The following is a 56,895-nucleotide window of genomic DNA, read 5'->3' on the forward strand; positions in this document are numbered from 1 at the left end:
CGCTGCAAAAAAACGTGAAACAGATGCAGCCGCCAGCAAGGCTGTTGCCAAGGCCAAGGATGCCGAACAGGCAGCCACCGAAGCGCTTAACGCCGCCCTCGCCGATGCCGATACCCCGGCATTGAAATCCCCCGAGGCCGCCAGTGAGGCACAGCAGGCGAGTAAGGCAGTCGCCGACGCACGCAAGGCCGTCGAAGCGGCCAAAACCGCGCGAGTAAACGCCGAAACAGCGGGCTCCGCTGGCCAGATAAATGAGGCCAACAGTGAGGCAGACAAAGCCAAACAGGCCGCAGCAAAGGCCAGCAAAGCTGCCAAGGTCGTCGCCGATGCCCGCAAGGTGGCCGAGGACGCTGCAAAAAAACGTGAAACAGATGCAGCCGCCAGCAAGGCTGTTGCCAAGGCCAAGGATGCCGAACAGGCAGCCAAGGCTTCACGAGACGCCGCGCAAAACGATGCAAACGCCGAGGCACTCAAAGCTATTGATGCAGGTGAAGAACTGAGGACGGCTAATGCAGCCGCTGCTCAAGCCCGTATCGCGGCTGAAGAAGCCAGTACCGCCCGGAAAAATGCCGAGGCGGCCGCTCTGAAGGGTGACGTGGCAACGACTGTCGAAGAAGCGGCTAAAGCCACTCAAGCTGCCAAAAAGGCCAGCGAAGCAGCTGAAAAAGCTGCCACAGCACGCAAAACTGTCGAGGAGCGCAAGGCTAGTGAACTAAAGGAGGCAGCTATTATAGCGACGGCAAAACAATACATGGCGTCTGACACTAACCGCGCCAGAGTTTATTACGGTCAAAGTTGGGTGACTGGCCGAATTACTGCGGTTGACGAAACCCACGTAACGGTTAATTACTACATGACCGGTAAAGGCCAGACCGACCTCGTGATCCCCCTCCCCCAAATTACTAAAATCGTAGACGCCTGAGGCGCTGAGCGAGTGCGAAACAGGCAAACAGTAACCTTGGTCAATTTTCAAATACAACCTTATAACAATCAACATCAGCGCTTAATAACTAAACGTGTCAAACGCTTCAGACCTACTTAACCCAAAGCGAGGAAACTGCAATGTCTAAGAAAGATGAACTCATCGACCTGTTTAACGAAAAATATGGGGTCGACAAATCAGAGATATCCGGCGAGACCCAGCTTAGCGATATCATTGGCTCTGACACTAAATTTTCAAGTTATCTGGAAGAAAGATTCGATGATCAACCTTCTTCTAGTGAAGAGCTAAATTTCTTAACCGTCGACGATGTGGTTGCCTGGCTGGAGCGCTGAACGGCTTACGCTGGCATGCTTAGGATCGGCACCGGTTCCAGCGCAACGCTGGTGACTTGAGCAGGGTGCCGTCACGGTGGGCTGCTTAGGCTCTGTATGAAAAGTTTTGAGACAACGGTCAGGCTAGGCGAAAACAGCCGAGGAAGCGCAGTTTACAGGTTGTAAATGAGCTCTCCGAGGCTGCTTTCAACGCAGCCTCACCGAGGATCAAGGCTTTTTTCGTACAGAGCCTGGCAGCCCTGTGCCGCTCGCCCCCTGGCCGTTGAATGCGGTCGCGCCTGATCCCTTTAGGTTCATAAAAGCAACTGGACAATCTTCATTTTGCGGTTTACGTTAACGTAAAGGTGAAAGAAAAACCGCTGAGCCGCTGTTGCGCCCTTCCAACAGGATGGCGCAAAGGACAGGGGCTAGGCTCAGCATGAAAAGTTTTGAGACGAAGGTCAGGCAAGGCGAAAACAGCCGAGGAAGCGCAGTTTACGGGTTGTAAATGAGCGTTCCGAGGCTGTTTTCAACGCAGCATCACCGAGTACCAAGGCTTTTCGTACAGAGCCTAAGGTGTAATCCAATTTCAAGAACAACAAGGTGCCCTCCATGCATTACCCATCCCTGAACTTCGCCCTGGGCGAAACCATCGACATGCTTCGCGACCAGGTACAGTCCTTCGTTGCTGCCGAGCTGGCACCTCGCGCCGCCCAGATTGACCAGGACAACCTGTTCCCCGCCGATATGTGGCGCAAGTTCGGCGACATGGGTTTGCTGGGCATCACCGTCAGTGAAGAGTACGGCGGTGCCGGCCTGGGTTATCTCGCCCACGTGGTTGCCATGGAAGAAATCAGTCGCGGTTCGGCCTCGGTCGCCCTCTCCTACGGCGCCCACTCCAACCTGTGCGTCAACCAGATCAACCGCAACGGCACTGCCGCGCAAAAAGCCAAATATCTGCCCAAGCTGATCAGCGGCGAGCACATCGGCGCCCTGGCCATGAGCGAACCCAACGCCGGCTCCGATGTGGTCTCGATGAAGCTGCGCGCCGAACAGCGCGGTGACCACTATGTCCTCAACGGCAGCAAGACCTGGATCACCAACGGACCTGACGCCAACACTTATGTGATCTACGCCAAGACCGATCTGGACAAAGGCCCCCACGGCATTACCGCGTTTATCGTTGAACGTGACTGGAAAGGCTTCAGCCGCAGCAACAAGTTCGACAAGCTGGGTATGCGCGGTTCGAACACCTGCGAGCTGTTTTTCGATAACGTCGAAGTACCCGCCGAAAACATCCTCGGCGCGCTCAATGGCGGTGTGAAGGTGCTGATGAGCGGCCTGGATTATGAGCGCGTGGTTCTTTCCGGCGGCCCCACCGGGATCATGCAGGCGTGCATGGACCTAGTGGTTCCGTATATCCACGACCGCAAGCAGTTTGGCCAGAGCATCGGTGAGTTCCAACTGATCCAGGGCAAGATGGCCGACATGTACACCCAGCTCAATGCCAGCCGTGCCTACCTGTACGCCGTGGCCCAGGCCTGCGACCGCGCCGAGACCACCCGCAAGGATGCTGCCGGCGTAATCCTCTACACCGCCGAGCGGGCGACACAGATGGCCCTGGAAGCGATCCAGATTCTCGGTGGCAATGGCTACATCAACGAGTTCCCGGCCGGACGTCTGCTGCGCGATGCCAAGTTGTATGAGATCGGTGCCGGCACCAGTGAAATCCGTCGGATGCTGATCGGGCGCGAACTGTTCAACGAAACCCGCTGAGCATAAGGATAACGTCCATGGCTACCCTCCATACCCAGATCAATCCGCGCTCGGCGGAGTTCGCCGACAACAGCACGGCCATGCTCGAGCAGGTCAATGCGCTACGGAGCTTGCTGGCGCAAGTTCAGCAAGGCGGCGGCCTCAAGGCCCAGGAGCGCCACACCTCGCGGGGCAAACTGCTGCCACGCGAACGCATCGACCGCCTGCTTGACGCCGGCTCGCCGTTCCTGGAAATCGGCCAACTGGCGGCCCACGAAGTGTATGGCGAAGACGTTCCGGCGGCAGGTGTCATTGCCGGTATCGGTCGGGTCGAAGGTGTCGAGTGCATGATTGTGGCCAACGACGCCACGGTCAAAGGCGGCTCGTACTACCCGCTGACAGTCAAGAAACACCTGCGCGCGCAGGCCATCGCCCTGCAGAACCGCTTGCCCTGCCTGTACCTGGTGGACTCCGGCGGCGCCAACCTGCCCCGCCAGGACGAAGTGTTTCCCGACCGTGAACACTTCGGGCGAATCTTCTTCAACCAAGCCAACATGAGCGCCTTGGGTATTCCTCAGATCGCCGTGGTCATGGGCTCCTGTACAGCGGGTGGCGCCTATGTACCGGCCATGGCTGACGAAGCGATCATGGTTCGCCAGCAAGCGACCATTTTCCTTGCCGGTCCACCGCTGGTCAAAGCCGCCACTGGCGAAGTGGTCAGCGCCGAAGACCTCGGTGGCGCCGATGTGCACTGCAAGACCAGTGGCGTCGCCGACCACTATGCCGACAATGATGACCATGCCCTGGCCATCGCCCGGCGCTGCATCGCCAACCTCAACTGGCACAAGCTCGGCAACCTTGCGCAACAGACGCCGATTGCACCCCTGTATGACGCGCAGGAGCTGTACGGCGTCGTTCCAGCCGACGCCAAGCAACCGTTCGATGTGCGTGAAGTGATCGCCCGCCTGGTGGATGGCTCGGTGTTCGACGAGTTCAAGGCACTGTTCGGCACGACCCTGGTGTGTGGCTTCGCCCACCTGCACGGCTACCCGATTGCGATCCTGGCCAACAACGGCATCCTGTTCGCAGAAGCGGCGCAAAAAGGCGCGCACTTTATCGAGCTTGCTTGCCAACGGGGAATCCCGCTGCTGTTCCTGCAGAACATTACCGGCTTCATGGTCGGGCAGAAGTACGAGGCCGGTGGTATCGCCAAGCACGGCGCCAAGCTGGTGACAGCAGTGGCCTGCGCGCAAGTACCGAAGTTCACCGTAATCATCGGTGGCAGTTTCGGAGCGGGCAACTACGGCATGTGTGGCCGCGCCTACGACCCGCGTTTTCTATGGATGTGGCCCAATGCACGCATCGGCGTGATGGGTGCCGAGCAGGCTGCTGGCGTGCTGGCTCAGGTCAAGCGTGAGCAGAGCGAGCGCAGTGGGCATCCGTTCAGTGCCGAGGACGAAGCGCGCCTCAAGCAACCGATCCTCGACCAATACGAACATCAGGGTCACCCGTACTACTCCAGCGCCCGCTTGTGGGATGACGGCGTCATTGACCCGGCGCAAACCCGCGACATCCTTGGCCTGGCGCTGTCCGCAGCACTGAACGCCCCGATCGAGCAAAGCCGTTTCGGCATTTTCCGGATGTGACCATGAGCGACTTCACTACCCTTGAATTGATCAAGGACCCCCGTGGTTTCGCCACCTTGTGGCTGAGCCGGGAAGACAAGAACAATGCGTTCAATGCGCAGATGATCCGCGAGCTGATCCTGGCCATTGACGACATCGCCGGCGATGCCGAGTTGCGCTTTGTACTGTTGCGCGGTCGTGGTCGACACTTCAGCGCCGGTGCCGACCTGGCCTGGATGCAGCAGTCGGCAGCGCTGGACTACAACACCAATCTTGATGATGCCCGCGAGCTGGCAGAGTTGATGTACAACCTGGCCAAGCTCAAGGTTCCGACCCTGGCGGTGGTGCAGGGCGCAGCCTTTGGTGGCGCCCTGGGCCTGATCAGTTGCTGCGACATGGCCATCGGCGCTAGCGATGCACAGCTGTGCCTGTCTGAAGTGCGCATCGGCCTGGCGCCTGCTGTGATCAGCCCGTTCGTGGTTCAGGCCATGGGCGAGCGTGCTGCGCGGCGCTATGCGCTGACCGCCGAACGCTTCAGTGGTGAGCGTGCGCGCGAACTGGGCCTGCTCGCCGAGGCCTACCCTGCCGCTGAACTGGAACAGGCCGTTGCCCAGTGGATCGACAATCTGTTGCTCAATAGCCCGCAAGCCATGCGCGCCAGCAAAGAACTGCTGCGCGAAGTCGGTCACGGCGAGCTGACCCCGGCACTGCGCCGCTATTGCGAGAATGCCATCGCCCGCATCCGCGTCAGCCCCGAGGGCCAGGAAGGTTTGCGCGCCTTTCTGGAAAAACGCAGCCCGGCCTGGCAGGCCGAATCGTCGAACAAGGAGCCGCGCCCATGACCCGCACAGCCTTGACCACATTGTTGGTCGCCAATCGCGGCGAAATCGCCTGCCGCGTCATGCGCACTGCCAAGGCGCTGGGCCTGACCACCGTCGCGGTCCACAGTGCCATCGACCGTGATGCCCGCCACAGTCGCGAAGCCGATATTCGCGTCGACCTGGGGGGAGCCAAAGCCGCCGACAGTTACCTGGACATCGACAAACTGCTGGCAGCGGCAAAAGCCAGCGGTGCCCAGGCGATTCACCCAGGCTACGGTTTTCTTTCGGAAAACGCAGGTTTTGCCCGCGCCATCGAACAGGCCGGGCTGATCTTCCTCGGCCCACCGGCCAGTGCCATCGACGCCATGGGTAGCAAATCGGCAGCCAAGGCTCTGATGGAGAAAGCCGGCGTGCCACTGGTGCCTGGCTACCACGGCGAAGCCCAGGACCTGGAAACCTTCCGCGCCGCGGCTGAAAAGATCGGTTACCCGGTTCTGCTCAAGGCAACCGCTGGCGGCGGCGGCAAGGGCATGAAAGTCGTCGAGAGCGAAAGCCAATTAGCCGAGGCCCTGGCGTCGGCCCAGCGCGAGGCGCAGTCCTCGTTCGGCGATGCGCGCATGCTGGTGGAAAAATATGTACTCAAGCCGCGCCACGTGGAAATACAGGTGTTTGCCGACCAGCACGGCAATTGCCTGTATCTCAACGAGCGCGACTGCTCGATCCAGCGCCGCCACCAGAAAGTTGTCGAGGAAGCCCCGGCCCCTGGCTTGAGCAGCGCCCAGCGCCAGGCCATGGGCGAGGCTGCGGTCAAGGCCGCACAAGCCATCGGCTATGTCGGGGCAGGCACCGTGGAGTTTCTCCTCGACGCACGCGGCGAGTTCTTTTTCATGGAGATGAACACGCGCCTGCAAGTAGAACACCCGGTCACCGAGGCCATTACCGGCCTTGATCTGGTGGCCTGGCAGATCCATGTCGCTTGCGGCGAAGCGTTGCCGATCACGCAGGAGCAAGTTCCGCTCAACGGCCACGCCATTGAAGTACGGCTATACGCCGAAGACCCGGCCAATGACTTTTTGCCGGCCACGGGCAACCTTGTGCTGTATCGCGAATCCGTACCGGGAGAAGGCCGTCGGGTCGACAGTGGGGTCAGCGAAGGCGACAGCGTCTCGCCGTTCTATGATCCGATGCTGGGCAAGCTGATCGCCTGGGGGCAGACCCGCGAACAGGCGCGCCTGCGCTTGCTGGCTATGCTCGACGAATTTGCCATTGGCGGTTTGAAAACCAACATTGCCTTTTTGCGGCGCATTCTCGCTCACCCTGCGTTTGCCGATGCCGAACTCGATACCGGGTTCATCCCCCGCTATCAGGAGCAACTGCTCCCGGCGCCACAACCTCTACCTGCCCAGTTCTGGCAAGCGGCGGCTGAAGCGTATATCCAGAGTCAGCCTGTCGCGCCGCGCCTGGACGACCGTTTTTCACCGTGGGCTGCCAATAGCGGTTTTCGTGCCGGCATGCCCGCACAAATCAACCTGCACCTGAACTGCAACGGTCAGACCGAGGCACTGAGCCTGTCCCACGCGGCCCCGTCAACCCTCAAGCTTGCAGGCGAGTACTTGCAGGTAGAAGATAACGGCCTGCGCCTGCGGCACCTGGCGGTGCGTCGTGATGACACGCTGTACCTGCAATGGGATGGCGAGCTGCACGCCGTTACCCGCTACGACCCGATTGCCGAAGCCGACGCCAGTCACAGCCATCAAGGAGGCCTGAGTGCGCCCATGAATGGCAGCATCGTACGGGTCTTGGTCGAAGTCGGTCAGGTAGTCGAAGCGGGTGCTCAACTGGTGGTACTTGAAGCGATGAAAATGGAGCACAGCATTCGAGCGTCCCAGGCCGGGATCGTCAAAGCGCTGTTTTGCCAGGAAGGCGATATGGTCAGTGAGGGAGCGGTATTGGTGGAGTTGGAAGAAGGCTGACAGCCTGCGACTTAATCGCCAGACAAGCCCGCTCCTAGCAACTTGCAGGAGCGGGCCCGCCCGGCGATAAAGCCAAGCCCATCAAAATTTTGCCAACGCCTGCACCACAACGCCAAGCACCTGTGTCTGCTCGGTGAACAAGGCCTTTGGATAGGTCGGGTTGAGTGGCTTCAGGTAGCGCTGGCCACCCTCCTCGATCAACTGACGAAATACCGCGACGGGGCTGTCGGGCGAACGCGCGATCAGCAATTTGCCGGTGTCGGCCGCCACATCGGTATCCACCAGAATCAACATGCCTTGCGGTACGCTCAGGCCCACCGGCGCAGTCATGGCGTCGCTTTCGACTTTCAGCCAGTACCCTCGGCCCTGCGCCGCATAATCACTCGCCTGAAGCTCGCAGCCCGGCGCACTCTCAACCTCGTCCAGGCTGTTCCAGTTCAAGATCGGATAACGAAAATAAAATTCGTGGCGCTTACCGTCAGCACCGGTTATCGCCGCGGGAAATGCTGATGCGCCATAGGTACCGTTGATTTCGCGCAACTCATGGGCATCCACAATCCGCAGCGGCGCAAAACCGACCTCGACCAGAATCTGGTTCAACACCCTGAGTTTGGGGTGGCGCTCACTGCGCAACCAGTGACCCACAGCCCCTTGCGTGACGCCGATGCGCTCAGCGAGTTTTTCCTGCGTGAGCTTTATCTCACGCATTCTGGCCTTGACCAGATCAGTCCAATTATCCATCGCTGGCACGATACGGACTGCCCCTCAGCTCTCAATACACAAATTGTAGTATTTAAAGATTAGAAGCAAATACAAATCGTATTATTATCAAGTGCGACGTTAATTAGCTCACTCACAAGGTAGCCAGCCGAATGAAACAGATTGCTTCTGACAAGGATATCGTTCTGGATAACGAATCGTTGAGTAACAGTGACGCTGCACGGCGCGCCTTGGATTTCTACCTGAACCCAACCCCGCCCGCCCATTCAGCACATACATCCTGGCTGGTGCCGCGCGAGGGCATGAACGAAACCCAGGCAAACGAACATGTCGCGCAATTGCTACGCTGGGCAGCCGCCACTGCGAACGAGTCGGCAAATGGCTTGCAGGGCACACAACGGGATATGACGCTGGCGGTGGTGCACATGATCAACACAGCCAGGACCGTGCTTGAGCACCTGAGAAATGCATCTCAACATTGTTGATCGAACGAGGAAACAACGTGGAGAGTCGCTTCAATGACGATGCTGGCGTCGTTCATTGAATGAGGGAGCAGGTTCGGTAAATTTTTTTTACCGGATTACAGAAAATTCATTTGACTTGCAAATGATAACGATTATTATTGCTCACAACTGGTCGCGAGACTGGTTGGATAAACTGAAAGCCCTTAGGTCGGACTCTCAGATTATCTCCTCATCAGGCTAATCACGGTTTTTGACCCGGCTTTTTGCCGGGTCTTTTTTTTTGGCTCTTCAGGCTAATGAAGGCGGGTGTCGCTTGAATGGCCGCGATGATAGCAAATGAATGTCGCAGGGTGAAGCGTGTAACAGCGCTTTGCAGAATTAGCACTTGAGAATCAATCTCGTTAAGATTAAGCTGTTGTCGCGTCAAGGAGGACGCCCCCTCCCCCTCTCGCAAGGAGCTTATACATGACCCGTCTGCTGCTGCCCCTTGAGCATCATCCGCAGGCCCAGAATATCGCTGACAGTTCGGTGCTGGAGCAATTGAAAAGGCTGCCACGCCGCGTCCAGCAGGTCTTGCTCCTCAGTCGCCTCGATCAGTTGAGTTTTGCCGCCATCGCCGAGCGCCTGGAACTGCCTGCGCTTACCGTGGAGCGCCACATGAACCAGGCCCTGCAGAGCGTTCGCCACGAGCATGACGCCGTCGCGAGCACCGCTGGCCAATGGTACGTACGCCTGCAGAGCCCACAAGTGACCGCCAGTGAACGCATCGACTTTCGCCGCTGGCTCGACTCTGACGCCGCACACCGTGAAGCGTTCCACGCCACTGAACTGCGTTGGCGATCACTGCTGGCCCCAGCCAGGCAACTGGGCCACGACGGCTGGTATCGCCAGCCTCGGGCGGCGTTAACGGTAGGTGGCTGCTCGGTCGCCATCGGCCTGGCCCTGGCAGCCATGGCAGCGATTGGTTTCTGGTCGTGAGCCAGGCGTGTAGAGTTAGGCTCACAACAACTCTACAGGAGCCTGGTGATGACCGTGACGCTGTCTACCCTGCACATCGATTGCGACTTCGATTCCGGTAACATTCTCATCAACGATGCCAGTGACCCGCGACGCACGCGCCTGGCGATTCGCCCTGACACCTGCAGCGAACATTTCCAGTGGTTCCACTTCAAGGTCAGCGGCCTGACTCCAGGCCAGCAACATACGTTCATCCTGGAGAACGCTGGCCAGTCCTCCTACAAGAATGCCTGGGCGGGCTATCAGGCCGTTGCCTCCTATGATCAACAACACTGGTTTCGCGTCCCAACCCAGTTCGACGGCAAGGCACTGAGCTTTGATCTGCAGGCCGAACAGCCCCAGGCCTGGTTCGCCTATTTCGAACCCTACACCCGCGCCCGTCACAACAAACTGATCGAACGCGCAATCAGTCTGCCTGGCGTGGAGCTGCTGGCCACCGGTCGCAGCCTCGATGGCCGCGACATTCCCCTGCTGCGTGCCGGCGACGGGGCCGCGGGCAAACGCAAGATCTGGATCATCGCCCAGCAACATCCGGGCGAGCATATGGCGCAATGGTTCGTGGAAGGCGTAATCGACCGGCTGCAGCATAACGATCCAACCGTGCAAGCCCTGCTCGAACACGCCGACGTATACCTGATTCCCAATATGAACCCGGACGGCGCCTTCCGCGGCCACTTGCGCACCAATGCCGCAGGCCAGGACCTCAACCGCGCCTGGCAATCCGCCAACACCGACAGGAGCCCCGAGGTACTTTTCGCCCAGATGCAGATGAAACAACAAGGCGTCGATATGTTCCTCGATGTGCACGGCGACGAGGAAATCCCCCATGTATTCACCGCAGGCTGCGAAGGCAACCCAGGTTTCACCCCGCGCCTTGCCGAACTGGAAAAAACCTTCCGCGACAACTTGTGCAAACGCACCGTCGACTTCCAACAGGTACAAGGGTATCCGCGCTCTGCGCCAGGCCAGGCTAATCTGACCCTGGGCGCCAACAGTGTCGGCCAGAGCTTTGATTGCCTGTCGCTGACCCTGGAGATGCCATTCAAGGATCACGACGACGCCCCCAACCCGGAAACCGGCTGGAACGGCCTGCGTTCGCGAGAACTGGCCAGCGCTGTGCTGGATGTGCTTGGGCAAATGGTCGAACGCCTGCGTTAAGGCGCGGCAACCACTGCTTCAGACGTTACCGTGGGCCTTGTGCTTAAGCCTCTCGGTGTCGACTCGCACGAACACCGAGTCGGCACTCACGGTCAGCACATCATCGGCCCAGACCTCGCACACTACCCGACTCTTGCGCCCGACCTCGCCTTCGACCCTGGCCTTGAGCAACAGCTCGACGCCCATGGGCGTGGGCTTGAGGTAAGTCAGGCTCAATTGCCCAGTCACACAGTCGATACGTGGCAGGCTCCCCGGCTCGCGCCCCTCGGCGCGGTAGTGATAGGCCATGGCAGTCCAGTTGGAATGGCAATCGACCAGCATGGCCAGCAGTCCACCATAGACCAGCCCCGGCCAGCCGAGAAAGGTGCTGTCGGGCGAATGCCGGCAGATCAGATGAATATCGTCCTCATGCCAATGGCTTTGCAGGTGCAGGCCACTGGGATGGGAGCAGCCGCAGCCATAGCAGACGCCCTCGGGGGCGGCCAGTTCCTGAACGGATAGCAGAGCGTTGTTCATAAGCTTCCTGGTTGTCTGTATTGGAGGGAAAGCCAGGCTGATAGTACCGCTGTGCAACGCAAAAGCCCATGAACAGGTCATGGGCTTTTGCACACTGCACAGGTGCGCACTAGACGCTGCCGCCTGGTGTCAGTGACCGATCTGAAAGGTCATTGGCAACGGCTTTGCGACGGCTCAGGGAAATCAACAAGATCGCCAGGGTCACACCCGCGGTCATCAAGGTTTCGTAGCGGTAGGCTGGGCTGATCAACATGTAGCCCAGCACGGTCACGATCAAGCCGATCACCAGCCAGGTCAACCATGGGAACAGCCACATCTTGAACGCAAGCTCGGTGCCTTGACGATCAGTGATGGCGCGCATGCGCAGTTGCGATACGGCGATAACCAGGTACACCAGCAGCGCAATGGCGCCTGTGGTCGAGAGCAAGAAACCGAAGACTTTGCCGGGGAACACATAGTTGACCAGGCAACCGGCAAACCCGGCAAAGGTCGAGAGTATTACTGCTACGGTGGGCACGCCATTACCAGAAATGCGCTTGGTCATGGGCAGTGCTTCACCCCGAGCGCCAAGCGAGTAAAGCATCCGCGAAGCAGTGTAGAGGCCCGAGTTCATGCAACTGGTCACGGCGACCAGCACCACCAGGTCGACCAACATTTTGGCCCCCGGCACGTTGAGCACCTCTAGTACACGCTGGAAGGAACCCACGGCCTTGAGCTGCGGATCGTTCCAGGCCACCAGCGAGACGATGAAGAAGATCGAGACGATATAGAAGATGGCGATGCGGTAGACCACCAGGTTTGTAGCCTTGCGGATTTTCTCCTTGGGGTTCTCGGTTTCGTCCGCGGCAATAGTGACGATTTCAGCGCCGAAGAACGAGAAAATAGTGATCAACACCCCTCCCAGCACGGCACCGAAACCATTGGGCATGAAACCGCCGTTGGCCCAAAGCTGGCCGACACCGGAGGTGTTTTGCGCCATCGGCCAGACACCGAACACGGCCAGGGTGCAGACAACAATGAATGCCAGGATGGCTATCACTTTGATCAGCGCGAACCAGTATTCGAACTCACCAAAGTTCTTCACGCTGATCAGGTTGGTGCATGACAGCACGATCATGATCAGGAAGGCGAACAACCAGGAAGGCACGCCGGGAAAATAAGCATGCAGGATGTCGGCGCCAGCAATCGCTTCCACCGGGATGATCAGCACCCAGAACCACCAGTACAGCCAGCCAATGGTAAAGCCCGCCCAAGGACCGATGGCCTGGCTTGCGTAAGTGGAGAAGGAGCCACTGTTCGGGTTGGCAATGGCCATTTCACCGAGCATGCGCATGACCAGCAACACCAGCACGCCGGTCATGGCGTAGGAAATGAGAATGGCGGGGCCCGCCGTTGCGATGGCGGTGGAGGAACCAATGAACAACCCGGCACCGATAATGCCGGCGATGGAAATCATCGACACCTGACGGGATGTCAATCCGTGCTGCAGCGAACGCTGTTTCTTTTGTTGTAGCGATGCCATGTTCAACCCTCAACTGGGTATGTCGCTGCCTAGCAGGAGCAGTCGACAGGGTTAGAGCAGAAATTATTATTTTAAAGGTGGCGATTTTAGTTATCGAAGGCTCGTCCCACGCCGTAGAAAGTTTAAAAACCGCAAGAATTCATTCAGTTAAACATTAACTTTCAAGCACACAAACGCGACCCGTTAGTTGCCGTGGCTAGACTGTTTCGCTTACTGTCAATTTCAGTTGAAATCCTTGACGCCGATCAGTATTAATCTATACGACCGACACTCACAAACGACCTTTTAGAAAAACATAATTCCTCGAAGGAATGACCTCACGCTTTTTTCGCCGGATCACTTGACCATATCCAAACGCCTGATGCCCTCGACCACCGCCCTGCAGTGCTTTGAAGCTGCCGCCCGGCACCTGAGCTTCACACGGGCAGCGCAAGAGTTGCACCTGACCCAGAGCGCAGTGAGCAAACAAGTTGCGCAACTGGAGGAGATGCTCAGCCACCCATTGTTCCAACGCATTCGCCGGCGCCTACACCTGACACCGGCCGGCGCCCTGTACCTGGCGCAGGTGAACAAAATTCTCGTCCAACTGGATATCTCCAGCCGCTACATCCTCAGCTACGGCGGCGAGACCGAAGTGCTGCGCATCGCAACCCAACCGACCTTTGGCGAACGCTGGTTGGTTCCCAATCTCAAAGGTTTCGGCGAGCGCCACCCGCGAATTCATCTGGATGTTCGCAATGCGCTGGAACCCTTTGACCTGGTCCAGGCCAAGGCTGACATCGCCTTTTTCTTCGGTCAGGGCACCTGGCCAGGGGCGACCTGCATTGAGTTGTTCAACGAGAACGTGGTGCCCGTATGCTCACCACAACTGCTCACGCTGCATGCTTTTGAAAGTGCCAGCACGCTCACCGCGCAGCGTCTGCTGCAATGCACCTCGCGGCCGGAAGCCTGGCACGAATGGTTCGACGACCAGGGTCTGCACAGCGAAAACAGCTACCATGGCCCGCGCTTCGACACTTTTTCCATGTGTATACGTGCCGCCCAGGCAGGCTGCGGCATTGCTCTGATTCCGCATTATCTGGTGGCCGAGGAACTGACCGAAGGCAAATTGGTACTCGCCTGGCAACACGCCAAGCCTAGCGAGGGATCCCACTTTCTCGCGCACGCCGAACACGCTGCCGAAGTCCCCAAGGTGCGAGCGTTTGTGCAGTGGATCCGCGAGCGTGTAAGGCAACAAGCAATACTTCCAGAATTTCAGGAATAACCGCAATCGTTTAATTCGTTTGCGCTCCGTTCTGCGGTGTCGCTTATATATCAACTTAACTTGCCGGAGCCCGCGCGCATATGAGTCACGAATATATCAGCCAGTCCATTTCCGTAGTTCACCCGATCACCGTGTCGCACGGCAAAAATGCGGAAGTGTGGGACAGCAACGGCAAACGCTATATTGATTTTGTCGCAGGTATAGGCGTGTTGAACCTGGGCCATTGCAACCCAAGCATTGTCGCAGCCATCCAGGATCAAGCTACGCGACTCACTCACTATGCGTTCAATGCTGCCGGGCACCAGCCGTACATCGACTTGATGGCGCGCCTATCGGACTTCGTACCGGTCTCCTACCCCGTAAGCGGGATGCTCACCAACAGTGGTGCAGAAGCGGCGGAGAACGCCCTGAAAATCGCCCGTGGAGCCACCGGCAAAACAGCGATCATCGCCTTCGATGGCGGCTTTCATGGGCGCACCCTGGCCACCTTGAACCTCAACGGCAAGGTCGCCCCTTACAAGCAACGGGTTGGCGTGCTGCCAGGACCGGTCTATCACCTGCCCTTCCCCAGCGTCGATACGGGTGTCAGCAGCGATCAGGCTCTGCAAGCACTGGAACGTCTGTTCAGTGTCGAAATCGATGTCAATGAAGTGGCGGCAGTGATTTTCGAACCGGTCCAGGGCGAAGCTGGCTTCCTGGCCATGGAACCCGCATTTGCCCAGGCTTTGCGCGCTTATTGCGATGCCCACGGGATCTTGATCATCATTGACGAGATCCAGTCAGGCTTTGGTCGAACCGGCCAGCGCTTCGCCTTCTCACGCCTGGGCATCGAGCCCGACCTGCTTCTGTTGGCCAAGAGTATCGCTGGCGGCATGCCGCTGGGCGCCGTGGTCGGGCGCAAGGACCTGCTAGACTGCCTGGCCAAAGGTGGCCTGGGAGGAACCTATTCAGGCAACCCGATGGCGTGCGCCGCGGCCCTGGCAACCCTGGATGCGATGACCGACAGCAACCTTGCCGACTGGGGCGAGCTGCAGGAAACCACCATTGAGAGTCGCTATCAACGCTGGAAAGCCCAGCAGCTTTCGCCCTATTTGGGCCGCCTGACCGGTACCGGTGCGATGCGCGGGATCGAACTGATCGACGCCAAGGGCGCGCCGGGCTCGGCGCAACTCAACCAATTGCTTGCCACTGCGCGGGATGCTGGGTTGCTGCTGATGCCGAGCGGCAAGGCGCGGCACATCATTCGCCTGCTGGCGCCACTGACCATTGAACCTGAGGTACTGAACGAAGGCCTGGATATTCTCGAACGCTGCCTGGCGAATCTTGACTGATTCAGTCTGAAGGATGCCACCAGCGCTTGATCCGTGACCATACGCCTAGGCGAGATAACTGAACAAGTGCCGGTTCTGCCGGCACCAGTAAGCGCTGCTCCCAGGAATCGATCGCCGCCTGCAACTCGGCATCATGACTCAGATGGTGTTCAACCTCGGGGCGCGGACCTGCCCCCAGCGAGCCAAGTTCGTACTCCAAAGCCAGCATATCGAATTCATCCTGGGAGTCGTTTTCAGGGTGGCCGTTCATTTCATGCACTCCCCGCAGAGCAACCGGACTTTGCCTGCAACCTACAGGATACCCCCCGCAACAATTGCCGTTCAGCGAGGGGATGAAGGGCGATCCGCCGCCCATTGATACTTACAGGCCCAACTCTTCCGGGGTGAGCATGTCGCATTCAAAAGCGATCCAGCCGAACTCCAGCTCCGCATGGCCATTGACGATTGGGCCATAGTAAGTGAGGCCGTTGTCCAGGGTTACACAGATGTGCGTCGGGTTGTCGGGGGCTGCCAGGGCGCCGGTGAAGTGGACCTTCTTCAGGGACTCGGTGACGGCTTCCAGGCCGATCTTGATCCCCGGGTTCTCGACCGCCTCGACATCATCGCGCTGCTCGGCGCTAACGGTCACGGTGGCTGTGTGTTTGTACATGCTTGAACTCCAACGGCGGATAGATCGGCGTCTGCTGACGCTCGCGGGCGCCTAGGGTAATGGACTCTCATAGAAAAATCCCCTTCGCTTCGACATCCGGCACGGCCAAAGACTGGTATTGTGCGCCCCCGCCAAGACTAATCAGGGAAAACACATTGACTGCTGAACAACACCTGACCTCGGATCTTTTCGAAGTCGACAAGCGCCTGAGCCTCAAGCCCGTCGTGGACTTCAACACCTACCTGCAAAAAGCCTTCGGCGACGGCCCATGCCGCTGCAGCCGCTGCCAGGCTAGCGCTGGCGACGAAGCCGGGTACGAACACGCCCACACCTTCGAGCTGGCCGGGCAAACGCTGCATCGACGTTTCGCCACCACCTCGGGCAGTGATGTGCTGATGGTGCTCAAAAAAGCCTGGCTGTCGTACACCAAAGCCGACCTGGTAGTGCCGGGCGAGCTCGACCTGCAGACATTACGCGCCTTGGTCGAAGCGCAATTGCACAAGCGCCTGCTGCCACTGCTGCTGGCCAGCGGCCTGATTCGGGACATCGATGGAAAGCTGATGCTGCAGGTTCAGACCGGCGACTGAGGGGACAACCCCGTACCTAGCGGTTGTAGTTGAGGGTGCTCAATCCTCAAGTGGCTTGGGCGGCGGCAAGGGTTTGGCCGGTTTGCCTGGCTTGGCGGGCTTGCCGTCCTTGTTCGTTGCAGAAGCGGCCTGTTTCTGCTCCGCCACTGTCGGGGCAACGATGGCTTTTTCTTCGGCAGGCAAGGCATCGACTGCATCAAAGATTGTCTTTGGCTCTACGGTGCCGGTGTGCTCGATTCGATGCTTTTCGCCATCCTTGCCGACCAGCACCACCTGGGTAATCACCGTGTCGGCAGCGCTGAACTTGAACTCACGTATCAGCGCCATGGTTGCCTGCTGATCGAGGTACTTGTCTTCGCGCTTACCGATCATGCCGGCAATGCTGTACAGCACCAGGTTGCGCTCCTGGAACGCCGCCTTGGTGGCTGGGTCATTCAGGGCCTCGTTCAGCCCGCGAAGGGTCGGATCTGCGGTACTGGGTGCAATGACTATCAGTGGACGGGCCTTGTTCAGATCCTGTTCCAACGGGCTGGGATCACTGTTGGCGGCGAAGACCGGGCCAGCAATGGCCATCAAAGTGGCGAGGGTCAGTGACCGTACGAGCATGCGCATCTCCTTCAAGTTCCATGCATCAAAGACTACAGATCGCGACGAAAGATCTGAGGTGCGAGCCTAAACTACAGGACGAAATCCGTGGACAGCTCAAAGGTAACTTGCGGTTTCCATGTAAATCCTTGGGCATGTCCAGAACAGGCTGACATCTGAGTCTGAGGATAGCTGATGGCTGTCAGCCACGCTTGCCCCTGCCACTGCCGAAGGACTGGACCATGAGCGTTATCGAGACCTTGCTGTTGTTGCTGATCCTTGCCACCGCCCTCGGCTGTGGCCTGATGGGTGGGCTGTTCTTCGCCTTTTCCAACTTTGTCATGAAAGCACTGGAGCGCATCCCCGAGCAGAGCGCGGTGGCGGCGATGCAGTCGATCAACCAGGTGGTGATCAACCGACTGTTCCTGGCCTTGTTCTTCGGCACCGCGCTAACCAGCATCGCGCTACTGGTCTGGGCCTATCAGCGTTGGCCTTTACCAGGCAGCCTGTGTATGGCCATTGGCAGCGCGCTGTATCTGGCAGGCAATGTGCTGGTGACCCTGCTGTTCAACGTGCCGAAAAACCAGACCCTCGCCCGCCTCGACCCCGCCAGCAGCGAAGCCGCAGCAGCATGGCATCGCTATGTGCCGAGCTGGAATCGCTGGAACCACGTTCGCACGGCAACTGCCCTGGCAGCGGCAGCCTGGCTGATGCTGGCGCTGGGGCTGATTCGGGGTGAGTAACGACTGCGCTAGAACAAGCCCATCTGCCGATCGATCAGAGCGGTGAAGTCGTCCTGCACAAATGGCAGGATGGCATCCGCCACCGGTTGCAGTTGCCGAGTCAGGTAGTGGTCGTAATCGATGGCGCTGTTCCGGGTTTCCAGGGGTTCGGGCCCAGCTACCGTCATCACATAGCTGATCCAGCCGCCGTTCTGGTACTGCCGAGGTCGACCCTGACGCTGGTTGAATTCATCGGCCATGCGCGCCGCCCGCACATGAGGCGGTACATTGCGCTGGTAATCCTCCAGCGGCCGACGCAGGCGCTTGCGATAGATCAGCAACGGGTCCAGTTCACCTGCGAGGGTTTGGCGCACGTACTCGCGTATATAGTCCTGGTAAGGCTGGCGACGGAAAATACGTTCGTAGAGCGCCTGCTGAAACTGGCGAGCCAGTGGCGACCAGTCGGTACGCACGCTTTCCAGCCCCTTGAAAACAATATCTTCCAGGCCGTCCCCACGCTGGACCAACCCTGCATAGCGCTTTTTACTGCCCTCTTCAGTGCCGCGGATGGTCGGCATCAAAAAGCGCTTGTAGTGCGTCTCATATTGCAGTTCCAAGGCGCTGTCGAGCTGATAGGTCTCGCGCAAGTGCTCGCGCCACCACTGATTTACCTGCGCCACCAGGCGACGGCCGATGACATCGGCCTCGGCCTCGTTGTGCGCACCTTTGAGCCAGACGAAGGTAGAGTCGGTATCGCCATAGATCACCGTGTAGCCCTGAGCCTCGATCAACTCGCGAGTGCGACGCATGATTTCGTGACCGCGCAGGGTGATCGACGAAGCCAGGCGCGGATCGAAGAAGCGGCAGCCACTGGAACCGAGTACACCGTAGAACGCGTTCATGATGATCTTCAAGGCCTGGGACAGCGGCGCGTTGTGCTCGCGCTTGGCGCTCTCGCGGCCCTGCCAGACCCGCTCGACAATAGCCGGCAAACAATGGCGCGTTCGAGAAAACCGCGCCCCGCGAAAGCCTGGCACCGAGCTGTCATCACCCGGCTCGCGCAGACCCTCGACCAAACCCAGTGGATCGATTAGAAACGTGCGGATGATCGAGGGATACAGGCTTTTGTAATCGAGCACCAGCACCGACTCGTACAGACCGGGCCGGGAGTCCATGACAAAGCCGCCGGGACTGGCTTCGTCCGGGCGCTCGCCCTGGTTCGGCGCGACAAAGCCTTGGCGGTGCATCAAGGGAATGTAGAGATGACAGAACGCCGCCACCGAGCCGCCACTGCGATCGACCGGTAAACCGGTTACCGTGGCCCGCTCAAGCAGGAAGGTCAGGAGCTCGGTCTTGGCGAAAATTCGCGTGACCAACTCGCAATCCTTGAGGTTGTAGCGTGCAAGCGCTGGCTTGTCCTCGGCGAACATGCGGTTGATTTCATCCATGCGCTGGTACGGCGTATCGATCGCCTTGCCCTCACCGAGCAGAGTTTGCGCCACATTCTCCAGACTGAACGAGGGGAAGCTCCAGGTCGCCGAGCGCAGCGCTTCGATACCATCGATGATCAACCGCCCATTGGCGCCGGCAAAAAAGTGCGAACGGCTGCCATGTGCACGCCATTCCATTGCCTCGCCGCCCCGCCCAAGGCTCAGGGGAACCTTGAGCTGTTCAGCGTGGGCCTGCAGTACGCGCAAGTCGAATTGCACCAGGTTCCAGCCAATGATCGCATCGGGATCGTGCACCGCCATCCAGCGATTCAAACGTTCAAGCAATTGCGCGCGACTGGCGCAATACTCAAGGTCGAAATCAATGCCTTGGGCGTCACCATTCTCAGGACCGAGCATATACACCTGGCGCTGGCCGCAGCCTTCCAGGGCGATGGAATAAAGCTCGCCACGCTCGGTGGTTTCGATGTCCAGCGACACCAGTTTTAGCGCCGGTCGATAGTCGGGGGCCGGTTTTAGATGCGCATCCTGCAACACTCCCCGCTCGTCCGGGATGCCGCTGAAGCTGACCCCAGCGGTAATGAAACGCTCCATCAGATAGCGTTCAGGCGGCTTGATATCGGCCTCGTAGATCTGCACCCCGACCGCACGCAAGCGCTTTTCCAATTGCATCAATTGGCGATGCTGGCGGCAGTACAAACCAAGCACCGGCCGTTGTTCAAAGTCCCGCAGCGCCAGTGGCCGTAACTCGACGCCACGCTCACCACGCACTAATGCCTGGACCTGTTGGCGATGTACCTCGGGAATAAAGGCGACAGAGGTCTGCAACGGTATGCTCAAGCGTCGCGGACCTTGATCGGTGGCCAACCAGAATTCGACGCAGGTGCCTGCCGGGGTATCACGCCAATGCCGGGTCAGGACAAAGCCCTGCTGTAACTCCACCGCTGCAACCTCTGAACAACTGTCTGTAGGACGATTCTACCCTAGCCGACGGCTCACGCGCCCGGTGCAAAGCCGTGGCGATGAGCGCCCCCGGCAATCAACAAGGCCTGACCGATCAACACCAGCACACCGGTCATAAAGCGCGCAATGCCGTCACGCTTGCGCGTGTTCATCGACTTCATGGCTGAGCGGGTATTTGCCGAACATCGGCACGACGTCGAACACAACCATTAGTCATACAAATAATCGACACCGTGGAGCGGTAGTTGCGGCACCAGCGCCAGCAAAAATTCGCCCAACGCTCGTACGTCCCGCGCCTGCGGACTCGTTCGCGGCCAGGTCAGATAATAGCTCTCGGCAGTGGCCACGGCCTGGGGAAATGGCATGACCAGCCGGCCGCTGTCGAGCTCGCCCTGAGCCAGCAGCAAATCGACCACGGCAACGCCGGCGCCTTGCTGCGCGGCGCTAATACCTTGATCGAGGGTATCGAACAATTGGCCACGGTCGATTGTCACCTGCGCAGCCCCCATTCTGGTCAGCCAGCGGCGCCAATCGCGGCGATCTGCCGAAGGGTGCAAAAGTTCGATGAAATTCAATGCATCCAGGTGCTCAGCCGCCTTCACCGGGTGGTCAGGGCTGCATACCGGCACCAACCATTCGTCAAACAGCTTGAGACTGTCGACATCGGCGCTAAAGCGCCCGTCAGCCAGGAGGATGGCGGCCTCGAAAGGCTCGCTGTAGAAGTCGACGTTATCAACATCCATCCACACACTCGAGAGCTGCACACGGCTGTGGTGCTCCTGCTGGCGATATTGTTCCAGCGCCTTGAGCAACCACCGCACGGTCAGGGTGGAAGGCGCTTTCAAACGAATGCCGTTACGGTCTTGCTTGAGCAGGCCGCAGGCATTTTCGATGATTTTGAAGCCGACTTTAAGCTCTTGAGCCAGCAGGCGGCCGGGCTCGGTCAGCGACAGTTTCGGGCCGCGGCGTTCGAACAACGCGCAGTCGAACAAGCTTTCCAGGGTCTTGATGTGATGGCTGATCGCCCCCTGGGTCAACGCCAGTTCATGAGCTGCCCGCGTAAAGGAGCCATGTCGCGCCGCCACCTCGAAAGCCCGCAGCGCCTGCAAGGCTGGAATTCGTTCGGACACGGCCGACCTCAAGCATTAGTAAGACTAATACAAAGCCACAATAACATGCGTTTTTCAAGATGCTCGTCGCTGTCGAGAATAGCCAACACGATTCCAGCTACCGAGCACAACGATGAACACCGCACTACTGCTGACCTATGCACTGACTGTACTTCTACTGATCGCCACGCCTGGCCCGGTGGTGGCGCTTGTCGTCGACACTGCCGCCAATGCTGGCCGCCGCCAGGCGTTGATGACGGCCTTGGGGACCAATGGCGCCTCATTGGTACTGATCGCCCTGGCGGCCTGCCTGATTCTTACCAGCGCCACCATCGCCCCTCCTTTGCTCACGGCCTTGAGCCTGGCAGGCTGCCTGTTTATTGGCTACCTGGCCATTTCCAGCCTGCGCCAGACACTCGGGCAATCGGCCGGCGATGCACCTGCGCCGCCCTCCGCCCAAGGCGGCCTGTGGCGTGGATTCGCCACCGGCCTGTCGAATCCGAAGGACATTCTTTTTTTCGTGGCCCTGTTTCCGCAGTTCATCCATATCACTCACCACACCGGTAACAGCCTGTTACTACTTTCACTGGTTTGGGTAGTGCTGGATATGGCCATATTGGGGGCGTACATCCTGGTGACCCGGACGCTGGCAACCCCGCGGCATCAGCGCCTGATCAGTCTGACCAGCGGTGGCATGCTCCTAGTGATCGCCGTGACAGGGCTGTTTTACAATCTGAGCTCGCTTTGGCACTAATATTCTGCTGCTTTGGACAAGGGTCCTGAAATGGTTAAAATGTTCACCTTTGCCCCAGGCCCCTTCGAGCCCCACTACGGACAGTTGGATTGAACCCTGTAGATCACCGCGTTTCTCGTTCGTTGATGCACAGCCGTCAGACACCGCCTTGCAAGCGCTTTGCCCTGCCGGGCGCCTCGCTATTAGCCGCCGTGCTGGTCGTGCTGGCACCCGTCTGCGTTCAGGCAGAGGGCCTGCAGATCGATCCGCACGCCGATCTGTTGTATCGCCAAGCCCTGACCTTGCTGGAGCAGGCCGAGAGCCAGAACACCAGCTTCAGCCTGAAAACCAGCACCACCAACCAGGATTTGGCGCAACAGGGCCAGAACATGGGCCGCACCTTGGCCCCTGCGGTAGGCCTGTTGAAGAAAGCCGTGGAGCTCGACCACCCGGTAGCCCGCTACCGTCTGGCGTTGTACTACATGACCTACCTGCCCGCCGACCAGATTCCCGACGCCGCCTGCCCGCTGCTTGAAGCCAGTGTTGCCCAAGGATTTGCACCAGCAGCGCTGGGCATTGAGTCCTGGTGCCCGAACTACAACCAAAGCGCAGCGTTTGACCGCGACCTGGAAAACGTCAGCGCTGTCGCCAACCGCTACGCTTCTTACTATCCGCAACCGGCAGAACGCTTGCTGTGCAACCGCACCCAGCCCCAAGGGCTGGCCATGCAGTGGGGTCGCCAACGCGACTACCAGGCTGAAATCTACCGCTTGCAAGGCAATGGCAATCCTGCCCAACGGCAGTTTTACTGGCGCAAGGCGGTAGACCTGAACGGTTGTTTTGCGGTGCAGCAACGATTGCTCAGCAGCAAACATTGAGGCTTGCTTTCACGCCCCGACCTGCGCCATAGCAAGATCGTACAAGTCACCCGCGCGCGGCTCTGGCATGCTGTGCAACCTTGTTCAGTTGTCGCAGACGCCCATGCCCAATCCACCTTTCGCCCGCCAAGCCTTTATCCAGGGCGCCATTGCCATTGTGCCGTTGTCCCTGGCCGTTGCCCCTTGGGGCCTGCTGGCTGGATCAATGGCAATCGAAGCCGACCTCACGCCGTGGGAAGGCCAGGGGCTTTCGGCTATCGTGTTTGCCGGCGCCGCGCAGTTGGTGGCGATCGGCATGATCAAAGGTGGCGCCAACCTGTTCTCAATCCTGCTGACTACTCTGTTGCTGACCTCTCAGCACTTGCTGTATGGCCTGTCGATGCGCCCGGTGCTGTCAGGGCTGCCGACACGCTGGCGGTTGGGCCTGGGCTTTTTGCTCACCGATGAGTTCTTCGCCCTGACCAGCCAGTACGACCAGCAGCAGTTCAATCGCTGGTATGCCCTGGGTGTGGGCCTAACGTTCTACATTGCCTGGAACCTGTTCACACTGGTCGGCATCATTCTCGGGCAGAACATTCCGCACCTGGATCAGTTGGGCCTGGACTTCTCTATCGTCGCGACGTTTGTCGCCCTGATCGCGCCATTGGTACGCAACCTGGCAACCGTGGTCTGCGTCGCCGTGTCCTTGTTCAGTTCGGTACTGTTCAGCTTTTGGCACTGGGAAACCGGCCTGGTGGCGGCCGGTCTGCTGGGCATGAGCGCGGGTTTCATCTGCCAGAAATTCAGTGGAGCACGCTCATGATCTTTGCATTGATTATCGGCATGGGCCTGCTGGTGTTTCTCAATCGCTATGCCTTTCTCGAACCGCGCTTGCCCCTGCGCCTGAGTTCCAACGCACGGCAATTTCTAGGATTTGCCGTACCGGGCATGCTGACTGCGATTTGTGGTCCGATCATTTTCTTGCCAGGCCATGAACTGGACCTGAGCCTGAGCAACCCCTACCTGCTTGGCTCGGTGGTCGCGGTGGTGCTGGTGCTGTTGACCCGCAGCACCTTGATCAGCATGCTGGTGAGCATGGCCTTTTTCTTCGTCATTCGCTGGTGGTTGAACGGCAGCCCATGAACCTTGCGCCGCAGGAACAGACCCGCTTCTGGCAAGCCCCCGCACTTGGCGATATCGAGCTGCTGCACGCTCGATATTTCCAGCAGCGCTTTGCTCCGCATGTGCATGAAGGCTATGTGATCACCATCATCGAGTCGGGCGCCCAACGGTTCTGGCACCGTGGCAGCGAACACCTGGCGCCGGTGGGCAGCATGGTGCTGATCAATCCCGATGAGCTGCATACAGGAGCGAAGGCCCACGAACAGGGCTGGCGCTACCGGGGTTTTTATCCGGAAAGTGAGCGCATCACCGGCGTGCTGGACGAACTGGAACTCAAGCGCGATGGCTTGCCCAGCTTCGAAGCCAGCGTGCTGCATGACCGGCAACTGGCCAAGGCTTTCAGCTGGCTGCACCGCTCGGCGGAACAGGGGGCCAGTGCCCTGGAACAACAGACCGCCTGGCGCGAGGCCGTATTGTTGCTGGTGCAACGCCATGCCCGAGTGGGCAGTGTCCGCCAGCCAGGTAACGAGCCCTGCGCCGTGGCCCGGGCCAAGGAGTTGATGGACAGTCGCCTGGCCTACCCGCCTTCACTGCAAGAGCTGGCTCAGTCAGTGAACCTTTCGCCCTTCCATTTCGCCCGCGTTTTCCGTCAGGCCACCGGTCTGCCGCCGCATGCCTGGCTCAAGCAGCGGCGCCTGAGCCGGGCGCGAGAATTGCTGAAAAACGACTGTCTGCCGTTCAATGTCGCGTTTGCCTTGGGGTTTTCCGATCAGAGCCACTTGAACCGACAGTTCAAGCAAGCCTATGGGGTGACGCCTGGTGAATACCGGCGTGCGTGTGTGGGCGAGCGTCTGGCTTGAACAATAAGTAAGTCGCCGGGCAAGCCTGCGTCTACCGGTTTCAGGTAGGCACACGCTTGCCCGGCACGCTGTCCATCAGGCCGGCGCAGACGTCCGGATCAAGTGATCAAAAGCCGCCAGCGACGCCTTGGCCCCCTCACCCACGGCAATCACGATCTGCTTGTACGGCACAGTGGTCACATCGCCCGCCGCAAATACACCCGGCAGGTTGGTCTGGCCACGGGCATCGACGATGATCTCGCCTCGCGGCGTCAACTCGACAGTGCCTTTGAGCCAATCAGTGTTGGGCAACAGGCCGATCTGAACAAAGATCCCTTCCAGTGCAATGTCATGCTGCTCGTCGCTGTTACGGTCTTTGTAGCGCAGGCCATTGACCTTCTCGCCATCACCCAGCACTTCGGTAGTGAGCGCACTGGTAATGACCTTCACGTTCGGCAAACTGTGCAACTTGCGTTGCAGGACAGCATCGGCACGCAACTGGCTGTCGAACTCGATCAGGGTGACATGGGCAACGATGCCGGCCAGGTCGATAGCTGCCTCGACACCCGAGTTGCCGCCACCGATCACCGCCACGCGCTTGCCTTTGAACAGCGGGCCATCGCAGTGCGGACAGTAGGCCACGCCACGGCTGCGGTACTCTTTCTCGCCCGGCACGTTCATTTCACGCCAGCGCGCACCGGTAGCCAGAATCACGGTCTTGGCCTTGAGCGAGGCGCCACTGGCCAGGCGCACTTCGTGCAGGCCGCCGTCGGTGGCTGGAATCAGCGCTTCGCCACGCTGTAGGTTCATGATATCCACGTCGTACTGTTTGACGTGTTCTTCCAGGGCCATGGCCAGTTTCGGGCCTTCAGTTTCCTGAACCGAAATGAAATTTTCGATCGCCATGGTGTCGAGCACCTGACCACCGAAACGCTCAGCGGCAACACCGGTACGGATGCCTTTACGCGCAGCGTAGATGGCCGCCGCAGCACCGGCTGGACCACCGCCCACTACCAGCACATCAAAAGCGTCCTTGGCGTTGATTTTCTCAGCCTGGCGCTCACCCGTACTGGTGTCCAGCTTGGCGACGATCTCTTCCAGCCCCATGCGCCCCTGGCCAAATACTTCACCATTGAGGTACACACTTGGTACAGCCATGACTTTGCGCGATTCGACTTCTTCCTGGAACAACGCACCGTCAATAGCGACGTGACGCACATTGGGATTGAGCACCGCCATCAGGTTCAGCGCCTGGACAACGTCCGGGCAGTTCTGGCACGACAACGAAAAGTAGGTTTCGAAGTTGAACTCACCTTCAAGGCTGCTGATCTGTTCGATCAATTCGGCGCTGGCCTTGGACGGGTGACCGCCAACCTGCAACAGCGCCAGCACCAGCGAGGTGAATTCGTGCCCCATGGGAATGCCGGCAAAGCGCAGACTGATGTCTTTTGCAGCCCCTGGGCGATTGAGCGAGAACGATGGGCGGCGGGCGTCGCTGCCGTCCTCACGCAAGGTAATCAGAGTGGACAGGCTGGCAATTTCAACCAGCAAGTCGCGCATTTCGCGGGACTTCGCGCCGTCATCGAGGGAGGCAACGATCTCGATCGGCTGAGTGACCCGCTCCAGGTAGGTTTTCAACTGAGTTTTAAGCGTGGCGTCCAACATACGGGCGATTCCTTTTTCAAACGGTAGAAATAAAAACGCCCGAGCGAAAGCGCCCGGGCGTTTTGCGGGGCGGTGACAACGTCAGGTGCGGTGGCTCACCGCCCTCGGCTGGCTCACGGTCTTAGATCTTGCCGACCAGGTCCAGCGATGGCGCCAGGGTAGCTTCGCCTTCTTTCCACTTGGCCGGGCAGACTTCGCCTGGGTGGGCAGCGACGTACTGGGCAGCCTTGATCTTGCGCAGCAGTTCGCTGGCGTCACGGCCTACACCGCCATCGTTCAGCTCAACGATTTTGATCTGACCTTCCGGGTTGATCACGAAGGTGCCACGGTCAGCGATACCGGCTTCTTCGATCAGCACGTCAAAGTTGCGCGAGATGACGTGGGTAGGGTCACCGATCAGCGGGTACTGGATCTTGCCAATGGTTTCCGAGGTGTCGTGCCAGGCTTTGTGGGTGAAGTGGGTGTCGGTGGACACACCGTAGATTTCCACGCCCAGGTCTTTGAATTCGGCGTAGTTATCGGCCAGGTCGCCCAGCTCGGTAGGGCAGACGAAAGTGAAGTCAGCCGGGTAGAAGAACACCACGGACCATTTGCCCTTGAGGTCGGCTTCAGACACTTCGACGAACTTGCCCTGGTGGTAAGCAGTGGCTTTGAACGGTTTTACCTGGCTATTGATAATAGGCATAAGTGACTCTCCTTCAGGGGGTTGAAAAAACTGATGGAAGAATCGTAGCCAATACACTCACTCAATGCTCATTGGTAAACCTCATGTTGGTGATTGGTTTTGGCTATAAGCGTGCGTCCCTATAGGTGAAAGGCGTCTTACCACACTAGAGTAAGACACGATCGTCAGGAACACACCTGGCGGTCAAAACTGAGGGACCATGGATCTTGGTTTGAGACTCAGGCAACTGGTAATTCACCGAACAGCGTTGCTGATTACCCCGCCCCCAACGCACTTGCAGGCTGCCCTGCGTCTCGATACCGCGTACATGCAAGCGGCTGCCCTGCCCGACCATCCCCAGTTCATCCCCGGCCTCATTGACCACGCTGGCGCCGAATGGCAACGCACTGCCATCCGCCAGCCGTGCATCGATCAAAGCACTGCGTCCGCTGCGCGTTGGGAAGTAAAGCAAAGGGGCGGCGCCAGCACGCGGCACAACCTGCTGACTGCTGATCTGCAGTTCCACATCCTGCGAAGTGCCCTTGGGATCAAGTTCCACGGTGTTGAGGCTGTAGGGTGACAACTGTGGCAGTACGCCATATCCGCGCCGGTCGAGGCGCACCTGCGGCGCTTGCTTGAGCCGTGCGTGCTCCGCTCCTGGGGCGTGCACGATAGCAAAGCTTTCGCCTAACGACTGCGCCCCGGTCAACCCACCTGCGTGAGCGATGACTGCACCGCGAACACCCATGGAGACCTGCCGATAGTCGTTGTGCTGAAGCAACGAAGCACTGATTTCGGAGGCTGCGCCGCTGTATCGCAGGCTTGCATCCACACCCGCGGTGTTGCGTTGCTGGTCATGTGCCGTTGACAGGCCTAGACCATAGCTCCACTCGCTATGCTCACCCGCCGTTGTCGTGAACCGCGTGGTGCTGCTGCTCTGTCCCTTGCCGACACCGTTCCAACTGCTGTTCAACGAGCTTCGCCTTTGGCGGCCAAGCGGCATACTCAGGGACAAGCCAAACTGATTGAGATGCCCGGTCGAAGCGGACTGCTCTCGGGAGGCGGTAATGCCGTAGCCCAGTGATCTGTAACGATTGAAATAGCCCACTGAATAGCTCAAATAACTACCTGCTTGCCCCGAATACTGCATACGCGTGGCCTGCAAGCTGAACCGACCACGTTGATCACCCAAGCCCTGGCTGACAGCAACACTTGCGCGCACGCTTGCCTGTTGATTAGGTAAAATGCCCACCCCATCACTCTGTCCACGGGCAAAGTCGTTAAAACCGTAATAACCCGGGCGATTGCTGCTCAGACTGATGCTCAGATCAGTCATCGACGTCGCGATTACGTGTCGCCAATGGAGGCGAAGTGCTTCGCCACGGGCGGCCGGCTGCCCAGTCTGCTTTGCTCGCGAACCCAACAGGGTTAGTGCCAGTGCGCCGATCTGACTGTTGAATGTCGCCCCCATGGCGGCCGAATGGTAGCCATCTGCACCCAGCACACCACCATGGACGCTCATGTGATTGCTCAGGCCCTGTTGCCAACTGCCTTGCAAATGCTCGGGCCCGACGTTGCCCAGGCCATCGCGCCAACGCCCGAGGCTGAAGTCAAAACGACTGGCGCCTGGGCGCAGGGCCAACGGCGCAGCCTGATAAGGGACGGTATAGATACGCTGGTTACCATCGGCTTCCCTGATTGTCACTTCCAGGTCATCACTGTAGCCATTGGCATACAGATCGTTGATTTCGAACGGTCCTGGCTGAACTGTCGACTCATGCACAACAACACCTCGCTGACGTATGGTCAGCAGCGCCGTAGTGTAGGCAATGCCACTGACCGTCGGTGCAAAGCCACGTTGCGAAGCTGGTAGCATGCGTTCGTCGCTACCCAGCCCAAGTCCCAGGTAGGCAATGCTGTCGAAGACTTCACCTCGGCTGAAAGCCTCACCCAGTGTCAACTGCGCCTTCCACATCGGCACATCACGTTGCACATAGGTGGCAACCGGTTGGTAGCGCTGTTCCACACCCTCGCCCGCCTGCACGTTACCTTCATGGCGCCAATACCAGGCGCCGGTATTAACACCGCTGCGCAGGCCCAGAAAGGACTGGTTCCAATGCTGACTATCTGCCCTGCTCTGCTGGCTGAACTGGTTCAAGCGGTAATCGACGAACGCTACTTGCGTACCGCTGCTCCACTGCTGCGCAGGCAAGTAGTCACGCGCATCGGACAACAATGCCAGTTGGGCGATCTGCAGGTTAAGTCGTAACGCGGAGTAGTCCAGATGCTCGCTGGCCTGTAACCCCAGCGCAGACAAGGGTACGCAACTGGCGTTTGCACGCAGTTGCGCTTGTGCAGATGGCGCCAGCCGGGATTGATCGATTGCCAACGCTTCGAGCAAGGTAGCACTGTAACAAGGTTGGGCTTGGTGACCGTCGCCCTGAAGGCGCAATGAAACCGGCCAGCGCCCGCTCCAGTTCTCATTGATCACGACATCCAGTAGTTGCTCACCCTCGGGTACGGCGTCAGCCTGTTGGAAACGGCTCACATCGGCCACTGGACCACCCTCGCCTTGCAGGAAGCGGGGATCGAACTCCAGTGCCAGCGCCTGCGCCGCACTGACCGCCAGCCCCATGCCCAGGCAACATAGCGCCTGGACCCGTCGCCATGGGCGACCGGTGCAAGATCTGTTCATGGTTATTGCCCCCAGTGCACTCAGTGCCTGGGCACCACTTCGGCTGGCGTGCGGGCAGGCAGCACCGTGCCGTAATCGTTGACACTGGCGAAGTGCACCGCCGCCATCGCAGCCTGGACACTCATCAGGCCTTTCACTGCGAATAGCTGGGCCGACAACGGCGCGATATGGCTGCTGATTACCGGATACTGACGACCGTCGACATGCACTGACAACTCACTGAGGTTGACGTAAAAGTGGCTCGGGTTATGGGCTTCGAGCATCCAGCCCTCAGCGCTGCGCAGCAAACGCCAGCTCACCGATTGCGCCGCTAGTTGAGCATTGCCTGCAAGCCCTTGGGGGCGATAGAGCAGCTTGATACGAGAACGCACGGCCAGTTGCAACGCGTTACCCTGGCCCTTAGGGGGAATGTCCAACACGTTAAGCCAGTAAAGGCTCTCGCGGTCAGAGGCAAATTCATGTTCGCTCTGGAACAGCCGTAGCGTCTGCCCCTTGCCGGGATCGAGCCGGAACAACCCTGGCGTCAGACTGAATGGCACGTTCAGTTGCTCCACCGGCACATCTGCTTGTCCGTCATCGACCCACGCTTGCACTAACGAGGGATGCTGGCCTTTGTTGCTGAGGCTGACGGTAACCTCCCCAGCATCGGCCGGATAAATCACCCGGGTGGTTGCAATCACCACGTTTGCATTGACCGCCCCGCTGAACACGCAGGCAGCCAGCAGCCACCCGCGCCACATTGGCAGGCAAAATCCTTTCATAGAGGTTTCCTGAAGCAACAAAGGCAGAAGAAGGCAGCCCGATTGAGGGCTGCCTCGGCGCAATTACGGGTACACCAGGGTGTATTGCACGCGAGTGTTTACCGGTCCTGGAGTCGTGCCCCCCAAGGAGTAGTACTCGGCGTAATAGTTGAGCACCGCCCGGCCGCTGACAATATCGACGACCTGGGAGTTCTGGTTGCCTTGGGCGCCTGCCAGATCCATCACTGCTTTATTGCCATTGCGCAATTGAACCTCGACATTGGTGCTGCCACTGGCATCAACAATCAACCGCCCTTGCGGGCTGATGGTTGGACCGGGTTCAAAATAGGTAGAGACGCGATTCAGGCCAGGAGAGCAGTTGGTCAGCCTCAAGTTGAATGGCGTTTCGCCGGCAACCTGACCAGGATTGATCAGCAGACTGGCAGCCACAGGCGGCAAGGTCACGGCGACATCACTGCTCCCGCCATTGACCAGACAGGTGCCGGCCAGAACGCTACCGCTGAAACTCATCTGACCATTGGCTTGAGCCAGCCCAGCCCCAAAGAGAAGGCAGCAGCTCGCGGCGAGAAGGGATTTTTTTGAAGGTTTCATAGTGACATTCACTTGAGAAATGATTGGGACAATCAGGCCTCACCTGACTGGACGCTGGATTGCAGCGCCCGGCCAGTATCTGGAATGTCCCTATCGGCGAATGTCAGCTGCGGTCAACCGAGCCAACCGCTTTCGTCACGCTAAAAGTAGGAAACCGCACGTTCACTTCGCGCGTAAACACGCAGTCTCGCCTTAACGCGATACGGGTGTACGCAGTGTCACGAACTCTTCGGCAGCCGTCGGATGCACCCCGATGGTTTCGTCGAACTGCTGCTTGGTTGCCCCCGCCTTGAGCGCAATGCCCAGACCTTGAATGATCTCGCCAGCCTCCGGACCGACCATATGGCACCCCAACACACGGTCGGTATCGGCATCGACCACGAGCTTCATCAGGGTCTTCTCCTGAATATCGGTCAAGGTCAGCTTCATCGGCCGGAAGCGGCTCTCAAATACCTGCACGTTGTGCCCTTGCTCCAACGCCTGCTCTTCAGTCAGGCCGACGGTACCGATAGGCGGCTGGCTGAACACGGCGGTCGGAATGTTCTGGTAGTCCACCGGACGGTATTGCTCGGGCTTGAACAAGCGTCGGACCACCGCCATGCCTTCGGCCAGCGCCACGGGCGTCAATTGCACCCGACCAATCACATCACCAATGGCCAGAATCGACGGTTCGGTGGTCTGGTACAAATCATCCACGCGAATGAACCCACGAGAATCCAGCTCCACGCCGGTGTTTTCCAGGCCCAGGTTATCGAGCATCGGGCGTCGACCCGTGGCGTAGAAAACGCAGTCTGCAACGTACTCGCTACCGTCTTTGAGTGTGGCCTTGAGGCTACCGTCATCCTGGCGTTCGATGCGCTGGATATCGCTGTTGAACTGCAGCTCCATGCCGCGTTTTTCCAGCTCTTCTTTCAGGTGCGTGCGCACGGCGCCATCGAAGCCGCGCAAGAACATGTCACCACGATAAAGCAGGGTGGTTTTCGCGCCCAACCCCTGGAAGATTCCGGCAAATTCCACAGCGATATAGCCACCGCCAACGACCAGAACACGCTTGGGCAACTCTTTGAGGAAGAAGGCTTCGTTGGAACTGATCGCCAGCTCTTTGCCGGGGATATCCGGAATCTGTGGCCAGCCGCCAGTAGCAACGAGGATGTGTTCGGCGGTGTAGCGCTGACCGTCGACTTCCACTGTGTGGGCGTCGGCAAGCTTGGCGTGGCCTTCGAGCAAGGTAACGCCACTGTTGACCAACAAGTTGCGGTAGATACCGTTGAGTCGTTCGATTTCACGGTTTTTGTTGGCGATCAACTGGCCCCAGTCGAACTGAGCGTCCTCAAGTGACCAGCCAAAACCTGCGGCCTGCTCGAAGTCATCGGAAAAGTGTGCACCGTAGACCAGCAGCTTTTTCGGCACACAGCCGACGTTGACACAGGTGCCGCCCAGGTAACGGCTTTCGGCAACCGCCACCTTTTTACCGAAACCGGCAGCGAATCGCGCAGCACGCACACCACCGGACCCGGCACCAATCACAAACAGATCAAAATCGTAGGACATATCGACGCTCTCAAGTTGCAAGTTTCAAGCTACCAGCTACAAGAAAAAGCCGTATGCGATCCACTTGCAACGTGTAGCTTGCCGCTTGAAGCTATTTAGTAGGCCTTACCGGTCTTGTAGAAGTTTTCGAAGCAGAAGTTGGTGGCATCGATGTAGCCTTCGGCGCCGCCACAGTCAAAACGCTTGCCTTTGAATTTGTAGGCAATGACGCAGCCGTTCTGCGCCTGCTTCATCAAGGCGTCGGTGATCTGGATCTCACCGCCTTTGCCTGGCTCGGTTTCTTCGATCAGCTTGAAGATGTCCGGGGTCAGGATGTAGCGACCGATGATTGCCAAGTTCGATGGCGCATCTTCCGGCGCAGGCTTCTCGACCATGCTGTTCACCCGGTAAATGTCGTCACGGATCATTTCACCAGAGATCACACCGTACTTGTTGGTCTCTTGAGGATCGACTTCCTGAATGGCGACGATCGAGCAACGGAATTGGTTGTACAGCTTGACCATCTGTTGCAGCACGCCATCACCTTCAAGGTTGACGCACAGGTCGTCCGCCAGCACGACGGCGAAGGGCTCGTCGCCGATCAGAGGGCGGCCGGTCAGGATTGCGTGGCCCAAGCCTTTCATTTCGGTCTGACGGGTGTAGGAGAACGAACACTCGTCGAGCAGACGACGGATGCCGACCAGGTATTTTTCCTTGTCGGTGCCTTTGATCTGGTTTTCCAGCTCGTAACTGATGTCGAAGTGGTCTTCCAGCGCCCGCTTGCCACGACCTGTAACGATGGAGATCTCGGTCAGACCCGCTTCCAGCGCTTCTTCAACGCCGTACTGGATCAGTGGCTTGTTTACCACCGGCAGCATTTCCTTGGGCATGGCTTTGGTAGCAGGCAGGAAGCGAGTGCCGTAACCGGCTGCCGGGAACAAGCATTTCTTGATCATATACGTCCTTAACAGGGGCTTTGCGTACGAAATTCGGCGCAGTCTAATCAGGCGGCAGTCACCTTACAATGCCCCGCCACTACTGGCCGATGCCATGATAGAGAAATCCTAGTGTAGATAGTTCCCATCGAAGGTAAATATTGCGCTGCTCGCAGGCTGCAATACAGCCTGCGAAAGCGAGTTTTCCTAGAGGACGCCCTTACCGATCAGCACCCCTTCAACCTTTTGCCCGTAGAGATTGACCCCGTCGTTGGCGTGATACTTGACGCGGGTTTTCTCGATCGAGCCGTCCACCAGACGCGGATCCTGAGGGCGTTCGTGGCGGTTGATATAGGCTGCAACATCCCAGGCCTGCTGGTCACTCAGGCTGCCGGGCTTGCCCAGGGGCATGTTGTACTTGATAAACGAGGCCGCAGTATTGATCCTATGCATGCCTGCGCCCCAATTGTAGGAATCTTTTCCCCAAAGTGGTGGCATCACGTAGTCCGAGGCAACCTTTTGCCCCTGGCCGTCAGGGCCATGACAAATAGCACACTGCTGTTGATAGACCTGCTCTCCGCGCTTGAAGTCATACCCCTGCGCCGGCTGCGCCACCTCTGGATAGCCGCGCCCCGGGGTTTCCACCGCAATCGGCGCTTTGCTCGCCAACCAGTAGGCATACACCGACAACGCTGTCATTTCCGCGCTGTCAGCTGCAGGTGGCGTGCCGTTCATGCTGAACTGGAAGCAGCCCTGAATGCGTTCGGCGAAGGTGTTGACCTTGTCGTTTTTCTTGCGATAAGCCGGGTACATCGGGTACGCGCCCCAGAGCGGTGCCGAATTACCAAGACGGCCTTGATCGAGGTGACAGTTGCTGCAGTTGAGGCCGTTGCCAACTTTATCCGGCAGCAGCCGCTTGGTATCGACGAACAGGGCATGCCCTTGGCGGACCATGGTGCCGAACGCGTTGTCTGGCAGTTCGCTTTCGGCAGGCGGGGTAAAGCCTGGGGCAGCACTCGCCGCAGGCACCTTGATCTGCGACTGGTCGTCCATGGCAATCGGTGCGGCGTGAGCGCTGCCCACTGCCAGCGCCAGGGCGCAAAACATCAACGGCTTCATGGTTTCACCTCCTGGCTGGCCGGATTGGCAAAATACTCGGCTACCGCCTTCACCTCTTCTTCGCTCATAGCCTTGGCTACGCCAACCATCAGTTGGTTCGGGTCGTTGCTGCGGCTGCCATCGCGCCAGGCATTGAGCTGCGCCACCAGATAGGCAGCAGGTTGCTGCGCCAAGGGCGGAAAATGCTCGCCCACGCCGACACCCCCTGGCCCGTGACATTGCACGCAGCCTGGAATCTTGCGGCTCCAATCACCATACAAGGCGAGCTTCTGGGTGGCATCGATCGCCATCTGCTGCCTGCCAGGACCTGCCATGACATCGCTGGGCATGGCCGCCAAGGTTGTGGTCACCGCCTGGATTTCCTCATCGCTGAGGGCTTTGGCCAGAGGCTCCATGATCGGGTTCTTGCGACTGCCATCACGAAAATCGTGCAGCTGTTTGCTCAGGTAGGCGGCTGGCAAACCTGCCAATCGTGGGAAACCAGCGGCCGCCATACCCTTGCCATCTACCCCATGGCACCCCAGGCAGGCCATGGCGGCGGGGTTCTGCCCACCTTGGCTGAAAACTTTTTGGCCGTCGGCGGCCTGGGCTGCAGTCACGGAAAACAGCAGCAGGCTACTCATCAGGATTCGATCCAGTGGGATCATCACAGACTCCATTTTTTGTTATAAGCTTAGGCTTATTATTCATAAGCCTATGAATAGTAGGCCTATCCACCCGCAGCAACAACGTTGAAGTCACGAGAAAGTGGCTAATCGCCAGATGAATCGTTTTAGCCTCTATCGTGGACTCAAACTGAGCACCGCTCATCAGCCAATTCCGACCAACGCGTGGTAAACGGTCGAAACGCATCTGCCCCGGACGACCATAGGTACATTCCTCCGCTGGAGCGTAACCATGGACAACTACAACAACCCGCAGGTGGTTTCTCGCAGTGAATGGCTCAGTGCCCGCCGGCAACTGCTCTTGCATGAAAAAGCCGTCACCCATCAACGCGACGAACTGGCCAGGGCCCGCCGTGCCCTGCCATGGGTGCGCGTCGAGCAAAATTTCAGTTTTGAAGGCCCCGCAGGGCAACTGAGCCTGGCCGATCTGTTCGGCGGACGCAGCCAGCTATTGGTTTATCACTTCATGTTCGCCGATGGCTGGAGCGAGGGGTGTAGTGGATGCTCTTTCCTGGCCGACCACTTCGATGGCGCCAACCTGCACCTGGCGCATCACGATGTGGCGCTGGTCGCCGTGTCGCACGCGCCCTTCGCGCAGTTCCAGGCATTCAAGCAACGCATGGGCTGGAAGTTTCCTTGGGTGTCGTCCCACGGCAGCCACTTCAATCAAGAATTCGGCGTCAGCGTCAACACTGATGGCAGCAGCCAATACAACTACGAACCTTACGTGGGGGACGAAACCGAGCTGCCGGGCTTGAGCGTGTTCTATCGCGATGCCGACGGAACGATCTTCCACACCTACTCAAGCTATGCCAGAGGCCTGGACATCCTGGTCGGTGCCTACAACTTCCTCGACCTGATGCCCAAGGGCCGTAATGAACAAGGCACCATGGATTGGGTACGCCATCACGACCGTTACCAGGGGGTCGATACCGACAAGCCCCACTGCTGCCACGACTGAGCAGGATCAGAAGTACTTGAGCCAAGCCACATCCCGACGTTGCTGTTTCAAGGCAGCGAACCAGCGCGTCGGGTAATACAGCACCACTGCCAATCCCAGGCTGCACAGCCAGACGCTGGCAATTTGATCAAAACCGAAATGCGCACCCTGGTTCAACCCCCACCAGGCCACTGCTACCAGGTACATTGCCTTGAGCACGTAAAGGTGCAGCAGATAGAAAAACATCGGTGCAGCGCCGAACAGCGCCAATAGTGACACCCAGCGGCGCGCCTGATAACGCTCCAGCGCAGCGAGCAGGATCAAGCAAAGGCCCAGCGTAGGCATCAGGAACATCAGTGATGGCGGATATTTGCGTGCCGCGAGAAAGCTCATGGTAGTACGCAGTGCATCACCTGTGGCGACCCAAGGTTGATCGCCATAGACATTCAGGTAGCGGATGCCCACAAATGCCAGCAGCAACGCCACCCCCCAACCCAGCAACGATACCAAGCGCCTTGTCGACGCTACACCGTGAGCAAACCAGGGGCCTGCGCACCACCCCAGAAAGATCACCCCCATCCACGCCAATACCGGGTAGGTGGTGCGGACCTGGGTGATGCCGCCCAACTCGATGAACGCTCGCTGGTGGAGGATTGCCCAAGGGGCAAACCAACTTGATTCATTGTCGAGCACCAGTGGGTCGAGCACGTTGTGACCCGCCACGATCAGAATGCCAAGGGCGAGCACCACCGGACCTGGCAGATGCAAGGCCGCCGCCAGGACAATCATGCAAATGCCGATGCACCAGATCACCTGCAGCCACACGGTTTGCGGCAGTAAGGTGCCGTTCCAGGCCAGGTTGACCAGGGTCAGTTCCAACAGCACTAGAAACAGTCCGCGCTTGAGCAGGAATACTGAGGTCTCTGTGCGGTTGTGCTTCTGGCTGTAGAGCCAGGCAGAAAGTCCGGTGAGGAAAATGAACACGGGTGCGCACAAGGCACTGAGCAGACGCGTAAAGAACAACTCGGGAGCCACATTCAAGGCATCGATAGGGTCACTGACCTGGCGATGCAGAAAAAAGGTTTCACGAACATGGTCGAGCAGCATCAAAAGCATGACCAAACCACGGAGGGCGTCAATCGATTGCAGGCGGGCGTGAGGGGAAGACATGAGCAACTCGCGAAAGGCTATTACGATATAATGTAACATCATCTCGTTGCCGAGCTGTATCCTCTCTACGCTTTGTCCTAAAGTATTGCGCGAATTTTTCGCACCACAGTACAAGGTTTGCCGTGATGATCATCCAGCCGCAAAAACCCTCCATCCGCGTTTTGCTGTTCTCCCTCAAGGGCTCGATCATTCCGGCGATATGGCTGAAGGTGCTGTACATCGTGCTGATCAGTTCTGTAGTGGTCGCCACGCACGGTACGTTGTTCGAGTACAAGGTTATCCTCACCCCAACGCCATTCACCCTGTGGGGCCTGACCCTGGCCATCTTCCTCGGTTTCAGGAACACCGTGGCCTATCAGCGCTTCTGGGAAGCGCGCACGCTGTGGGGCGAGTTGCTCATCGTCAGCCGCAACCTGACCCGCCAGACGCTGAGCCTGTTGCCTGACCTATCCGCCAATCAGCGCAACAACCTGCTCGATTCGTTGGTGGCATTCGCCTATGTATTGCGCGACCAGTTGCGCGGTAACCGACCAAGCGCCGACTTGCAGCGCCTGCTCGATGACCCGACCCGCGCCCAGCTCGCTACCAGCGATGCTCCGGCGAGTCTTCTGCTGGGCAAAATCGGCCAGCGCTTCATGGCCCAGGCCCGCGATGCTGGTGGCGGCGAAGTGCTGCAGGCCAACCTGGACCAACAACTAAGCCGTCTCTCCTACGTACTGGGTGGCTGCGAGCGCATCAAGAACACGCCCATTCCCTACCCCTACATCCTGATGCTGCACCGTATCGTTCATGTCTACTGCTTCCTGTTGCCGTTTTGCCTGGTCGACAGCATCGGCTGGTTCACCCCGTTTGCCGTTTGCGTGCTGGCCTATACCTTTTTTGGCCTGGATGCCCTCGGCGATCAGATCGCCGATCCCTTCGACACCCAGCCAAACGACCTGGCCCTGGATGCCATGTGCCGCAATCTGGAGATTGCCGTGCGCGAGCTTTCGGGCGAGACCGCGCCAACTCAGTTGCAACCGGTCAAGGGCATTCTGCTCTGAGCGCGGGCGCTTCACTGCGCGCCGCGTAGCGCTGGGCCAATACCGCACAGACCATCAGTTGAATCTGATGGAAGATCATCAACGGCAAGATCATCGCGCCAATACCACCACCGACAAACAGCACCTGAGCCATCGGTACTCCGGTGGCCATGCTTTTTTTCGAGCCTGCAAACAAAATCGTAATGCGGTCTTCCAGGTTGAAGCCCAGCCTGCGCGCAAGCGTAGAGGTGCACCAGAGCACCACTGCCAGCAGCAGGCAACAGACCAACACCAACCCGGCCAGGCGCGAGGGCGGTACCGACTGCCACAAGCCACTGACTACCGCATCACTGAAGGCGGTGTAAACCACCAGCAGAATCGAACCCTGATCGACCACTTTCAACCAACGTGCATTGCGCCTCACCCACTGCCCGATCCAGCGTCGTGCAAGTTGCCCTGCAACAAACGGCACCAGCAACTGCAAAACGATCTTCAACACTGCATCCAGGCCCGAGCCGCTGTCACCTTCCACGCCCATCAACAACACCACCAGCAATGGCGTGAGGGCAATGCCCAGCAAGCTCGACGCCGCAGCACTGCAGATAGCCGCCGGAACGTTGCCTCGCGCCAGCGAGGTAAAGGCAATGGCCGACTGTACCGTCGCTGGCAGTGCGCACAAGTACAGCACCCCCAGGTACAGCTCATCACCCACCAGTGGCAGCACCAATGGTTTGAGCGCCATGCCAAGCAACGGGAACATCACGAAGGTGCAGGCGAATACCAACAGGTGCAAGCGCCAATGCCCTGCCCCGGCAGCCACGGCTTCACGCGACAACTTGGCCCCATGCAAAAAGAACAACAGGCCGATGGCAAGGTTGGTCAACCAGCCGAACAGTACGGCACCGTCGCCTTCGCAGGGCAACAAGGTGGCCACGAGAATCACTCCCAGCAGCGCCAGGGTGAAATTGTCGAACAGCATCCGCAGGTACTTCATCATCGATCCTGACTTGTTATTGTGTGGCGCCAGACGATAAGGTCTTTTCGATTCCTCCACTAACGCCAGAACGCTGCCAGTGTCGCCAAACGGACAAACCACCTCGCAGGAGCCACAAGCGCTCGAGCATCTGCCCCAGCTCCCACGCCCGGTCTATGGTCATGTCCAGACCTTGCCAAATATCATTCTGGGCTACCGTCATAGCCATCCCTGGGGGCAATTGTCCTATGCCATTGGGGGCGTCGTGCAGGTGCATACCGACAACGGCTTCTACATGGTGCCGCCACAACGTGCGGTGTGGGTTCCGGCACACGTTGCACACCGGGTCAGTTGCACCGGCAATACCTGCCTGCGCAGCCTGTACCTGGAGCATGCCCCCGACCATTGGTCGTCCACGCAATGCCGGGTGATTGCGGTCAGTGCGCTGCTGCGCGAGCTGATCCGAACTTTCAGTGAGTTGCCTGTGCACTACGACCTCAAGGGTGCCGACGGGCGCCTGGTGCAGGTGCTACTCGACCAACTGAGCCTGGCCAGCGAGCAGCACCTGATGCTGCCACTTCCACGCGACAAGCGCTTGCGCGAGTTGTGCCTGCATTTGCAGGAGCAACCGGATGCGCAAACAGGGCTCAATGACTGGGCGCAGCAAGCGGGCGTATCGGAAAAAACCTTGAGCCGCCTGTTTCAACGCGAGACGGGCCTTAGCTTTCGCCTTTGGCGCCAACGCATGCGCCTGCTCAGCGCATTGCCGGCCCTGGAGCGTGGCGAGCGCGTTACCGACGTGGCCCTGGCCTGTGGCTACGATTCTCTATCGGCCTTTATCGCCGCGTTCGGCAAGCTATTCGGCCTGCCCCCGGGCGAATACTTTCGTGTCCGAGCCGATCAGCCGCAATAGCCAGGCGCGCTTCAGAAACCGCGGACAAGCCTGTTACCCTTGGGCCCAACCTTTTCTCTCGTTGGCGCCGAGCGGCCGTCATCTTCCGAGCACCGTTTACATGATCAGAACCCCATCCGTAGCAGCACTCCTGTCTATTTTCGCGTTCGCCTTTGGCACAAGCCAAAACGCCGCTGCGGCGCTTGAAGAGGGGCAGATCGAATCAAGCGTAAATGCTGCTATCGCCCCGCTGATGAAGCACCAAGCCATACCCGGTATGGCCGTGGCGGTATCCTTCAACGGCAAGCAGCATTATTTCAACTACGGCGTAGCCTCCAGGCAGACGGGCCAGCCAGTGAACACCGACACCTTGTTTGAAATTGGCTCGGTGAGCAAAACCTTCACCGCAACCCTCGCCGCCTATGCCCAGGCCAGCGGCAACCTGTCACTGGGCGACGCGGCCAGCAAGTATTGGCCGGATCTCAAAGGCACCTCGTTCGAGGGTGTCACGTTGCTCAACCTTGGCACCTACAGCGCTGGCGGTTTGCCGTTGCAATTTCCCGAGCAGGTCAAGGACCAGGCAAGCCTGCGCGATTACTACCGCCACTGGAAAGCCGACTTTGCCCCTGGCACTTACCGGCTGTATTCCAACCCCAGCCTGGGGCTGTTTGGCTACCTTGCAGCCAGGAGCATGGGCACACCGTTCAGCGAGCTGATGCACAAGCAGCTGCTGCCACAGCTGGGTTTGCAGCATACCTTCGTGCAGGTGCCCGAGGCTCAAGCGGGGAACTATGCCTGGGGCTACGACAAGAACGATCAACCGGTGCGGGTCGGGCCGGGGGCACTGGATGCCGAGGCTTACGGACTGAAAACCACATCGGCAGATTTGCTCCGATACGTCGAAGCCAACATGCAGCCAAAGGGCCTTGAGCCTTTGTTACAGCAGGCCATCGCCACCACCCAGACCGGTTACTACCGCGTCGGCGAGATGACTCAAGGCCTGGGCTGGGAGCTGTATCGCTATCCCCTGACGTTGGATCAATTACTGGCCGGCAACTCTGCCTCCATGACGCTTGATCCGCATAAAGTGACCTGGCTCAAGCCGCCGCAGCCGTTGCAGGACGGCACGCTGCTGAACAAGACCGGCTCTACCAACGGCTTCGGCGCTTACGTGGTTTTCGTACCCTCAAAACGCATCGGTATTGTCCTGCTGGCGAACAAGAACTACCCGAACGCCGAGCGGGTGAAAGTGGCCCACGCCATACTTAGCGCACTGGACCCGCAATAACTTCACGGCGCGCCGTTGCGACCATGCAAACGGTAGCCCTGGCGCTCAGTCAAACGCTCGTAGTACGCCTGGACGCCAGGCAGCGGCGGATGCTCCAGCGGCGTCTGAAACCAGCGGTTGACTGACAGGCCAATGGCGATGTCAGCCAGCGAGAACGCATCGCCGCTGACGTAGGCACCGGTGCGCTGCAACTGACGATCGAGGATTGTCATGTTTCGCGCCCAGTTGTCGCACGCCGCCGCCAGGGCCTCGGGGTCCTGATGTTTGGGCGACTGGCGCACTAACGACAAGAAGGCATAACTCCAAGCCCCATTGAGGTCGGTAGCCTGCCAGTCCAGCCACTGATCGACGCGGGCGCGCAATGGCGCCGTGGCCGGGTATAGGTGTTCGCCGCCATACTGGTTGGCGAGGTAGCGGATGATGCTGTTGGACTCCCACAAAACAAAGTCGCCATCCACGACCACCGGTACCATGGCGTTGGGATTGAGCGCCAGGAAAGCCTCGCTGTGTGTCGACTGGTACCCTGAGCCCCAGTCTTCGCGCTCGAATGCCAGGTTCAGTTCGGCGCAGGTCCACAGCACCTTGCGCACATTGATCGATGAAGCCTTACCCAATATTCGCAGCATCCTTTCACTCCTGTGCTTGCCGTTGATTCAATTGTCGCAAAAACAGACTGAACGATTGCGACGGTGATGAAACACCGAGCTTGGCGTACAGGTTTCGACGATACAGGTTCCGGGTCAACTGTAGCTCGTCTTCACCGATCACCGACCGAAAGTAGTTTTCAACCGAGTTGCTGGCGTGGAAGACGCTATTCTCACTGCAATACTTGCCGTGACCGACCTACAGACAAATGGCCGCCAAGGGCACTTGAAAAGCCTTACGCACAAAGGCACTCGTTGCTGCGACAATTTGTCGGTATGGTGGTGTGCAGAAGATGGACGTTTACCCGCTCACAGGAAAACCAGAATGCCCCAACGTGAAGTAATCAATGCATCTGTAAGCCCAAAAGGCAGCCTGGAAACACTGTCTCAACGTGAAGTACAGCAATTGAGTGAAGCCGGTTCCGGCAGCCTGTACACCCTGTTCCGCCAGTGCGCCCTGGCAATCCTCAACACTGGCGCGCATGTCGATAATGCCAAGACCATCCTTGAAGCCTACAAAGATTTCGAGGTACGTATTCACCAGCAGGATCGCGGCGTACGCCTGGAACTGTTGAACGCTCCTGCCGACGCCTTCGTTGATGGCGAAATGATCGCCAGTACCCGCGAAATGCTCTTCAGCGCCCTGCGCGACATCGTCTACACCGAAAGCGAACTGGCCAGCCAGCGCATCGACCTGGAAAGCTCCCAGGGCATCACCGACTATGTCTTCCACCTGCTGCGCAACGCCCGCACACTACGCCCGGGTGTAGAGCCGAAAATGGTCGTGTGCTGGGGTGGCCACTCGATCAGCACCGAGGAATACCAATACACCAAGAAGGTCGGCCATGAACTGGGCCTGCGCAAACTGGACGTCTGCACTGGCTGCGGCCCAGGGGTAATGAAAGGGCCGATGAAGGGCGCCACTATTGCCCATGCCAAACAGCGCATGAGCGGCAGCCGCTACCTGGGTCTGACCGAGCCTGGCATCATCGCTGCCGAGGCGCCCAACCCTATCGTCAACGAACTGGTGATCCTCCCGGACATTGAAAAGCGCCTTGAGGCCTTCGTGCGCGTCGGTCATGGCATCATCATCTTCCCCGGTGGCGCCGGAACTGCCGAAGAGTTCCTCTACCTGCTCGGCATCCTTATGCACCCGGACAACCGCGACTTACCGTTCCCGGTGATTCTCACGGGCCCGAAAAGTGCCGAGCCGTATCTGCAGCAGCTGCACGCCTTTGTGCATGCGACCTTGGGTGATGAAGCACAGAACCACTATCAGATCATCATCGACAACCCGGCCGAAGTGGCCCGACAAATGGTCGATGGCCTCAAGGAGGTCAAGCAGTTCCGCCGCGAGCGCAACGATGCGTTCCATTTCAACTGGCTGTTGAAGATCGAGGAAGGCTTCCAGCGCCCCTTCGACCCGACGCACGAGAACATGGCAAGCCTGCAATTGCGCCGTGAATTACCCGCCCATGAACTGGCTGCGAACCTGCGCCGAGCGTTCTCCGGAATCGTCGCCGGCAACGTCAAGGACAACGGTATCCGTCTGATTGAAGAAAAAGGCCCGTATGAAATCCATGGCGATACTGCCGTGTTGCAGCCATTGGGCAAACTGCTCGAAGCCTTCGTCGCACAGCACCGCATGAAGTTGCCTGGCGGTGCCGAGTATGTTCCCTGCTATCGCGTTGTAACCTGATCTCTGCCCTCCGCTGAATTGCGGGCACCATCTGTGCCCGCAATATTTGCTGTTATTTTCCCTCCTCCTTCAGTGAACCTGCCTACAGAAAAATGGTCTTTCTGCTGGCGGCTTGCGTGCACGCCCGTGTTCACCGGCCCAGTCATCGGGCTTTTTTTTTATTTCACGCGAAGACCACAATGCCTATCTCTCGTCCTGTTCCTGCGGAGCTTGCCTCTGTTTCGACCTTTTCCCTGCGCCCGCGCAACAGACTTGCCCTCGGCCTGATCGCTGCACTGACAGCCCTTGCCAGCCCGGTGCATGCCGAAGAAACCACCAGCAACGAGCGCTGGGTCAGTGACAGCCTGACCACCTTCGTACGCAGCGGCCCTACCAACGGTCACCGCATCGTCGGCAACCTCAAGTCTGGGCAGAAAGTCACCTTGATCGACACCCAGGGCAACTACAGCCAAGTGCGCGGCGAGTCCGGCGATATCGTTTGGATTACCAGCAGCGACCTGCAATCTGCTCCCGGCCAGGCCGAGCGCGTACCGCAACTCACCGAGCAAGTCAGCCAACTCAGTGAGCAACTCAAGACCATCGATGACAGCTGGAAAACTCGCGTGCAAGGCATGCAAGAGACCCTGGACTCACGCAAGGCTCTGATCGATGAACTGGAAGCGCGCAGCAAGGCGCTTAATGCCGAACTGAGTGACACCCAGTCGGAACTGCGCAGCACCCAGGCGCGCCTGGGCGATGAGAACAAACAAGTACTGATGCGCTACATGGTCTATGGCGGTGCAATTGCCGGTGCAGGCTTGCTTGCCGGCCTGATCCTGCCTGCCTTGAGCCGTGGGCGCAAACGCAACGACCGTTGGTTTTGACGTTGAACGGGCCCTGGCGGCTGATAGGTGCTGACGGTCTTGAGCACCTGAGCGACCAGCCGGGGCAGTTCGGTGGGCACCGACGCAGCAAAATCTACGGGCGCCTGGATTGCCCGGGCGCACTGCGAGCGATTGCACGCGGTGGTTATGTAAAGCATCGGGTGTTTTTTCTCGATGCCCAGGCCGCCCAGGCAGCGGGCTATCGACCCTGCGCGGTATGCATGCCTGTGCAATACAAACGGTGGAAAATGTCAGCCGCGGGCTTGCCCGGCGATCCCGCGTAGCCACTCCATCATCACCCGAACTCGCACCGGTACAGTTTCGCGCCGTGGATGCACAAGGTAGTAGCCCTGCCCTCCTATCGACTCGAAATCGCCAAACGGCAAGATCAACTGGCCTTGATCAATCAATGGCTGCACCAACTGTCGACGTCCCATGGCCACGCCCGCATGATGACTCGCAGCCAGCGCACACAAATCCGCACGGTCGAAGGTCATTGCGCCATTTGGCAGATAGCCTTGAGCATTGTGTTGACGCGCCCAGCGCTGCCATTCGGCGTCGAACGCCGCATGCTCCCAGGCCAGGGCGTCATGCAAGAGCGTGCATTGCTGCAAACGCTGTGGCGCATCGATCAGGTCATGGCGCTCGGCATACTGCGGACTGCACACAGGCGCGACCTGCTCGGCCATCAGTAGCTCACTGGCCAGGCCGGGAAACTCGCCGTCCCCATACAACAACGCCAGATCGATATGACGGGCACGAAAATCCAGCGGATCGTTGCCGCTGCGCACATCGAGGCTGATCTGCGGGTAGCGCTGCTGGAAATCCGCCAGCCGCGGCACCAGCCAACATTGGGTAATCGACGGTCGCGCATAGAGCGTCAGCGCGCCACTCACCGTGGACGTCGAGTCAGGTTGCAGGGCCTCTTGCAGATCTTCGACCAGCCCTTGCACCAGGCGGTACAAGCGCTCACCTTCATCTGTAAGGCGTATGCGTCGTGTCAGCCGTTCGAACAGACGCTGCTCAAGGGCCTGTTCGAGGCGGGCAATGCGATGGCTGACGGCGCTCGGCGTCAGGCACAACTCCTCTGCCGCCAGGGTAAAACTCAAATGCCGAGCAGCCACCGCGAAGGTATGCAGATTGGCAAACTGCGCGCCGGTCAGGCGGGCGCCCAGGCGCGGCGGCAAATTGAGCATGATTACTGCCCAGCCAGCACGACACGGCCTTTGGCCAGGTAAGCGTCCATTTCGGCGCGGGGTACCATGCTGCCACCCGTGCCCCATATCAGGTGAGTAGCCCGACTCATGCGTGCTTCATCCAGACCCAGGCGGTGGCGGTAGCCTTGCTGCTCTTGGAGTACACGTACCATACCGGGCACCCCGGCAAGCGCCGACGGCTCCAGTTCATGGCCCTCGCACGCGTGCATCTGCGCCAGCAGACGGTACAAGGTGTCATCATCGACGGTGTAATAGCCATCGATCAACCGCTGCATCGCCCGCCCGACGAAACCGGATGGGCGACCCACCGCCAGGCCATCGGCAACCGTCTGGTTGTCAATGCCAAAGTCGTACACCGAAACCTCATCGTGCAGGCCGGTATAAACGCCGAGGAACATGCAAGGTGAATGGGTGGGCTCGGCGAACACGCAATGCACCGCATCGCCAAACACCAATTTCAAGCCATAGGCAACGCCACCAGGCCCGCCGCCTACGCCGCAAGGCAGATAGACAAACAACGGGTGCTCAGCATCGACCGGGATGCCTTGCTCGGCAAACTGGCGCTGCAGGCGTTCGGCCGCGACAGCGTAACCGAGGAACAAGTTGAGCGAGTTTTCGTCGTCGACGAAATGGCACTGCGGGTCTGCCTCGGCTTCGCGCCGGCCTTGCTCCACCGCCACACTGTAGTCGGCACTGTATTCGCGAACCTCGACACCATGGGCACGCAGTCGATCCTTCTTCCACTGCCGGGCGTCAGCCGACATGTGCACGGTGGCCTTGAACCCCAGGCGTGCACTGATAATGCCGATCGACAGCCCAAGGTTACCGGTAGAACCAACCGCAATGCTGTACTGGCCAAAGAATGACCGCGCCGCTTCACTGTCCAGGCTCGCGTAGTCATCGCCAGGCTGCAGCAAACCACCCGCCAGTGCCAGGTCCTCGGCATGCTTGAGCACCTCGTAGATGCCACCGCGGGCCTTGATCGAACCTGAAATAGGCAGCAAATTGTCAGCCTTGAGCCACAGCGCGCCGCCTTCGGGTAGCTGATGCTCGGCGCGCAGCACGGCCTGCAGCGCCGGCAGTGGCAACAAGGGCGATTCGATAATGCCCGCGCTGGTTGCCGTTTGCGCGAAGGCCGACTGGATGAACGGTGCAAAACGCTGAAGCCGATCACTGGCCTCACGCACATCCTCCTGGCTCAGAGGCACATCAGCCAACGCCTGCGCACTGGGTGCCAGCTTGGGATTGAACCAACTGGTAGAACGCAAGGCCACCAGATCGGCAATCAGTGGGTGTGTCTGGCACCAAGTGTTCACGGAGTGTTCCAGCGGCATTGTCATGCTCCATAGGCAAGCGAATAGAACGATTAAGCGTCAGCAGCGGGTGCATTACAACCGATGGTTACTCAGGCCATGGATGATCGTGGTTCAAGCATGCGCCAGCGTGCAGAGCGGCTCACTTCTGCTACCTTGGGAGTACCCTCCTCTTCGTCTAACGTATCCTTGCGCAGGTGACCCATCATGGCGCGCACCACCCCCATCGAGCTGTACCGCAACATCGGCATCGTCGCTCATGTTGACGCAGGCAAGACCACCACCACCGAACGCATCCTGTTCTACACCGGGGTCAATCACAAAATGGGCGAGGTGCACGACGGTGCGGCGACCATGGACTGGATGGCGCAGGAACAAGAGCGCGGCATCACCATCACCTCGGCCGCCACCACTGCGTTCTGGCAGGGTTCTATCAAACAATTCCCGGAAAAATTCCGCTTCAACATCATCGACACCCCCGGCCACGTCGACTTCACCATTGAAGTAGAACGCTCGCTGCGGGTGCTGGACGGCGCAGTGGTGGTGTTCAGTGGCGCAGATGGCGTGGAACCCCAGTCGGAAACGGTCTGGCGCCAGGCCAACAAATACCATGTACCGCGCATGGCTTATGTCAACAAAATGGACCGCCAAGGCGCCGATTTTCTGCGGGTGGTCAACCAGATCGACCAACGCCTGGGACACCATCCGGTACCGATTCAACTAGCCATTGGCGCCGAGGAACACTTCATCGGCCAGATCGATCTGGTGAAAATGAAAGCCATCTACTGGAATGAGGCAGATCAGGGCACCAGCTATCGCGAAGAGGACATTCCGGCAGACATGTTGGAGCTGGCTAATACCTGGCGCGCGCACATGATCGAAGCGGCTGCCGAAGCCAATGACGAGTTCATGGAGCTTTACCTGAACGGCGAAGAGTTGAGCAACGAACAAATCAAGGCCGGCCTGCGCAAGCGCACCCTGGCCAATGAAATCGTTCCGGCCATCTGTGGCTCCTCGTTCAAGAACAAAGGCGTACCGTTGATGCTCGACGCGGTAATCGACTACCTACCAGCACCGTCGGAAATCCCGGCAATCAATGGCACCGACCCTGATCACGACGACAAGCATCTGGAGCGTCACGCCGACGACAATGAACCCTTTTCGGCCCTGGCGTTCAAGATCGCCACCGACCCTTTCGTCGGCACCTTGACCTTTGCCCGGGTCTATTCAGGCGTGCTCAGCTCCGGCGATGCTGTACTCAACTCGGTCAAAGGCAAAAAAGAGCGTGTGGGCCGCATGGTGCAAATGCACGCCAACCAGCGTGCGGAGATCAAAGCGGTGTGCGCCGGTGATATCGCGGCGTTGATCGGCATGAAGGATGTGACCACCGGCGATACCCTATGTGATATCAACAAACCGATTGTGCTGGAGCGCATGGACTTTCCTGATCCGGTGATTTCGGTGGCGGTCGAGCCGAAAACCAAGGCCGACCAGGAAAAAATGGGCATCGCCTTGAGCAAATTGGCCCAGGAAGACCCCTCGTTCCGGGTACGCACCGATGAAGAAACGGCGCAGACCATCATCTCCGGCATGGGCGAACTGCATCTGGATATCATCGTTGACCGCATGCGGCGCGAGTTCGGCGTCGAGGCCAATATCGGTAAACCGCAGGTGGCCTACCGCGAAAAAATACGCAATACCTGTGAGATCGAGGGCAAATTCGTCCGCCAGTCCGGTGGTCGCGGCCAATACGGACATTGCTGGATTCGCTTCGCACCCGGTGAGGAAGGCAAGGAAGGTTTGGAGTTCGTCAACGAGGTCGTTGGTGGCGTCATCCCGCGCGAATACATCCCAGCGATTCAAAAAGGTATCGAGGAGCAGATGAAGAACGGTGTGCTGGCCGGTTATCCGCTGATCGGTCTGAAAGCCACCGTGTTCGATGGTTCCTACCACGACGTCGATTCCAATGAGATGGCGTTCAAGGTCGCTGCCTCCATGGCCACCAAGCAACTGGCGCAAAAAGGCGGTGCGGTGCTGCTCGAGCCGGTAATGAAAGTCGAGGTGGTAACGCCTGAGGAATATCAGGGCGATATCATGGGTGACCTGAGCCGTCGTCGCGGGCTGATTCAGGAAGGCGGCGAAACACCCGCAGGTAAGGTCGTCCGTGCCGAAGTGCCGTTGGGCGAAATGTTCGGCTACTCCACGCAAATGCGCTCCATGACCCAAGGCCGCGCCAGTTACACCATGGAGTTCACCAAGTACGCCGAAGCGCCGGCAAGCATTGCCGATGCGATCATCAAAAGACAAGGCTGATCGCTCAGCGCAACGCCAGCCCGCGCCCCTCAGTGGGGACGGGCTTGGCTCGCGATACAAGCAGCATCGATGCCAGACCTGTAGACTTGCCGCAAAGCCCAAGCCTGCGGAGTTTGCCCCATGTTCGCCCTCACCCATTTTGTCGCCCCGCCCGAGGAGTCGATCAAGAGCCAGATCCTGCAAATGGTGGTCGATTACCTGACCGACATCAGCCCTGTCGGCATTGCGCCGAGCAACCCGCTATTCAATCTCTACCAATACAGCACCGGCCTTGAAGTCCACCGCTACCTGCAAGCGATGGGCGAACCTGGCGAGCTTTCCGTTGAGTTGATCGTGGCCACCGATACGCGAGACCCGCAGACCGTCACCGGTTTTCTTCTCTACCTGCCCGTGCAAGATGATCCCCAGGCATGCGCTGTCGCTTACCTTGCCGTTCACAACCACTATCGCCGACAGGGCGCTGCCCGCGCGATGCTGGGGCAGATGACCGAGCGTTATCCCCATGCGGAACTGGCCTGCACGGTGGGCAAAGTTGCGTATTTTGAAACGATGGGGTTTGCAGTCATTGCTACGCGTGGCCCGCAAGTGCTGATGAACACCCGTGACCACGCCAGTGAAGGTCAGGTAGCGATGCTGGATGTGGCGCCAATCTACCGCACACTCGAAGTGCAGCAGATTCATACCTACTTGCTTCAGCAACATGGCAAACGGGCGATGATCGATGCCGAGAAGCAACGTGACCGGCATCTGGATCAGTTGCAGCGCAAAGCGCAGGCTTTTGTCCAGGAGCGCTTGGGCGAGCGTGCCTGGCAAAACCGTGGTACCGCTGTACGCCTGGTTTAAGCCGGGCGCTGCAACGCAAGCTGGGCCAGCACTTGCAGAACGAATTGAGTGCTCTGCTCCACCTGCCCTTGGCGACTGGCGATACCCAGATGACGCCACAACCCCGGGCGCAATGGGCGCATGCACAAGCGAGGGTCCGGCTCTGGCACGCTGGACTCGTGGGGCAATAAGGTAGCGCCATAACCGGCAGCGACCAGACTTTTCACCGCGTCGTTGTAATTGAGCTGGATTCGCGCATCTGCTTGCAACCCTGCGCTGGCAAACCAGTCACTGGTCACACGCGACAATTGCGTGGTGTTGTCATTGAGGATCAGCGCCCTACCGGCCAGCCAGGTGGGTGTGATACGCGCAGGTGGCGCCCAGCTCGCAGGCACGAAGGCCATGATCGGGTCACGGCGCCACGGCTGAATCTGCACCCCTTTGAGCGCCGCTTGCGGCAACGCCACCAATCCCAGATCAAGCGTTCCGGCTTGCAAACGCAGCAGCGACTCTCGCGAGGTCAGCACTTGCACCTGCACATCGATACCGGGATGACGCACCCGCAGGATATCCAATGCTTGCGGGAGCAAGTGGGCGATGGCACCGGTGGAAGCCCCGAGGCGAACCCGGCCACTCTGGCCCTGCACCTGACGTTGAACCTCATCCAGCGCCTGTTCGGCGTCGGCCAGCAGCCGACGCGCACGCTGCAGCAGAGTTTCACCAATGCTGGTCGGGTGAACCTGCCCGCGCTTGCGCGACAGCAGCGGCGCACCAATGCGCGCTTCCAGATCGGCTATGTGCAGGCTGACAGTCGGTGGCGCCAGGTTGAGCGCCCGCGCGGCCTGGGCAAAGGAGCCAAGGTCGGCAATCACCACCAGGGTTCTGAGGCGGTCCAGGCTGATTTCACGCATAGCGTCCAGTCATTCAGAATTAATGAATGACAGCATCATGATATTCAAATTTTCTTTAGTCCAGTTCAACGCCAGCATAGGCACTCCCTGAACTTATTCATTGAGAGCAACATGCACCAGCCACTTGTGTTTATCGATGGCGATCAAGGCACCACCGGCCTGTTGATCCACTCCCGCTTGCAGGGGCGCGACAATCTACGTCTGCTGACCTTGCCCGACAGCGAACGCAAGGACCCAAAGCGTCGCGCCGAGGCCATCAACAGTGCCGATGTGGCGATTCTGTGCCTGCCTGATGATGCCGCGCGCCAGGCGGTGGCAACGATCAACAACACAACCGTACGCGTGATTGACGCCAGCTCCGCTCATCGCACGGCGCCTGGCTGGGTCTACGGCCTGCCCGAACTTGACGAACAACAGGCCGAACGGATCGCCCAGGCCAAGCGTGTCAGCAATCCAGGCTGTTACCCCACGGGCGCCATTGCCCTGTTGCGACCATTGGTCAGCGCAGGCCTGGTGCCCGCTGACTATCCGCTGACAGTCAACGCGGTATCGGGTTACTCCGGAGGCGGGCGTGCCGCCGTCGAGCGTCACGAAAGCGCAGCAGATAAAGCAGCCCAGGGCGTTCTGGTTTATGGACTGAACCTGGATCACAAACATGTGCCGGAAATCCAGGCGCATGCCGGCCTGTCGCATCGGCCGGTGTTCATCCCAAGCTATGGTAGCTACCGCCAGGGCATCGCCCTGACCATTGCCCTGCAGACGCGCCTGTTGCCGGCGGGTGTCAACGCCGCCCATCTGCATGAGCGCCTGCGCCAGCACTACCATGGTTCGCGCTATGTACAGGTGGCAGCGCTGAAACAGGATGAAGCCGCGCCGATGTTGGATCCGCAAGCAGCGAACGACAGCAACGAGCTGCAGCTAGCGGTGTTCGCCAATCCTGCCCATGGTCAAATAGTATTGACTGCGGTGTTCGATAACCTGGGCAAGGGTGCCTCGGGTGCTGCGGTGCAAAACCTGGAGTTGATGCTGACCTCTATTTGAACACTGGCCCAGGCCGGCGAATTTCCGTAGCATCCTCCCCCTTTTTGCCGGCAGCTTCCCCGACCATGAAAACAACCTCCCTACGCGCCGATGTCCTGGCTGGGCTCACCACGTCCTTTGCGCTGGTGCCCGAATGCATTGCCTTTGCTTTGGTGGCGCATCTGAACCCGCTGATGGGTCTCTATGGCGCGTTCATCATCTGTACGCTCACCGCCTTGCTCGGTGGCCGTCCGGGGATGATCTCCGGGGCGGCGGGGTCCATGGCGGTGGTCATCGTCGCCTTGGTGGTTCAGCACGGCGTGCAGTACCTGCTGGCAACCGTGCTGCTTGGCGGGTTGATCATGATTGTCTTCGGCGTGCTGCGCCTGGGCAAACTGGTGCGCATGGTGCCTTATTCGGTGATGCTCGGTTTCGTCAACGGCCTGGCGATCATCATCGCCCTCGCCCAGCTTGAGCACTTCAAACACGACGGTGTCTGGCTGTCGGGCTCGACCTTGTACCTGATGATCGGCCTGGTCGCGCTGACCATGGCCATTGTCTATGTGCTGCCGCGCCTGACCCGCAGTGTGCCGCCAGCTTTGGTCGCGATCCTTGGCGTCGGCGCCGGCGTCTACCTGCTCGATCTGCCCACCCATACCCTGGGCGATCTGGCCCATATCGCTGGCGGCCTGCCTGCATTGAGCTGGCCGGACATTCCCTGGACCCTGGAAACCCTGCAGATCATCGCGCCTTACGCGATCCTGATGGCGCTGGTGGGTTTGCTGGAAACGTTGCTGACCCTCAACCTGACCGATGAAATCACCGAAAGCCGCGGCTACCCCAACCGCGAGTGCGTGGCCCTGGGTGTGGCCAACATGACGTCCGGCATGTTCGGCGGCATGGGCGGTTGCGCCATGATCGGCCAGACCGCCATCAACCTGAGCTCTGGTGGACGCGGCCGGCTGTCCGGCGTGGTGGCAGGTGTGATGATTCTACTGTTCGTGCTGTTTCTCTCACCGCTGATCGAACGAATCCCGCTGGCAGCCCTGGTTGGCGTGATGTTCGTGGTGTCGCAGCAGACATTCTCGTGGGCATCGCTGCGCGTGCTGCACAAGGTGCCGGTGAACGACATGCTGGCAATTATTGCAGTGACCGTGGTTACCGTACTCACTGATCTGGCCACGGCGGTGCTGATTGGTATCGTGATCGCCGCTATAAACTTCGCCTGGCAGCAAGCTCGCGAACTGTATGCTGACAGCCACCTGGAAAGTGATGGCAGCAAGCTCTACCGGGTCCACGGCACGTTATTCTTCGCCTCGACGACGCCCTTCCTCAATCAGTTCGACCCCGTCAACGACCCAGCCCAGGTGACTCTCGATTGCCAGCACTTGAACTTTGTCGATTACTCGGCAATTGCGGCGCTCAAGACTTTGCGCGAGCGCTACAGCAATAACGGCAAACACCTGCGCGTGGTGCACCTGTCCGAGCGCTGCAAGCAACTGCTCAAGCGCACGGATTTGCATTACGGCTAAACGCAGCCCTCAGGGCGCACCGAACATTGCCGTCCAGTAGATCCCGGCATCGCTCTTGGGATCGACGGCATAGGCGGCGCCCAACTCGGTGAACTGCGGGTTCATCAGGTTGGCGCAATGGCCAGGGCTGGCCAACCAACCATCGACCACTTTGCGCGGGGTGTCCTGCCCGGCGGCAATGTTTTCGCCCGTCAACTGTCCTGCGTACCCGGCCAACTCAGCTCTGTCGCCTGGTGTACCACCATCGCGATCGATGTGATCGAGAAAGTTCTGATTGGCCATTGCTCGTGTATGGGTTTCAGCGACGCCAGCCAGCACCGCGTTCCAGGCCAACGGTGCGCTGGCCGCGAACGTCTGGCTGCCACATTGGCGCTGCTGGCTGCGCGCACTGTTGATCATGCTCAACAACTTCTGGCCTTCGGCCTGCCAGTCGCCCAGCTTTCCGGCAAGCAACGGCCGCGCCAGAACAATGCGCCAATCGCGAGCTTGCTGACTGACACCAATATCGACGAACTGCGGATCAAGCACCACCTGACAGAAGCTTTCCCGCACAGCTTGCATGGCCGCTTGAGCATCACGAGGGCCATTGAGGGTAATAGCCTGAACATTGACCATCGGGTAGCTGGCTTGAGCCAGGGCGCTGCGCAAATCCACGCTACCGGTGGCCGGCAACACCAGGCGAGGATCACTGGCCAGTGGCGGCAGCTCCAGCGATGCCTGCCCGCCGCAGCGTTGGGCCTGACTGCGATAACCATTGATTGCATCGATCAACTGGGACGGCTCACTGGCCTGGGCTGCCGTGGCTGCCAGCAGCGCCATAGGCAGGCAGGCAAGACGCAGAACGGATGACAGGACACGCATGTAAATCTCCCTTGAACAGACCGCACCCATGATGCGCGATGCGCTCGTCGTCGAACAGTTGGAATGTTTTGAGCGTCGCGCGGTCGACCCTGTAACGGGAAGCTTCATCTTTCTCTCGCTACTCAAGAGCCAGATCATGCGCCTTATAACGATTGTAACCTGCCTGGCGCTAAGCCTCTGCAGTCCGCTCCTTGCAGCGAATGAAGCCAAAGCCGAGGTGGCAGAAGAAAAAGCCCAGGCGCTGGAGCAAAAAGCAGCCGTACAACCGAATGCACCGCCTGCCAGCAGAAGCAAAGCTATTACCCAACCCGAAGTCCAGGCAGTCGACCCGGCGGGTCAGGCAGCGCTGGATGACGCCATCACCTGCATGGCGCGCAGCATCTATTGGGAATCGAAGGGTGGCAAGGCGCCGGACATGGAAGCGGTGGCCAGCGTGGTAATGAACCGCCTGGGTCATGAAGGCTTTCCGGACACCGTGTGCGGCGTCGTCAAACAAGGTTCCGAGACCGGCAACTGCCAGTTTTCCTGGTGGTGCGACGGGCGTTCTGATTCAGTCCAGGAAGAAGCCCGTTATGCCATTGCCAAGGAAATCGCACGCAAGGCACTCAACCGGCAACTGGATGACCGCACTCGGGGCGCGCTGTATTTTCATGACCGCCACGTATCGCCGGATTGGGCGCGCGGCTATGTGAAGACCACCGAGACCAGCGACTTTCTGTTCTACAAGCCGCGAAATGGCACGGCGCGCTAATCAGAATGCTGATTCGGCCGGTGTTTGATAGGGGCTGTCATTACCCCGTCCGGGTGCAAGCCAACCGGTTCAGGAAACATCGACGACAGGTATCTCGCCGGTGGTCTTGCCCGCGCGACGGTCACTCATCCAATTGACCAACTGAGTTGAAAACTCAGGCGGCGCCTTGCGACCAACGCGCCGGGCGATATCCAGGATGGTCTGCTGCGCCAACGCCTCTTCCATGCGTTTTTGCGCCGTAAGCATTACCGCATGAATAGAGCAGGTGCCCTCCTGGGCCCAGCTTGGCGGCGAACCTTCAAACAGTGCACAGCGATCGCGCACATCACGGCACTCGAAGATCATTTTGCGCCCGTCTATGGCGGTAACGATATCCAGCACACTGATTTCGTCCGCCGGACGCGCCAGCTTGAACCCTCCGCGCACGCCTTCGGTGGCCGCCACAAGCCCGGCCTTGGCGAGCTTGGTAAAGACCTTGGCCAGGTACTCCTGAGGCACACCCTGCAGGTCGGCAAGGTCACGCACACTGGCTTCACGGCTATCACCCAGCTCATCGACCAGGAAGGTAAGGCAATGGATGCCGTACTCCACGCCAGCGCTATACAACGACATGACAATCTCCGACTAGCTTTGTCGCCAATGTTATCAGATTTTTCATTCATGACGAACGACTTGCAGCCCTTCAAATAGAGCTTCCCAGAGATAAATCAGCCTATCGATGGCAAACATCGCTTAAAAATAGTGCTTGCCCAAACTAACTACGACCAATACAGTCGTAGTTGTACGCCGCCATGGGTTGACCTGCAGCCCCCCATGAGCAACCGGTCAAAAACGATTTCCTCTCTGTGGAGCAGCCAAATGAAACAGCACATTCTGATTGTCGGCGCAGGTTTTGGTGGTGTCTGGAGCGCGCTGAGCGCGGCTCGCCTGCTGGACCAACATGGCCGCGACGACGTTGCCATCAGCGTTCTCGCACCACAGGCCCAATTGCGTATTCGCCCGCGC

General features: G+C 59.1%; 55 protein-coding genes and 1 pseudogene (1 of these 56 only partly in view). 31 read left to right on the top strand and 25 right to left on the bottom strand.

Going from position 1 to position 56,895, the window contains the following annotated elements; genetic code table 11:
• The 6 genes and pseudogenes from V0R60_RS22960 to V0R60_RS22985 form a co-directional block, all read left to right on the top strand.
• Positions 1–922, top strand: a pseudogene (locus V0R60_RS22960) (hypothetical protein); the annotation flags it as partial.
• 140 nt (positions 923–1,062) lie between these two features.
• On the top strand, positions 1,063–1,275 hold the full coding sequence (locus tag V0R60_RS22965; RefSeq protein WP_330079958.1) for a hypothetical protein: 213 nt from the start codon (positions 1,063–1,065) through the stop codon (positions 1,273–1,275).
• Positions 1,276–1,866: 591 nt separating this feature from the next.
• A complete protein-coding gene (locus V0R60_RS22970) occupies positions 1,867–3,030 on the top strand; it encodes an isovaleryl-CoA dehydrogenase (protein WP_203480027.1) in 1,164 nt (387 codons plus the stop codon).
• Between the two features lie 17 nt (positions 3,031–3,047).
• On the top strand, positions 3,048–4,655 hold the full coding sequence (locus V0R60_RS22975; protein WP_330079957.1) for a carboxyl transferase domain-containing protein: 1,608 nt from the start codon (positions 3,048–3,050) through the stop codon (positions 4,653–4,655).
• A 2-nt stretch (positions 4,656–4,657) separates the two neighbouring features.
• Complete coding sequence (locus V0R60_RS22980) at positions 4,658–5,476, top strand: gamma-carboxygeranoyl-CoA hydratase (RefSeq protein WP_136476830.1); 819 nt, start codon at positions 4,658–4,660, stop codon at positions 5,474–5,476.
• Entirely contained in the window at positions 5,473–7,428 is a 1,956-nt protein-coding gene (locus V0R60_RS22985) for an acetyl/propionyl/methylcrotonyl-CoA carboxylase subunit alpha (protein WP_330079956.1), read from the top strand. The genes V0R60_RS22980 and V0R60_RS22985 overlap by 4 nt, the downstream gene beginning before the upstream one ends.
• An 81-nt stretch (positions 7,429–7,509) precedes the next feature.
• Here the strand turns inward: V0R60_RS22985 and V0R60_RS22990 are convergent, their stop codons facing one another.
• A complete protein-coding gene (locus V0R60_RS22990; protein WP_330079955.1) occupies positions 7,510–8,169 on the bottom strand; it encodes a LexA family protein in 660 nt (219 codons plus the stop codon).
• A gap of 131 nt (positions 8,170–8,300) precedes the next feature.
• On the opposite strand from V0R60_RS22990, the gene V0R60_RS22995 reads away from it, so the two are divergent.
• From V0R60_RS22995 to V0R60_RS23005, 3 genes are all read left to right on the top strand, one after another.
• Positions 8,301–8,633, top strand: a complete 333-nt coding sequence (locus V0R60_RS22995; protein WP_330079954.1) for a DUF6124 family protein — start codon at positions 8,301–8,303, stop codon at positions 8,631–8,633.
• Positions 8,634–9,077: 444 nt separating this feature from the next.
• Entirely contained in the window at positions 9,078–9,590 is a 513-nt protein-coding gene (locus tag V0R60_RS23000) for a DUF4880 domain-containing protein (protein ID WP_136476834.1), read from the top strand.
• 48 nt (positions 9,591–9,638) lie between these two features.
• Positions 9,639–10,787: a M14 family metallopeptidase gene (locus V0R60_RS23005; RefSeq protein WP_330079953.1), complete on the top strand. Its 1,149-nt coding sequence runs from the start codon at positions 9,639–9,641 to the stop codon at positions 10,785–10,787.
• An 18-nt stretch (positions 10,788–10,805) separates the two neighbouring features.
• On the opposite strand, the gene V0R60_RS23010 is transcribed toward V0R60_RS23005, so the two are convergent.
• Entirely contained in the window at positions 10,806–11,303 is a 498-nt protein-coding gene (locus V0R60_RS23010; RefSeq protein WP_330079952.1) for a PaaI family thioesterase, read from the bottom strand.
• Between the two features lie 109 nt (positions 11,304–11,412).
• A complete protein-coding gene (locus tag V0R60_RS23015; protein ID WP_330079951.1) occupies positions 11,413–12,825 on the bottom strand; it encodes an amino acid permease in 1,413 nt (470 codons plus the stop codon).
• A 346-nt stretch (positions 12,826–13,171) separates the two neighbouring features.
• On the opposite strand from V0R60_RS23015, the gene V0R60_RS23020 reads away from it, so the two are divergent.
• Both V0R60_RS23020 and V0R60_RS23025 read left to right on the top strand, forming a co-directional pair.
• On the top strand, positions 13,172–14,089 hold the full coding sequence (locus V0R60_RS23020) for a LysR substrate-binding domain-containing protein (protein ID WP_330080025.1): 918 nt from the start codon (positions 13,172–13,174) through the stop codon (positions 14,087–14,089).
• 80 nt (positions 14,090–14,169) lie between these two features.
• Positions 14,170–15,420, top strand: a complete 1,251-nt coding sequence (locus V0R60_RS23025; RefSeq protein ID WP_330079950.1) for a 2-aminoadipate transaminase — start codon at positions 14,170–14,172, stop codon at positions 15,418–15,420.
• 1 nt (position 15,421) lies between these two features.
• On the opposite strand, the gene V0R60_RS23030 is transcribed toward V0R60_RS23025, so the two are convergent.
• A complete protein-coding gene (locus tag V0R60_RS23030) occupies positions 15,422–15,670 on the bottom strand; it encodes a hypothetical protein (RefSeq protein ID WP_330079949.1) in 249 nt (82 codons plus the stop codon).
• 111 nt (positions 15,671–15,781) lie between these two features.
• A complete protein-coding gene (locus tag V0R60_RS23035) occupies positions 15,782–16,069 on the bottom strand; it encodes a hypothetical protein (protein WP_136476841.1) in 288 nt (95 codons plus the stop codon).
• A gap of 155 nt (positions 16,070–16,224) precedes the next feature.
• On the opposite strand from V0R60_RS23035, the gene V0R60_RS23040 reads away from it, so the two are divergent.
• The gene (locus V0R60_RS23040; protein WP_136476842.1) at positions 16,225–16,656 is read left to right on the top strand and encodes a hypothetical protein; all 432 of its coding nucleotides are present in this window, start codon (positions 16,225–16,227) and stop codon (positions 16,654–16,656) included.
• A gap of 39 nt (positions 16,657–16,695) precedes the next feature.
• Here the strand turns inward: V0R60_RS23040 and V0R60_RS23045 are convergent, their stop codons facing one another.
• Positions 16,696–17,262: a DUF4174 domain-containing protein gene (locus V0R60_RS23045; RefSeq protein WP_136476843.1), complete on the bottom strand. Its 567-nt coding sequence runs from the start codon at positions 17,260–17,262 to the stop codon at positions 16,696–16,698.
• 221 nt (positions 17,263–17,483) lie between these two features.
• Here V0R60_RS23045 and V0R60_RS23050 point away from each other — a divergent pair, with 221 nt between their 5' ends.
• On the top strand, positions 17,484–17,984 hold the full coding sequence (locus tag V0R60_RS23050; protein WP_330079948.1) for an anthrone oxygenase family protein: 501 nt from the start codon (positions 17,484–17,486) through the stop codon (positions 17,982–17,984).
• Between the two features lie 8 nt (positions 17,985–17,992).
• Here the strand turns inward: V0R60_RS23050 and V0R60_RS23055 are convergent, their stop codons facing one another.
• Both V0R60_RS23055 and V0R60_RS23060 read right to left on the bottom strand, forming a co-directional pair.
• Positions 17,993–20,353: a DNA polymerase II gene (locus V0R60_RS23055; protein WP_330079947.1), complete on the bottom strand. Its 2,361-nt coding sequence runs from the start codon at positions 20,351–20,353 to the stop codon at positions 17,993–17,995.
• Between the two features lie 230 nt (positions 20,354–20,583).
• Positions 20,584–21,504: a LysR substrate-binding domain-containing protein gene (locus V0R60_RS23060; protein ID WP_330079946.1), complete on the bottom strand. Its 921-nt coding sequence runs from the start codon at positions 21,502–21,504 to the stop codon at positions 20,584–20,586.
• 112 nt (positions 21,505–21,616) lie between these two features.
• Between V0R60_RS23060 and V0R60_RS23065 the strand changes: the two genes are divergently transcribed.
• The 5 genes from V0R60_RS23065 to V0R60_RS23085 all read left to right on the top strand — a co-directional run bounded on the left by V0R60_RS23065 (position 21,617) and on the right by V0R60_RS23085 (position 25,055).
• On the top strand, positions 21,617–22,237 hold the full coding sequence (locus V0R60_RS23065; protein WP_136476847.1) for a LysE family translocator: 621 nt from the start codon (positions 21,617–21,619) through the stop codon (positions 22,235–22,237).
• 125 nt (positions 22,238–22,362) lie between these two features.
• Positions 22,363–23,094, top strand: coding sequence for a sel1 repeat family protein (locus tag V0R60_RS23070; RefSeq protein ID WP_371922323.1), 732 nt, complete (start codon positions 22,363–22,365; stop codon positions 23,092–23,094).
• 103 nt (positions 23,095–23,197) lie between these two features.
• Complete coding sequence (locus V0R60_RS23075) at positions 23,198–23,896, top strand: AzlC family ABC transporter permease (protein ID WP_330079945.1); 699 nt, start codon at positions 23,198–23,200, stop codon at positions 23,894–23,896.
• Positions 23,893–24,216, top strand: coding sequence for an AzlD domain-containing protein (locus V0R60_RS23080; RefSeq protein ID WP_136476849.1), 324 nt, complete (start codon positions 23,893–23,895; stop codon positions 24,214–24,216). The genes V0R60_RS23075 and V0R60_RS23080 overlap by 4 nt, the downstream gene beginning before the upstream one ends.
• Positions 24,213–25,055: an AraC family transcriptional regulator gene (locus tag V0R60_RS23085; protein ID WP_136476850.1), complete on the top strand. Its 843-nt coding sequence runs from the start codon at positions 24,213–24,215 to the stop codon at positions 25,053–25,055. Before V0R60_RS23080 ends, V0R60_RS23085 begins: the two co-directional genes overlap by 4 nt.
• A 75-nt stretch (positions 25,056–25,130) precedes the next feature.
• On the opposite strand, the gene ahpF is transcribed toward V0R60_RS23085, so the two are convergent.
• The 9 genes from ahpF to V0R60_RS23130 form a co-directional block, all read right to left on the bottom strand.
• Positions 25,131–26,699, bottom strand: coding sequence for an alkyl hydroperoxide reductase subunit F (gene ahpF, locus V0R60_RS23090; protein ID WP_136476851.1), 1,569 nt, complete (start codon positions 26,697–26,699; stop codon positions 25,131–25,133).
• A 121-nt stretch (positions 26,700–26,820) separates the two neighbouring features.
• Positions 26,821–27,384, bottom strand: coding sequence for an alkyl hydroperoxide reductase subunit C (ahpC, locus tag V0R60_RS23095; protein ID WP_136476852.1), 564 nt, complete (start codon positions 27,382–27,384; stop codon positions 26,821–26,823).
• Positions 27,385–27,529: 145 nt separating this feature from the next.
• Positions 27,530–30,058 carry a fimbria/pilus outer membrane usher protein gene (locus V0R60_RS23100; RefSeq protein WP_330079944.1) on the bottom strand — a complete coding sequence of 843 codons (2,529 nt, stop codon included), beginning with the start codon at positions 30,056–30,058 and terminating at the stop codon, positions 27,530–27,532.
• A gap of 20 nt (positions 30,059–30,078) precedes the next feature.
• The gene (locus tag V0R60_RS23105; protein WP_136476854.1) at positions 30,079–30,819 is read right to left on the bottom strand and encodes a fimbrial biogenesis chaperone; all 741 of its coding nucleotides are present in this window, start codon (positions 30,817–30,819) and stop codon (positions 30,079–30,081) included.
• Positions 30,820–30,882: 63 nt separating this feature from the next.
• Positions 30,883–31,329: a fimbrial protein gene (locus tag V0R60_RS23110; RefSeq protein WP_236042901.1), complete on the bottom strand. Its 447-nt coding sequence runs from the start codon at positions 31,327–31,329 to the stop codon at positions 30,883–30,885.
• Positions 31,330–31,602: 273 nt separating this feature from the next.
• Positions 31,603–32,961 (bottom strand): glutathione-disulfide reductase, encoded by a 1,359-nt coding sequence (gene gorA / locus V0R60_RS23115; RefSeq protein ID WP_330079943.1) that lies wholly within the window; start codon positions 32,959–32,961, stop codon positions 31,603–31,605.
• 95 nt (positions 32,962–33,056) lie between these two features.
• Positions 33,057–33,896 carry a UTP--glucose-1-phosphate uridylyltransferase GalU gene (gene galU / locus V0R60_RS23120; RefSeq protein WP_136476857.1) on the bottom strand — a complete coding sequence of 280 codons (840 nt, stop codon included), beginning with the start codon at positions 33,894–33,896 and terminating at the stop codon, positions 33,057–33,059.
• A 186-nt stretch (positions 33,897–34,082) separates the two neighbouring features.
• Positions 34,083–34,994, bottom strand: a complete 912-nt coding sequence (locus V0R60_RS23125) for a c-type cytochrome (protein ID WP_330079942.1) — start codon at positions 34,992–34,994, stop codon at positions 34,083–34,085.
• Positions 34,991–35,641 (bottom strand): c-type cytochrome, encoded by a 651-nt coding sequence (locus V0R60_RS23130; RefSeq protein ID WP_330079941.1) that lies wholly within the window; start codon positions 35,639–35,641, stop codon positions 34,991–34,993. Before V0R60_RS23130 ends, V0R60_RS23125 begins: the two co-directional genes overlap by 4 nt.
• Before the next feature lie 250 nt (positions 35,642–35,891).
• Here V0R60_RS23130 and V0R60_RS23135 point away from each other — a divergent pair, with 250 nt between their 5' ends.
• Positions 35,892–36,620, top strand: a complete 729-nt coding sequence (locus V0R60_RS23135; protein ID WP_330079940.1) for a DUF899 domain-containing protein — start codon at positions 35,892–35,894, stop codon at positions 36,618–36,620.
• Positions 36,621–36,626: 6 nt separating this feature from the next.
• Here V0R60_RS23135 and V0R60_RS23140 read toward each other — a convergent pair whose 3' ends face one another.
• The gene (locus V0R60_RS23140; protein ID WP_330079939.1) at positions 36,627–37,769 is read right to left on the bottom strand and encodes a DUF1624 domain-containing protein; all 1,143 of its coding nucleotides are present in this window, start codon (positions 37,767–37,769) and stop codon (positions 36,627–36,629) included.
• A 125-nt stretch (positions 37,770–37,894) separates the two neighbouring features.
• Between V0R60_RS23140 and V0R60_RS23145 the strand changes: the two genes are divergently transcribed.
• Positions 37,895–38,812: a bestrophin family protein gene (locus tag V0R60_RS23145; protein ID WP_136476862.1), complete on the top strand. Its 918-nt coding sequence runs from the start codon at positions 37,895–37,897 to the stop codon at positions 38,810–38,812.
• Here the strand turns inward: V0R60_RS23145 and V0R60_RS23150 are convergent.
• Positions 38,793–39,785 (bottom strand): bile acid:sodium symporter family protein, encoded by a 993-nt coding sequence (locus tag V0R60_RS23150; protein WP_330079938.1) that lies wholly within the window; start codon positions 39,783–39,785, stop codon positions 38,793–38,795. The two genes, V0R60_RS23145 and V0R60_RS23150, sit on opposite strands and share 20 nt — an antisense overlap.
• Before the next feature lie 79 nt (positions 39,786–39,864).
• Here V0R60_RS23150 and V0R60_RS23155 point away from each other — a divergent pair, with 79 nt between their 5' ends.
• Together V0R60_RS23155 and ampC are read left to right on the top strand one after the other, a co-directional pair.
• Positions 39,865–40,677: an AraC family transcriptional regulator gene (locus tag V0R60_RS23155; protein ID WP_330079937.1), complete on the top strand. Its 813-nt coding sequence runs from the start codon at positions 39,865–39,867 to the stop codon at positions 40,675–40,677.
• A 100-nt stretch (positions 40,678–40,777) separates the two neighbouring features.
• Positions 40,778–41,944 (top strand): class C beta-lactamase, encoded by a 1,167-nt coding sequence (gene ampC / locus V0R60_RS23160; RefSeq protein WP_330079936.1) that lies wholly within the window; start codon positions 40,778–40,780, stop codon positions 41,942–41,944.
• A gap of 2 nt (positions 41,945–41,946) precedes the next feature.
• Here ampC and V0R60_RS23165 read toward each other — a convergent pair whose 3' ends face one another.
• Entirely contained in the window at positions 41,947–42,570 is a 624-nt protein-coding gene (locus tag V0R60_RS23165; protein ID WP_330079935.1) for a glutathione S-transferase family protein, read from the bottom strand.
• Positions 42,571–42,913: 343 nt separating this feature from the next.
• Between V0R60_RS23165 and ppnN the strand changes: the two genes are divergently transcribed.
• From ppnN to V0R60_RS23180, 3 genes are all read left to right on the top strand, one after another.
• Complete coding sequence (ppnN, locus tag V0R60_RS23170; RefSeq protein WP_330079934.1) at positions 42,914–44,287, top strand: nucleotide 5'-monophosphate nucleosidase PpnN; 1,374 nt, start codon at positions 42,914–42,916, stop codon at positions 44,285–44,287.
• A 179-nt stretch (positions 44,288–44,466) separates the two neighbouring features.
• On the top strand, positions 44,467–45,150 hold the full coding sequence (locus tag V0R60_RS23175; RefSeq protein WP_330079933.1) for a TIGR04211 family SH3 domain-containing protein: 684 nt from the start codon (positions 44,467–44,469) through the stop codon (positions 45,148–45,150).
• A 2-nt stretch (positions 45,151–45,152) separates the two neighbouring features.
• On the top strand, positions 45,153–45,434 hold the full coding sequence (locus tag V0R60_RS23180) for an Ada metal-binding domain-containing protein (protein ID WP_136476869.1): 282 nt from the start codon (positions 45,153–45,155) through the stop codon (positions 45,432–45,434).
• Here the strand turns inward: V0R60_RS23180 and dsdC are convergent.
• Both dsdC and dsdA read right to left on the bottom strand, forming a co-directional pair.
• Complete coding sequence (gene dsdC / locus V0R60_RS23185; protein WP_330079931.1) at positions 45,402–46,346, bottom strand: DNA-binding transcriptional regulator DsdC; 945 nt, start codon at positions 46,344–46,346, stop codon at positions 45,402–45,404. The two genes, V0R60_RS23180 and dsdC, sit on opposite strands and share 33 nt — an antisense overlap.
• Positions 46,347–46,348: 2 nt before the next feature.
• Positions 46,349–47,701, bottom strand: coding sequence for a D-serine ammonia-lyase (dsdA, locus tag V0R60_RS23190; RefSeq protein WP_330079930.1), 1,353 nt, complete (start codon positions 47,699–47,701; stop codon positions 46,349–46,351).
• Positions 47,702–47,887: 186 nt separating this feature from the next.
• Between dsdA and fusA the strand changes: the two genes are divergently transcribed.
• Both fusA and V0R60_RS23200 read left to right on the top strand, forming a co-directional pair.
• On the top strand, positions 47,888–49,993 hold the full coding sequence (fusA, locus tag V0R60_RS23195; protein ID WP_136476872.1) for an elongation factor G: 2,106 nt from the start codon (positions 47,888–47,890) through the stop codon (positions 49,991–49,993).
• A gap of 120 nt (positions 49,994–50,113) precedes the next feature.
• Positions 50,114–50,836, top strand: coding sequence for a GNAT family N-acetyltransferase (locus V0R60_RS23200; protein ID WP_136476873.1), 723 nt, complete (start codon positions 50,114–50,116; stop codon positions 50,834–50,836).
• Here V0R60_RS23200 and V0R60_RS23205 read toward each other — a convergent pair.
• On the bottom strand, positions 50,833–51,726 hold the full coding sequence (locus tag V0R60_RS23205; RefSeq protein ID WP_330079929.1) for a LysR family transcriptional regulator: 894 nt from the start codon (positions 51,724–51,726) through the stop codon (positions 50,833–50,835). The genes V0R60_RS23200 and V0R60_RS23205 overlap by 4 nt on opposite strands.
• Before the next feature lie 111 nt (positions 51,727–51,837).
• On the opposite strand from V0R60_RS23205, the gene argC reads away from it, so the two are divergent.
• The gene (gene argC, locus V0R60_RS23210) at positions 51,838–52,767 is read left to right on the top strand and encodes an N-acetyl-gamma-glutamyl-phosphate reductase (protein WP_330079928.1); all 930 of its coding nucleotides are present in this window, start codon (positions 51,838–51,840) and stop codon (positions 52,765–52,767) included.
• Between the two features lie 65 nt (positions 52,768–52,832).
• Positions 52,833–54,278 carry a SulP family inorganic anion transporter gene (locus tag V0R60_RS23215; protein ID WP_330079927.1) on the top strand — a complete coding sequence of 482 codons (1,446 nt, stop codon included), beginning with the start codon at positions 52,833–52,835 and terminating at the stop codon, positions 54,276–54,278.
• 9 nt (positions 54,279–54,287) lie between these two features.
• Here the strand turns inward: V0R60_RS23215 and V0R60_RS23220 are convergent, their stop codons facing one another.
• Complete coding sequence (locus tag V0R60_RS23220) at positions 54,288–55,139, bottom strand: CAP domain-containing protein (protein ID WP_330079926.1); 852 nt, start codon at positions 55,137–55,139, stop codon at positions 54,288–54,290.
• A 136-nt stretch (positions 55,140–55,275) separates the two neighbouring features.
• Between V0R60_RS23220 and V0R60_RS23225 the strand changes: the two genes are divergently transcribed.
• A complete protein-coding gene (locus V0R60_RS23225) occupies positions 55,276–55,890 on the top strand; it encodes a cell wall hydrolase (RefSeq protein ID WP_330080024.1) in 615 nt (204 codons plus the stop codon).
• 69 nt (positions 55,891–55,959) lie between these two features.
• On the opposite strand, the gene V0R60_RS23230 is transcribed toward V0R60_RS23225, so the two are convergent.
• Positions 55,960–56,502, bottom strand: coding sequence for an RrF2 family transcriptional regulator (locus V0R60_RS23230; protein WP_136476878.1), 543 nt, complete (start codon positions 56,500–56,502; stop codon positions 55,960–55,962).
• 246 nt (positions 56,503–56,748) lie between these two features.
• Between V0R60_RS23230 and V0R60_RS23235 the strand changes: the two genes are divergently transcribed.
• Positions 56,749–56,895 carry the 5' portion of an NAD(P)/FAD-dependent oxidoreductase gene (locus V0R60_RS23235; protein ID WP_330079925.1) on the top strand. 1,056 nt of this gene lie beyond the right edge of the window, so the window shows 147 of its 1,203 coding nt (coding positions 1–147); the start codon lies at positions 56,749–56,751; its stop codon lies off the right edge, out of view.

It is taken from the genome of Pseudomonas auratipiscis (genome assembly GCF_036324085.1).
Taxonomy (GTDB): Bacteria; Pseudomonadota; Gammaproteobacteria; order Pseudomonadales; family Pseudomonadaceae; genus Aquipseudomonas; species Aquipseudomonas auratipiscis.

Coding starts and splice junctions, on each gene's coding strand:
- V0R60_RS23130 (WP_330079941.1), bottom strand. CDS start 35,641: ATGATCCCACTGGATCGAATCCTGATGAGTAGCCTGCTGCTGTTTTCC.
- ahpC (WP_136476852.1), bottom strand. CDS start 27,384: ATGCCTATTATCAATAGCCAGGTAAAACCGTTCAAAGCCACTGCTTAC.
- V0R60_RS23015 (WP_330079951.1), bottom strand. CDS start 12,825: ATGGCATCGCTACAACAAAAGAAACAGCGTTCGCTGCAGCACGGATTG.
- V0R60_RS23140 (WP_330079939.1), bottom strand. CDS start 37,769: ATGTCTTCCCCTCACGCCCGCCTGCAATCGATTGACGCCCTCCGTGGT.
- V0R60_RS23100 (WP_330079944.1), bottom strand. CDS start 30,058: ATGAACAGATCTTGCACCGGTCGCCCATGGCGACGGGTCCAGGCGCTA.
- V0R60_RS23150 (WP_330079938.1), bottom strand. CDS start 39,785: ATGAAGTACCTGCGGATGCTGTTCGACAATTTCACCCTGGCGCTGCTG.
- ampC (WP_330079936.1), top strand. CDS start 40,778: ATGATCAGAACCCCATCCGTAGCAGCACTCCTGTCTATTTTCGCGTTC.
- V0R60_RS23225 (WP_330080024.1), top strand. CDS start 55,276: ATGCGCCTTATAACGATTGTAACCTGCCTGGCGCTAAGCCTCTGCAGT.
- V0R60_RS23085 (WP_136476850.1), top strand. CDS start 24,213: ATGAACCTTGCGCCGCAGGAACAGACCCGCTTCTGGCAAGCCCCCGCA.
- V0R60_RS22970 (WP_203480027.1), top strand. CDS start 1,867: ATGCATTACCCATCCCTGAACTTCGCCCTGGGCGAAACCATCGACATG.
- V0R60_RS23030 (WP_330079949.1), bottom strand. CDS start 15,670: ATGAACGGCCACCCTGAAAACGACTCCCAGGATGAATTCGATATGCTG.
- V0R60_RS23000 (WP_136476834.1), top strand. CDS start 9,078: ATGACCCGTCTGCTGCTGCCCCTTGAGCATCATCCGCAGGCCCAGAAT.
- V0R60_RS23230 (WP_136476878.1), bottom strand. CDS start 56,502: ATGTCGTTGTATAGCGCTGGCGTGGAGTACGGCATCCATTGCCTTACC.
- V0R60_RS23125 (WP_330079942.1), bottom strand. CDS start 34,994: ATGAAGCCGTTGATGTTTTGCGCCCTGGCGCTGGCAGTGGGCAGCGCT.
- V0R60_RS23080 (WP_136476849.1), top strand. CDS start 23,893: ATGATCTTTGCATTGATTATCGGCATGGGCCTGCTGGTGTTTCTCAAT.
- V0R60_RS23220 (WP_330079926.1), bottom strand. CDS start 55,139: ATGCGTGTCCTGTCATCCGTTCTGCGTCTTGCCTGCCTGCCTATGGCG.
- V0R60_RS23010 (WP_330079952.1), bottom strand. CDS start 11,303: ATGAACAACGCTCTGCTATCCGTTCAGGAACTGGCCGCCCCCGAGGGC.
- galU (WP_136476857.1), bottom strand. CDS start 33,896: ATGATCAAGAAATGCTTGTTCCCGGCAGCCGGTTACGGCACTCGCTTC.
- V0R60_RS23110 (WP_236042901.1), bottom strand. CDS start 31,329: ATGAGTTTCAGCGGTAGCGTTCTGGCCGGCACCTGTCTGGTCAATGGC.
- V0R60_RS23035 (WP_136476841.1), bottom strand. CDS start 16,069: ATGTACAAACACACAGCCACCGTGACCGTTAGCGCCGAGCAGCGCGAT.
- V0R60_RS23025 (WP_330079950.1), top strand. CDS start 14,170: ATGAGTCACGAATATATCAGCCAGTCCATTTCCGTAGTTCACCCGATC.
- V0R60_RS23045 (WP_136476843.1), bottom strand. CDS start 17,262: ATGCTCGTACGGTCACTGACCCTCGCCACTTTGATGGCCATTGCTGGC.
- V0R60_RS23165 (WP_330079935.1), bottom strand. CDS start 42,570: ATGCTGCGAATATTGGGTAAGGCTTCATCGATCAATGTGCGCAAGGTG.
- V0R60_RS23065 (WP_136476847.1), top strand. CDS start 21,617: ATGAACACCGCACTACTGCTGACCTATGCACTGACTGTACTTCTACTG.
- V0R60_RS23135 (WP_330079940.1), top strand. CDS start 35,892: ATGGACAACTACAACAACCCGCAGGTGGTTTCTCGCAGTGAATGGCTC.
- V0R60_RS22990 (WP_330079955.1), bottom strand. CDS start 8,169: ATGGATAATTGGACTGATCTGGTCAAGGCCAGAATGCGTGAGATAAAG.
- V0R60_RS23175 (WP_330079933.1), top strand. CDS start 44,467: ATGCCTATCTCTCGTCCTGTTCCTGCGGAGCTTGCCTCTGTTTCGACC.
- V0R60_RS23050 (WP_330079948.1), top strand. CDS start 17,484: ATGAGCGTTATCGAGACCTTGCTGTTGTTGCTGATCCTTGCCACCGCC.
- V0R60_RS22980 (WP_136476830.1), top strand. CDS start 4,658: ATGAGCGACTTCACTACCCTTGAATTGATCAAGGACCCCCGTGGTTTC.
- ppnN (WP_330079934.1), top strand. CDS start 42,914: ATGCCCCAACGTGAAGTAATCAATGCATCTGTAAGCCCAAAAGGCAGC.
- V0R60_RS23205 (WP_330079929.1), bottom strand. CDS start 51,726: ATGCGTGAAATCAGCCTGGACCGCCTCAGAACCCTGGTGGTGATTGCC.
- V0R60_RS23145 (WP_136476862.1), top strand. CDS start 37,895: ATGATCATCCAGCCGCAAAAACCCTCCATCCGCGTTTTGCTGTTCTCC.
- dsdA (WP_330079930.1), bottom strand. CDS start 47,701: ATGCCGCTGGAACACTCCGTGAACACTTGGTGCCAGACACACCCACTG.
- V0R60_RS23105 (WP_136476854.1), bottom strand. CDS start 30,819: ATGAAAGGATTTTGCCTGCCAATGTGGCGCGGGTGGCTGCTGGCTGCC.
- V0R60_RS23075 (WP_330079945.1), top strand. CDS start 23,198: ATGCCCAATCCACCTTTCGCCCGCCAAGCCTTTATCCAGGGCGCCATT.
- V0R60_RS22975 (WP_330079957.1), top strand. CDS start 3,048: ATGGCTACCCTCCATACCCAGATCAATCCGCGCTCGGCGGAGTTCGCC.
- V0R60_RS22965 (WP_330079958.1), top strand. CDS start 1,063: ATGTCTAAGAAAGATGAACTCATCGACCTGTTTAACGAAAAATATGGG.
- V0R60_RS23200 (WP_136476873.1), top strand. CDS start 50,114: ATGTTCGCCCTCACCCATTTTGTCGCCCCGCCCGAGGAGTCGATCAAG.
- gorA (WP_330079943.1), bottom strand. CDS start 32,961: ATGTCCTACGATTTTGATCTGTTTGTGATTGGTGCCGGGTCCGGTGGT.
- fusA (WP_136476872.1), top strand. CDS start 47,888: ATGGCGCGCACCACCCCCATCGAGCTGTACCGCAACATCGGCATCGTC.
- ahpF (WP_136476851.1), bottom strand. CDS start 26,699: ATGTTGGACGCCACGCTTAAAACTCAGTTGAAAACCTACCTGGAGCGG.
- V0R60_RS23005 (WP_330079953.1), top strand. CDS start 9,639: ATGACCGTGACGCTGTCTACCCTGCACATCGATTGCGACTTCGATTCC.
- V0R60_RS22995 (WP_330079954.1), top strand. CDS start 8,301: ATGAAACAGATTGCTTCTGACAAGGATATCGTTCTGGATAACGAATCG.
- V0R60_RS23070 (WP_371922323.1), top strand. CDS start 22,363: ATGCACAGCCGTCAGACACCGCCTTGCAAGCGCTTTGCCCTGCCGGGC.
- argC (WP_330079928.1), top strand. CDS start 51,838: ATGCACCAGCCACTTGTGTTTATCGATGGCGATCAAGGCACCACCGGC.
- V0R60_RS23215 (WP_330079927.1), top strand. CDS start 52,833: ATGAAAACAACCTCCCTACGCGCCGATGTCCTGGCTGGGCTCACCACG.
- dsdC (WP_330079931.1), bottom strand. CDS start 46,346: ATGCTCAATTTGCCGCCGCGCCTGGGCGCCCGCCTGACCGGCGCGCAG.
- V0R60_RS22985 (WP_330079956.1), top strand. CDS start 5,473: ATGACCCGCACAGCCTTGACCACATTGTTGGTCGCCAATCGCGGCGAA.